This window comes from Pelomonas lactea (genome assembly GCF_043555885.1).
Classification (GTDB): Bacteria; Pseudomonadota; Gammaproteobacteria; order Burkholderiales; family Burkholderiaceae_C; genus Pelomonas; species Pelomonas lactea.
In genome coordinates this window covers 729,673-780,299 of record NZ_JBIGHX010000003.1, presented here as the reverse complement: position 1 = coordinate 780,299, position 50,627 = coordinate 729,673, and the positions used below count along the sequence as shown (strand labels likewise).

At 69.3% G+C, this 50,627-nt stretch carries 69 protein-coding genes (2 of these 69 only partly in view); 16 read left to right on the top strand and 53 right to left on the bottom strand.

Translation table 11 applies throughout. The features are described 5' to 3' along the window. Both ACG04Q_RS12185 and ACG04Q_RS12180 read right to left on the bottom strand, forming a co-directional pair. Positions 1-556: the 5' portion of a hypothetical protein gene (locus ACG04Q_RS12185; RefSeq protein ID WP_394511191.1), read on the bottom strand. Its footprint begins 1,268 nt before the window's first position; 556 of the gene's 1,824 nt are visible here — the first part of the coding sequence; its start codon is at positions 554-556; the stop codon falls past the left edge of the window. Positions 557-679: 123 nt separating this feature from the next. Continuing rightward, on the bottom strand, positions 680-1,906 hold the full coding sequence (locus ACG04Q_RS12180; protein WP_394511190.1) for a CaiB/BaiF CoA transferase family protein: 1,227 nt from the start codon (positions 1,904-1,906) through the stop codon (positions 680-682). 120 nt (positions 1,907-2,026) lie between these two features. Here ACG04Q_RS12180 and ACG04Q_RS12175 point away from each other — a divergent pair, with 120 nt between their 5' ends. The 3 genes from ACG04Q_RS12175 to ACG04Q_RS12165 all read left to right on the top strand — a co-directional run bounded on the left by ACG04Q_RS12175 (position 2,027) and on the right by ACG04Q_RS12165 (position 4,267). Further along, positions 2,027-2,581, top strand: a complete 555-nt coding sequence (locus ACG04Q_RS12175) for a histidine phosphatase family protein (protein WP_394511189.1) — start codon at positions 2,027-2,029, stop codon at positions 2,579-2,581. A 65-nt stretch (positions 2,582-2,646) separates the two neighbouring features. After that, complete coding sequence (locus ACG04Q_RS12170; protein WP_394511188.1) at positions 2,647-3,000, top strand: ArsR/SmtB family transcription factor; 354 nt, start codon at positions 2,647-2,649, stop codon at positions 2,998-3,000. Positions 3,001-3,010: 10 nt separating this feature from the next. Beyond that, positions 3,011-4,267 (top strand): acyl-CoA desaturase, encoded by a 1,257-nt coding sequence (locus tag ACG04Q_RS12165; protein ID WP_394511187.1) that lies wholly within the window; start codon positions 3,011-3,013, stop codon positions 4,265-4,267. 17 nt (positions 4,268-4,284) lie between these two features. On the opposite strand, the gene ACG04Q_RS12160 is transcribed toward ACG04Q_RS12165, so the two are convergent. The 13 genes from ACG04Q_RS12160 to apbC all read right to left on the bottom strand — a co-directional run bounded on the left by ACG04Q_RS12160 (position 4,285) and on the right by apbC (position 15,891). Next, entirely contained in the window at positions 4,285-4,953 is a 669-nt protein-coding gene (locus tag ACG04Q_RS12160) for an ion channel (RefSeq protein ID WP_394511186.1), read from the bottom strand. Positions 4,954-5,008: 55 nt separating this feature from the next. Continuing rightward, on the bottom strand, positions 5,009-6,865 hold the full coding sequence (locus ACG04Q_RS12155; protein WP_394511185.1) for a M3 family oligoendopeptidase: 1,857 nt from the start codon (positions 6,863-6,865) through the stop codon (positions 5,009-5,011). 113 nt (positions 6,866-6,978) lie between these two features. Beyond that, positions 6,979-8,187: a TolB family protein gene (locus tag ACG04Q_RS12150; RefSeq protein WP_394511184.1), complete on the bottom strand. Its 1,209-nt coding sequence runs from the start codon at positions 8,185-8,187 to the stop codon at positions 6,979-6,981. A gap of 94 nt (positions 8,188-8,281) precedes the next feature. Further along, a complete protein-coding gene (gene ureC / locus ACG04Q_RS12145) occupies positions 8,282-10,000 on the bottom strand; it encodes an urease subunit alpha (RefSeq protein WP_394511183.1) in 1,719 nt (572 codons plus the stop codon). Next, positions 9,997-10,302 (bottom strand): urease subunit beta, encoded by a 306-nt coding sequence (locus ACG04Q_RS12140; protein WP_310325508.1) that lies wholly within the window; start codon positions 10,300-10,302, stop codon positions 9,997-9,999. Before ACG04Q_RS12140 ends, ureC begins: the two co-directional genes overlap by 4 nt. Then, positions 10,302-10,463 carry a hypothetical protein gene (locus ACG04Q_RS12135; RefSeq protein ID WP_394511182.1) on the bottom strand — a complete coding sequence of 54 codons (162 nt, stop codon included), beginning with the start codon at positions 10,461-10,463 and terminating at the stop codon, positions 10,302-10,304. Before ACG04Q_RS12135 ends, ACG04Q_RS12140 begins: the two co-directional genes overlap by 1 nt. A gap of 9 nt (positions 10,464-10,472) precedes the next feature. Then, positions 10,473-10,775: an urease subunit gamma gene (gene ureA, locus ACG04Q_RS12130; protein ID WP_394511181.1), complete on the bottom strand. Its 303-nt coding sequence runs from the start codon at positions 10,773-10,775 to the stop codon at positions 10,473-10,475. A 158-nt stretch (positions 10,776-10,933) separates the two neighbouring features. Beyond that, entirely contained in the window at positions 10,934-11,512 is a 579-nt protein-coding gene (locus ACG04Q_RS12125) for a nitroreductase family protein (protein ID WP_394511180.1), read from the bottom strand. After that, a complete protein-coding gene (gene phnE / locus ACG04Q_RS12120) occupies positions 11,509-12,228 on the bottom strand; it encodes a phosphonate ABC transporter, permease protein PhnE (protein ID WP_394511351.1) in 720 nt (239 codons plus the stop codon). The genes ACG04Q_RS12125 and phnE (ACG04Q_RS12120) overlap by 4 nt, the downstream gene beginning before the upstream one ends. A 107-nt stretch (positions 12,229-12,335) precedes the next feature. Then, the gene (gene phnE, locus ACG04Q_RS12115) at positions 12,336-13,142 is read right to left on the bottom strand and encodes a phosphonate ABC transporter, permease protein PhnE (protein ID WP_394511179.1); all 807 of its coding nucleotides are present in this window, start codon (positions 13,140-13,142) and stop codon (positions 12,336-12,338) included. After that, positions 13,139-13,945 carry a phosphonate ABC transporter ATP-binding protein gene (locus ACG04Q_RS12110; RefSeq protein ID WP_394511178.1) on the bottom strand — a complete coding sequence of 269 codons (807 nt, stop codon included), beginning with the start codon at positions 13,943-13,945 and terminating at the stop codon, positions 13,139-13,141. The genes phnE (ACG04Q_RS12115) and ACG04Q_RS12110 overlap by 4 nt, the downstream gene beginning before the upstream one ends. After that, positions 13,942-14,793 carry a putative selenate ABC transporter substrate-binding protein gene (locus ACG04Q_RS12105; protein ID WP_394511177.1) on the bottom strand — a complete coding sequence of 284 codons (852 nt, stop codon included), beginning with the start codon at positions 14,791-14,793 and terminating at the stop codon, positions 13,942-13,944. The genes ACG04Q_RS12110 and ACG04Q_RS12105 overlap by 4 nt, the downstream gene beginning before the upstream one ends. Positions 14,794-14,796: 3 nt before the next feature. Beyond that, positions 14,797-15,891, bottom strand: a complete 1,095-nt coding sequence (gene apbC / locus ACG04Q_RS12100; protein WP_394511176.1) for an iron-sulfur cluster carrier protein ApbC — start codon at positions 15,889-15,891, stop codon at positions 14,797-14,799. A gap of 118 nt (positions 15,892-16,009) precedes the next feature. On the opposite strand from apbC, the gene ACG04Q_RS12095 reads away from it, so the two are divergent. The 3 genes from ACG04Q_RS12095 to ACG04Q_RS12085 all read left to right on the top strand — a co-directional run bounded on the left by ACG04Q_RS12095 (position 16,010) and on the right by ACG04Q_RS12085 (position 19,686). Continuing rightward, a complete protein-coding gene (locus ACG04Q_RS12095) occupies positions 16,010-16,900 on the top strand; it encodes a DUF3034 family protein (RefSeq protein WP_394511175.1) in 891 nt (296 codons plus the stop codon). 10 nt (positions 16,901-16,910) lie between these two features. Beyond that, positions 16,911-17,336 carry a group I truncated hemoglobin gene (locus ACG04Q_RS12090; RefSeq protein WP_394511174.1) on the top strand — a complete coding sequence of 142 codons (426 nt, stop codon included), beginning with the start codon at positions 16,911-16,913 and terminating at the stop codon, positions 17,334-17,336. 85 nt (positions 17,337-17,421) lie between these two features. Continuing rightward, a complete protein-coding gene (locus ACG04Q_RS12085; protein ID WP_394511173.1) occupies positions 17,422-19,686 on the top strand; it encodes a TonB-dependent receptor plug domain-containing protein in 2,265 nt (754 codons plus the stop codon). Positions 19,687-20,634: 948 nt separating this feature from the next. Here the strand turns inward: ACG04Q_RS12085 and ACG04Q_RS12080 are convergent. From ACG04Q_RS12080 to ACG04Q_RS11895, 38 genes are all read right to left on the bottom strand, one after another. After that, complete coding sequence (locus ACG04Q_RS12080) at positions 20,635-21,537, bottom strand: hypothetical protein (protein ID WP_394511172.1); 903 nt, start codon at positions 21,535-21,537, stop codon at positions 20,635-20,637. Next, positions 21,524-22,084, bottom strand: coding sequence for a hypothetical protein (locus ACG04Q_RS12075; RefSeq protein ID WP_394511171.1), 561 nt, complete (start codon positions 22,082-22,084; stop codon positions 21,524-21,526). The genes ACG04Q_RS12080 and ACG04Q_RS12075 overlap by 14 nt, the downstream gene beginning before the upstream one ends. A gap of 21 nt (positions 22,085-22,105) precedes the next feature. Then, positions 22,106-22,726: a glycoside hydrolase family 19 protein gene (locus tag ACG04Q_RS12070; RefSeq protein ID WP_394511170.1), complete on the bottom strand. Its 621-nt coding sequence runs from the start codon at positions 22,724-22,726 to the stop codon at positions 22,106-22,108. A gap of 8 nt (positions 22,727-22,734) precedes the next feature. Further along, complete coding sequence (locus ACG04Q_RS12065) at positions 22,735-23,331, bottom strand: phage virion morphogenesis protein (RefSeq protein WP_394511169.1); 597 nt, start codon at positions 23,329-23,331, stop codon at positions 22,735-22,737. After that, complete coding sequence (locus ACG04Q_RS12060) at positions 23,321-24,094, bottom strand: phage head morphogenesis protein (RefSeq protein ID WP_394511168.1); 774 nt, start codon at positions 24,092-24,094, stop codon at positions 23,321-23,323. Before ACG04Q_RS12060 ends, ACG04Q_RS12065 begins: the two co-directional genes overlap by 11 nt. Next, positions 24,084-24,338, bottom strand: a complete 255-nt coding sequence (locus ACG04Q_RS12055; RefSeq protein WP_394511167.1) for an HNH endonuclease — start codon at positions 24,336-24,338, stop codon at positions 24,084-24,086. The genes ACG04Q_RS12060 and ACG04Q_RS12055 overlap by 11 nt, the downstream gene beginning before the upstream one ends. Before the next feature lie 4 nt (positions 24,339-24,342). Then, on the bottom strand, positions 24,343-25,920 hold the full coding sequence (locus ACG04Q_RS12050) for a DUF935 domain-containing protein (protein WP_394511166.1): 1,578 nt from the start codon (positions 25,918-25,920) through the stop codon (positions 24,343-24,345). Between the two features lie 2 nt (positions 25,921-25,922). Next, positions 25,923-27,446, bottom strand: coding sequence for a hypothetical protein (locus ACG04Q_RS12045; protein WP_394511165.1), 1,524 nt, complete (start codon positions 27,444-27,446; stop codon positions 25,923-25,925). After that, the gene (locus ACG04Q_RS12040) at positions 27,443-27,682 is read right to left on the bottom strand and encodes a hypothetical protein (RefSeq protein ID WP_394511164.1); all 240 of its coding nucleotides are present in this window, start codon (positions 27,680-27,682) and stop codon (positions 27,443-27,445) included. The genes ACG04Q_RS12045 and ACG04Q_RS12040 overlap by 4 nt, the downstream gene beginning before the upstream one ends. Beyond that, positions 27,682-27,975: a hypothetical protein gene (locus ACG04Q_RS12035; RefSeq protein ID WP_394511163.1), complete on the bottom strand. Its 294-nt coding sequence runs from the start codon at positions 27,973-27,975 to the stop codon at positions 27,682-27,684. Before ACG04Q_RS12035 ends, ACG04Q_RS12040 begins: the two co-directional genes overlap by 1 nt. Continuing rightward, complete coding sequence (locus tag ACG04Q_RS12030) at positions 27,972-28,496, bottom strand: DUF3486 family protein (RefSeq protein ID WP_394511162.1); 525 nt, start codon at positions 28,494-28,496, stop codon at positions 27,972-27,974. Before ACG04Q_RS12030 ends, ACG04Q_RS12035 begins: the two co-directional genes overlap by 4 nt. Before the next feature lies 1 nt (position 28,497). After that, complete coding sequence (locus ACG04Q_RS12025; protein WP_394511161.1) at positions 28,498-28,809, bottom strand: hypothetical protein; 312 nt, start codon at positions 28,807-28,809, stop codon at positions 28,498-28,500. Further along, positions 28,810-29,142, bottom strand: coding sequence for a hypothetical protein (locus ACG04Q_RS12020; protein WP_394511160.1), 333 nt, complete (start codon positions 29,140-29,142; stop codon positions 28,810-28,812). It lies immediately after the preceding gene. After that, positions 29,142-29,405, bottom strand: coding sequence for a TraR/DksA C4-type zinc finger protein (locus tag ACG04Q_RS12015; protein WP_394511159.1), 264 nt, complete (start codon positions 29,403-29,405; stop codon positions 29,142-29,144). The genes ACG04Q_RS12020 and ACG04Q_RS12015 overlap by 1 nt, the downstream gene beginning before the upstream one ends. Position 29,406: 1 nt before the next feature. Then, complete coding sequence (locus tag ACG04Q_RS12010; RefSeq protein ID WP_394511158.1) at positions 29,407-29,934, bottom strand: hypothetical protein; 528 nt, start codon at positions 29,932-29,934, stop codon at positions 29,407-29,409. Between the two features lie 93 nt (positions 29,935-30,027). After that, positions 30,028-30,333, bottom strand: a complete 306-nt coding sequence (locus ACG04Q_RS12005) for a hypothetical protein (protein ID WP_394511157.1) — start codon at positions 30,331-30,333, stop codon at positions 30,028-30,030. A gap of 103 nt (positions 30,334-30,436) precedes the next feature. After that, a complete protein-coding gene (locus ACG04Q_RS12000; protein ID WP_394511156.1) occupies positions 30,437-30,715 on the bottom strand; it encodes a hypothetical protein in 279 nt (92 codons plus the stop codon). Continuing rightward, positions 30,715-31,284 (bottom strand): hypothetical protein, encoded by a 570-nt coding sequence (locus tag ACG04Q_RS11995; protein WP_394511155.1) that lies wholly within the window; start codon positions 31,282-31,284, stop codon positions 30,715-30,717. Before ACG04Q_RS11995 ends, ACG04Q_RS12000 begins: the two co-directional genes overlap by 1 nt. Before the next feature lie 22 nt (positions 31,285-31,306). Next, positions 31,307-31,711, bottom strand: coding sequence for a Mor transcription activator family protein (locus ACG04Q_RS11990; RefSeq protein ID WP_394511154.1), 405 nt, complete (start codon positions 31,709-31,711; stop codon positions 31,307-31,309). Next, positions 31,708-32,184 (bottom strand): hypothetical protein, encoded by a 477-nt coding sequence (locus ACG04Q_RS11985; RefSeq protein WP_394511153.1) that lies wholly within the window; start codon positions 32,182-32,184, stop codon positions 31,708-31,710. The genes ACG04Q_RS11990 and ACG04Q_RS11985 overlap by 4 nt, the downstream gene beginning before the upstream one ends. Continuing rightward, positions 32,181-32,618: a hypothetical protein gene (locus tag ACG04Q_RS11980; protein WP_394511152.1), complete on the bottom strand. Its 438-nt coding sequence runs from the start codon at positions 32,616-32,618 to the stop codon at positions 32,181-32,183. The genes ACG04Q_RS11985 and ACG04Q_RS11980 overlap by 4 nt, the downstream gene beginning before the upstream one ends. Next, positions 32,615-32,899 carry a hypothetical protein gene (locus ACG04Q_RS11975; protein ID WP_394511151.1) on the bottom strand — a complete coding sequence of 95 codons (285 nt, stop codon included), beginning with the start codon at positions 32,897-32,899 and terminating at the stop codon, positions 32,615-32,617. The genes ACG04Q_RS11980 and ACG04Q_RS11975 overlap by 4 nt, the downstream gene beginning before the upstream one ends. Continuing rightward, the gene (locus ACG04Q_RS11970) at positions 32,886-33,386 is read right to left on the bottom strand and encodes a phage protein GemA/Gp16 family protein (protein ID WP_394511150.1); all 501 of its coding nucleotides are present in this window, start codon (positions 33,384-33,386) and stop codon (positions 32,886-32,888) included. The genes ACG04Q_RS11975 and ACG04Q_RS11970 overlap by 14 nt, the downstream gene beginning before the upstream one ends. Next, a complete protein-coding gene (locus ACG04Q_RS11965) occupies positions 33,383-33,580 on the bottom strand; it encodes a hypothetical protein (RefSeq protein WP_394511149.1) in 198 nt (65 codons plus the stop codon). Before ACG04Q_RS11965 ends, ACG04Q_RS11970 begins: the two co-directional genes overlap by 4 nt. Further along, positions 33,577-34,116, bottom strand: coding sequence for a DUF551 domain-containing protein (locus ACG04Q_RS11960; protein WP_394511148.1), 540 nt, complete (start codon positions 34,114-34,116; stop codon positions 33,577-33,579). Before ACG04Q_RS11960 ends, ACG04Q_RS11965 begins: the two co-directional genes overlap by 4 nt. Further along, on the bottom strand, positions 34,109-34,354 hold the full coding sequence (locus ACG04Q_RS11955; protein ID WP_394511147.1) for a hypothetical protein: 246 nt from the start codon (positions 34,352-34,354) through the stop codon (positions 34,109-34,111). Before ACG04Q_RS11955 ends, ACG04Q_RS11960 begins: the two co-directional genes overlap by 8 nt. A gap of 4 nt (positions 34,355-34,358) precedes the next feature. Continuing rightward, on the bottom strand, positions 34,359-34,943 hold the full coding sequence (locus tag ACG04Q_RS11950) for a hypothetical protein (RefSeq protein ID WP_394511146.1): 585 nt from the start codon (positions 34,941-34,943) through the stop codon (positions 34,359-34,361). Positions 34,944-34,955: 12 nt separating this feature from the next. Then, positions 34,956-35,186, bottom strand: a complete 231-nt coding sequence (locus ACG04Q_RS11945) for a hypothetical protein (protein ID WP_394511145.1) — start codon at positions 35,184-35,186, stop codon at positions 34,956-34,958. Continuing rightward, positions 35,174-35,470 carry a hypothetical protein gene (locus tag ACG04Q_RS11940; RefSeq protein ID WP_394511144.1) on the bottom strand — a complete coding sequence of 99 codons (297 nt, stop codon included), beginning with the start codon at positions 35,468-35,470 and terminating at the stop codon, positions 35,174-35,176. Before ACG04Q_RS11940 ends, ACG04Q_RS11945 begins: the two co-directional genes overlap by 13 nt. Next, complete coding sequence (locus ACG04Q_RS11935; RefSeq protein ID WP_394511143.1) at positions 35,467-36,045, bottom strand: host-nuclease inhibitor Gam family protein; 579 nt, start codon at positions 36,043-36,045, stop codon at positions 35,467-35,469. Before ACG04Q_RS11935 ends, ACG04Q_RS11940 begins: the two co-directional genes overlap by 4 nt. Before the next feature lie 18 nt (positions 36,046-36,063). Then, on the bottom strand, positions 36,064-36,327 hold the full coding sequence (locus ACG04Q_RS11930) for a hypothetical protein (protein WP_394511142.1): 264 nt from the start codon (positions 36,325-36,327) through the stop codon (positions 36,064-36,066). 12 nt (positions 36,328-36,339) lie between these two features. Continuing rightward, positions 36,340-36,675: a hypothetical protein gene (locus ACG04Q_RS11925; protein ID WP_394511141.1), complete on the bottom strand. Its 336-nt coding sequence runs from the start codon at positions 36,673-36,675 to the stop codon at positions 36,340-36,342. Beyond that, the gene (locus ACG04Q_RS11920) at positions 36,672-36,815 is read right to left on the bottom strand and encodes a hypothetical protein (protein WP_394511140.1); all 144 of its coding nucleotides are present in this window, start codon (positions 36,813-36,815) and stop codon (positions 36,672-36,674) included. The genes ACG04Q_RS11925 and ACG04Q_RS11920 overlap by 4 nt, the downstream gene beginning before the upstream one ends. After that, positions 36,812-37,339, bottom strand: a complete 528-nt coding sequence (locus ACG04Q_RS11915) for a hypothetical protein (RefSeq protein ID WP_394511139.1) — start codon at positions 37,337-37,339, stop codon at positions 36,812-36,814. Before ACG04Q_RS11915 ends, ACG04Q_RS11920 begins: the two co-directional genes overlap by 4 nt. A gap of 5 nt (positions 37,340-37,344) precedes the next feature. Beyond that, entirely contained in the window at positions 37,345-37,731 is a 387-nt protein-coding gene (locus ACG04Q_RS11910) for a hypothetical protein (RefSeq protein ID WP_394511138.1), read from the bottom strand. Further along, complete coding sequence (locus tag ACG04Q_RS11905; protein WP_394511137.1) at positions 37,731-38,444, bottom strand: AAA family ATPase; 714 nt, start codon at positions 38,442-38,444, stop codon at positions 37,731-37,733. The genes ACG04Q_RS11910 and ACG04Q_RS11905 overlap by 1 nt, the downstream gene beginning before the upstream one ends. Positions 38,445-38,480: 36 nt before the next feature. After that, complete coding sequence (locus ACG04Q_RS11900; protein WP_394511136.1) at positions 38,481-40,838, bottom strand: Mu transposase C-terminal domain-containing protein; 2,358 nt, start codon at positions 40,836-40,838, stop codon at positions 38,481-38,483. Further along, positions 40,835-41,044 carry a helix-turn-helix domain-containing protein gene (locus ACG04Q_RS11895; RefSeq protein ID WP_394511135.1) on the bottom strand — a complete coding sequence of 70 codons (210 nt, stop codon included), beginning with the start codon at positions 41,042-41,044 and terminating at the stop codon, positions 40,835-40,837. The genes ACG04Q_RS11900 and ACG04Q_RS11895 overlap by 4 nt, the downstream gene beginning before the upstream one ends. Before the next feature lie 114 nt (positions 41,045-41,158). Between ACG04Q_RS11895 and ACG04Q_RS11890 the strand changes: the two genes are divergently transcribed. From ACG04Q_RS11890 to ACG04Q_RS11845, 10 genes are all read left to right on the top strand, one after another. Then, a complete protein-coding gene (locus ACG04Q_RS11890; protein ID WP_394511134.1) occupies positions 41,159-41,671 on the top strand; it encodes a hypothetical protein in 513 nt (170 codons plus the stop codon). Positions 41,672-42,464: 793 nt separating this feature from the next. After that, the gene (locus tag ACG04Q_RS11885; RefSeq protein ID WP_394511133.1) at positions 42,465-43,637 is read left to right on the top strand and encodes a hypothetical protein; all 1,173 of its coding nucleotides are present in this window, start codon (positions 42,465-42,467) and stop codon (positions 43,635-43,637) included. A gap of 13 nt (positions 43,638-43,650) precedes the next feature. After that, on the top strand, positions 43,651-44,007 hold the full coding sequence (locus ACG04Q_RS11880) for a hypothetical protein (protein ID WP_394511132.1): 357 nt from the start codon (positions 43,651-43,653) through the stop codon (positions 44,005-44,007). Positions 44,008-44,037: 30 nt separating this feature from the next. Further along, positions 44,038-44,991, top strand: a complete 954-nt coding sequence (locus ACG04Q_RS11875) for a major capsid protein (RefSeq protein WP_394511131.1) — start codon at positions 44,038-44,040, stop codon at positions 44,989-44,991. Then, positions 44,991-45,473, top strand: coding sequence for a hypothetical protein (locus ACG04Q_RS11870; protein WP_394511130.1), 483 nt, complete (start codon positions 44,991-44,993; stop codon positions 45,471-45,473). Before ACG04Q_RS11875 ends, ACG04Q_RS11870 begins: the two co-directional genes overlap by 1 nt. Positions 45,474-45,625: 152 nt before the next feature. Further along, on the top strand, positions 45,626-48,037 hold the full coding sequence (locus tag ACG04Q_RS11865; protein ID WP_394511129.1) for a phage head spike fiber domain-containing protein: 2,412 nt from the start codon (positions 45,626-45,628) through the stop codon (positions 48,035-48,037). Between the two features lie 5 nt (positions 48,038-48,042). Continuing rightward, entirely contained in the window at positions 48,043-48,474 is a 432-nt protein-coding gene (locus ACG04Q_RS11860) for a gp436 family protein (protein ID WP_394511128.1), read from the top strand. After that, on the top strand, positions 48,471-49,082 hold the full coding sequence (locus tag ACG04Q_RS11855) for a phage protein Gp37 (RefSeq protein ID WP_394511127.1): 612 nt from the start codon (positions 48,471-48,473) through the stop codon (positions 49,080-49,082). The genes ACG04Q_RS11860 and ACG04Q_RS11855 overlap by 4 nt, the downstream gene beginning before the upstream one ends. Positions 49,083-49,091: 9 nt before the next feature. Beyond that, a complete protein-coding gene (locus ACG04Q_RS11850) occupies positions 49,092-49,283 on the top strand; it encodes a DUF2635 domain-containing protein (RefSeq protein WP_394511126.1) in 192 nt (63 codons plus the stop codon). 14 nt (positions 49,284-49,297) lie between these two features. Then, on the top strand, positions 49,298-50,627 hold the 5' portion of the coding sequence (locus tag ACG04Q_RS11845; protein ID WP_394511125.1) for a phage tail sheath subtilisin-like domain-containing protein. Its footprint extends 131 nt past the window's final position; the window shows 1,330 of its 1,461 coding nt (coding positions 1-1,330); its start codon is at positions 49,298-49,300; the stop codon falls past the right edge of the window.

Below are 50,627 nucleotides of genomic sequence, written 5' to 3'. Positions count from 1 at the left end.
TGAACGACGCCGGCACGCGGATATCCGTGTGCCGGTGGAGGAAGTGCCGCGCGTACGCCTCGAAGGCGTACGACAGCGTGTCGTTCAGCGGTGCCTTGTCGAGCTGCTCGTCGCCGAGGCTGCGCATGCTTTCCAGGTGAGCCACGAAGCCCTGCGCGCCGGCGGCACAGCTGCTGTAAAGCCCCACGGCATCGGCCGGCGGGTGGGCGTCGATCGCGCGCAGGTCGGTGACGCTGTTGTGGAAGTAAAGCGTCAGCTTGGGTTCGCGCGGCTCGCCCGGGCGCCGGGCCGCGTTGTCGGGCAGCGTGTAGACCTGCAGCAGGTGGTCCAGCCGTTCCAGGTTGTCCAGCAGCTGGGCCACGTCGCCCTCGCCGGCGTCCGAGTACACGACGAAATGCGGGCTCTCGGCCCGCAACCACCGCGACACCTCGCTCTTGCGGCCCGCCACCGTCACGCGCTCCAGGTTCGCCGGCTCGGCCGGCTGGGCGCGGGCATGGCCGATGGTCTGCAGGCAGAGCGCAGTGGCCATCAACATGGCCGCGGGAACAAAGCGCATGGTCTTCCTCGTGAGGTGGTGGAGGGTACTGCGGGGTGGCATCTTGCACTGCCTGGCACGGCGGCACTGATCAAGGCGGTGACGCATGGCCTGGGGAGGCGGCCCAGCCCGGCATCGCGCCCGCTATCGCACGATGCCGCGCTCGCGCAGCTGCGCGATCTGCTCGCCGGTCAGCCCCAGCTCGGTGAGCACCGCGTCCGAGTCCTGCCCCAGCGCCGGCGCGTTGCGGCGGTGGCTGCCGGGCGTGGCCGACAGCTTGGGCACGACGCCCGGCACATCGAGGCTGCGCCCCCCCGGAAGACCCGGCAGCCGCACCTGCTGCAGCATGCCGCGCGCGCGGTAGTGCGGGTCGGCAGCGATGTCGGCCACCGTGTAGATGCGCCCGGCCGGCACATCGGCGCCGGCCAGCGCCTGCAGCACCTCGTCCACCGACCGCGTGGCCGACCAGCCGCCGATCGCCGCGTCGATCTCCGCGACGCGGGCCACGCGGCCGGCGTTGTCGGCCAGCGCCGGGTCCTGCCCCAGGTCGTCACGGCCGATCACCGTCATCAGGCGCCGGAAGATGCTGTCGCCGTTGCCGGCCACCAATGCATAGCCGCCGTCCGCGCAGCGGTAGGCATTGCTGGGCGCGATGCCCGGCATGGCGCTGCCCGCCGGCTCGCGCACCACGCCGAAGGCGCTGTACTCGGGCAGCAGGCTCTCCATGCAGTTGAAGACGGCCTCGTACAACGCCACGTCGATGACCTGGCCCTGCCCCGTGGCGTGCCGGTGCTGCAGCGCCAGCAGGATGCCGATGACGCCGTGCAGCGCGGCCAGCGTGTCGCCGATGCTGACGCCCGTGCGCACCGGCACGCGGCCGGGCTCGGCGGTCAGGTGGCGCAGCCCGGCCATGGCCTCGGCCACGGCGGCAAAGCCCGGCCGGTCGCGGTAGGGCCCGGTCTGACCGTAGCCGCTGACGCGCAGCACGATGAGCCGCGGGTTGGCGGCCAGCAGCGTGTCGGGCGCCAGGCCCCAGGCCTCCATCGCGCCGGGGCGGAAGTTCTCGATCAGCACGTCCGCCTCGGCCGCCAACCGCCGCACCACGTCCTGGCCCTCGGGCGTGCGCAGGTCCAGCGCCAGCGAACGCTTGTTGCGCGACTGCACCTGCCACCACACCGACGTGCCGTCCAGCAGCAGCCGCCATTTGCGCAGCGGGTCGCCGGCGCCGGGCGGCTCGATCTTGACGACATCGGCGCCGAAGTCGGCCAGCGTCTTGGCCGCGAACGGGCCGGCGATCAGCTGGCCCAGCTCGACGACCTTGAGGCCGGCCAGCGCGGCGGGGGTGGCGGTGGAAGCGACGGGGGCGTTCATGCCCGGCAGTGTCCGCCCGCCGCCCGCGGCCGCCCTGCGGATGTCGCGCGCGCAGGCTTGGCCCGCGGCGAAGCCCGAAGCCCGGACGAGGTCTTGCGGCGCCCCGCAGAATCGGCCGCCATGAAGCGCGCCCTCCCCTGCCTGCTGGCCCTGTGCCTGAGCCCCTGTGCGTGGTCGCTGGAACTGCGCGACGGCGACGTGGTGCTGTACCGCCACGCGCTGGCCCCGGGCGGCGGCGACCCGCCGGGCTTCCGCCTGGGCGATTGCAGCACCCAGCGCAACCTCAGCGACGCCGGCCGCGACCAGGCCCGCCGACTCGGGCAGGCGCTGCGCGAGCGGCTGGGCACGGTGGCGGTGGGTGCCGTCTGGGCCTCGCCCTGGTGCCGCACGCTGGAGACGGCGCGGCTCGCGTTCCCCGGCCACACCACCCAGCCTCAGGCCGCGTTCGCCTCCTTCTTCGAGCAGCCGGAGCGCGAAGCCGGCCAACTGGACGAAGCGCGCCGCCTGCTGAGCGCCTGGCGCGGCCCGGGGGTGCTGGTCGTGGTGACGCATCAGGTCAACGTGACCGGCCTGAGCGGCGTGTTCCCGGCGGCGGGCGAAGGCGTGGCGCTTCGACGCACGACAGGCCCGCATGCGCTGCTGGGCCGCCTGGCGCCGCCGGCCGTGCCCGACTGAACCGGCTTGCAGCTGCACCTCCCAACCTGTAAGCTATTAACAAATAAGTTAATAGCAAAATCAGAATGCAGCTCGACCGCGTTTTCGAAGCCCTGGCGTCCTCACCGCGCCGCCAGATCTTGGCTTATTTGTCGGGAGGCGAACTGAGCACATCGGCACTGGCCGAGCGTTTCGAGATGAGCACGCCCGCCGTGTCGCGCCATCTGTCGATCCTGGAGGGCGCCGGGCTCGTGACGAGCCGGCGCCAGGGGCAGTTCGTGCTGTACGCACTCAACGCAGACAACCTGGTCAACAGCTTGACGGGCTATGCGATGGAGGTGTGCCCGGTCGGCCGCCCCCTCAAGCAGGAAGCCAGGGCTCGCACCACCGGCGGCACGCCCGCCGGTGCGCCACGTGCCGCCAAGACCGCCAAGCCCTGAGGACATCACCATGCATCACCCCACCCCTGTAGACGTGGCGCACCATCGCGTGCAGGCGCCCAGCGTCACCGACCTGCTGGAGGGCAGCGTCCGCTACTCGCCGGTCAAGTCGCTCTGGCTGACGGCGCACGCGACGGGCGCCGCGATCGGCGCCTGGCTCTACCTCGATCCGGCGCCCGTGCTGGTCTTCCTGCTGTGTACCGGCATCGTGCTGCTGCTGGGTCACTCGTTGGGCAGCCACCGCAAGCTCATCCACGACAGCTACCAATGCCCGCGCTGGCTGGAACGACTCTTCGTCTACCTGGGCGTGCAAGTCGGCCTGGCCGGGCCGCTCGGTCTGTTGCGCCAGCACGAACTGCGCGACTACGCGCAACGCCTGCCCGACTGCCACCCATACCTGCGGCACGGTGCCTCCTTCTGGCGCGACGCCTGGTGGCAGCTGCACTGCGAGCTGGTGCTGGATCGGCCGCCGCAGATTTCGTTGGAGCCCCGGCTGGCACAGGACCGCTTCTACGCGGCGCTGGAACGCACCTGGATGCTGCAGCAGTTGCCGCCGGCGCTGCTGCTGTACGCCGCGGGCGGCTGGGCCTGGGTGTGCTGGGGGGTGTGCGCCCGGGTCTGTGCAGGCGTCGTCGGTCACTGGCTGATCGGGCACGTCGCGCACAACCAGGGCGGCATGCACCACGTCGTCGACGGCGCCGCCGTTCAGGGGCGCAACATCCGCTTCACTTCACTGTTGACGATGGGCGAGGGCTGGCACAACAACCATCACGCCTTCCCTGGCTCCGCGCGGCTCGGCCTGCATGCGGGCGAGTGGGACCCCGGCTGGTGGATGCTGATGCTGCTGCGCCGCGCCGGTCTCGCCTGGGGTTTCCGGTTGCCGCAGGCCCTGGCCCATCGCCCGGAACTGCGCGCGCTGGACGCGTCCCCGGCGAACTCGCCGACAGCCCTTGGCAGCTGGCGTGACCTGCCAAGCCTGCGCCGGCTGCTGCAGGAATCGCGCGGCCGGCCGATGGAGCTGGCTGGGCCGGCGGCCTGCCTGTCCGCCCGGTGCCTGTCGCGCCTCGTCAGTCAGCCCCTCGCCGTCGACAAGCGCCTCGCCCGGCTTGAGCTGCGAGACGGGCATCAGGTGGCCGTGGCGCGCGGGCTGCCTGCGCTGTGCCTGGCAATCAGCGCGCGCGGCGTCGCGGCACGCTGGGCAGCGGCCGCGCTGCTGCCCTTTGCGGCGGCACTGGAGTCCGGCCGTGTGGCCCTCACCGAGGCCTGAGCCGGCCTGGTGCCTGCTCAACGCTTGATCAGCGTCAGGCCGATCAGCCGCGACACCACCACCGCCAGGTACATCACGCCGACGAACATCTCCAGGCTGGCCACGCCACGCGCCAGCGGCCGCACCGGGATCACGTCGCCGATGCCGGTGCTGGACAGCAGCGCGAAGCTCAGGAACATCAGCTCCGTCCAGCTGCGCGGCTGCTCGGGGTTCACGGCCGCGGCGAAGCTGCCTGGCGCCAGCACCTGCAGCACGACGAACACATAGGTGAACGCCCAGGCCAGCAGCGTGAACGTGGCACCGGCGGCGAACAGCTCGTCGGTGGTGGCACGGGCGTCCGCCATCATGTAGGCCACGAGGCTGGCGGCGGCGTAGAAGTAGAACAGCGCCTCCAGCCCGGCCGACCACGGCAGCAGCTGCGGCAGGTCGAACGCGGCCTGCAGCGCCAGCAGCACGATGGCCGGCAGCGCCAGACAGGCGCTGACCCACACCAGCCCCGGCGTGCGCCGCACCATGCGGGTCGTCACGACCAGCACCGCCACGCCGAACGCGCTCAGCAGCAGGCGGCCGTCGTGGGTGTCTTCCAGCAGCGGATACAGCAGCAGGCCGGCGAGCTGCACCAGCAGCAGGATGGCCGACGGGTGCCGGCGCGTCAGCGCGAGGTAGCGGAGGTGGCGGGCGGGCATGCCGGCATTGTGCGCATAGCGGCGCCCGCCCCTAGGCGAGCACCGCACAGCCCCTTCAGGGCGCCGCCAGCAGCGCCTCCATGTCATCCATGAGGCGGTCCATGCGCTGCACCAGCGCGCGGTACGGCGCGGGGCTGGCCATGTCCAGGCCCGCGTTCTTCAGCGCCTGGTACGGCGCCACCGAGCCCCCGCCCGCCAGCAGCTTGAGGTAGTTGTCGCGCGCCCCGGGCTTGGCGGCCAGGATGTCGTCGGCGAAGTGCAGCGCCGCCGTCACCGACGTGGCGTACTGGTACACGTAGAACGGCCGGTAGAAGTGCGGGATGAACGCCCACTCCTGGCAGTACAGCGGGTCGATCTTCATCACGCCGGCCGCGTCGCCGTGGTAGTCCTTCAGCAGCTGGCAGTAGATCTCGGTCATGCGCTTGCCGTTCAGCGCCTCGCCCTTGGCGGCGGCGTCGTGGGTGTTCAGCTCGAACTCGCCGAACATGGCCTGGCGGAAGAACGTGCCGCGCAGCCGCTCCAGCGCGTAGCCGAGCTGGAACAGCTTGTCCTGCTTGCTGCTGGCCTGGCCCAGCATGTACTGGCTCAGCAGCACCTCGTTGGCGGTGGACGCGATCTCGGCAACGAACAGCGAGTAGCTCGCCGTCTCGTAGGGTTGCGCGCGGTTGGCCATGGCCGTGTGCATGCCGTGGCCCCACTCGTGCGCGAAGGTGCTGACCGACTCGAAGTCCCCCTGGTGGTTCAGGAACACGAACGGCGGCGCGCCATAGACGCCGTCCTGGTAGGCCCCGCCGCTCTTGCCCGGCGCGGGCAGTGCATGCATGGTGTTGGCCTGCAGCGTCTGCTTCAGCAGCGCCTGGTAGTCGGCACCCAGCGGCTGCGTCGCGGCCAGCGTCAGCGCGGCGGCGTCCTCCAGGCTGTAGGTCTTGGTTTGCGTGACCAGTGCCGGGTAGATGTCGTAGTAGTGCAGGTCCGGCAGGCCCAGCATCTTCTGGCGCAGCTTGAAGTAGCGGTGCAGCGTGGGCAGGCCGCGGCGCACCTCGGCCACCAGCGTGCGGTAGACGGCCTCGGGGATCTCCTCGGCGCCCAGGCTCATCGCCACCGCGCTGGGGTAGCGGCGCAGCTTGGCCATCGTCGTGTCGTCCTGCACCACGTTGCCCAGCGTCACGCCGTAGGTGTTCTCGTACTGGCCGATGGCGCCGAAGAACGCGTCGAACACCTGCTTGCGCACCGCGCGATCGGCGTGCTGGCGCAGCAGGCCGTACTTGGTGCCGTCCAGCCGCTCGGCCTTGCCGTCCACCGTCAGTTCGGGCCAGCGGGTGTCGGCGTTGAACAGCAGCGTGCGCACATCGCCCGTGGCGCTGCGCACCGGGCCCAGCGCGGCCAGCGCACCTTCGGTCTCGGCGCTCAGCGTGTGGCGGGCCTGGCGCAGGCTGTTGCGCAGGTGCTCGGCATGCCTCTTCAGGCCCGGCTCGGCCTTCAGGAAAGCGGCCACGCGGGCCTCGCCCAGCGCCTGGATCTCGGGCTCCACCCACGCGATGGCGCTGTGGTATTCGCCGTCCAGCTGGCCGGCGAGGTTGCTGCGCTGCTGGTTGGCGGCGTCGCGGTTGTCGGTGCTCTGCGTCATGCTGGCGTACACGCGCAGCCGCTCGAAGCGCAGGTTGGCGGCGCTCAGCGTGTCCAGCCCGGCGAGCAGGCTCTGGGCGCTCTTGCCCAGCGTGCCCTTCAGCGCCGTCAGCTTGGGCAGGTCGGCCAGCAGCGCCTTGCGGGCGGATTCCCAGTCGGCCGGCGAGGCGTACAGCGGGGCGAGGTTCCAGGTGGTGGGCAGCGGATCGGCATGCACCGCCGCGGCGCCGCCGAGGGCCAGGGTGAGGCCAACGATCAGGGCGCGGGGAGAGAGTGAACGGTTCATCACAACGCGGTGGAGGACAAGGGAGCGCCAGTGTCGCCAAGCTCCACGGGGCTGACCGAAGTGACGCCGGGAAACCCCTGAGCCGCCCCCCCCGAAGCGCGGATGCCCGCCGCTCAGCCGCGGCGCTGCCGCCGGCGCATCGCGCCTGCCACGCCCAGCGCCAGCAGCGCCAGCCAGGCCGACGCCGGCTCCGGCAGCGCGGCCGGTGCGCGCGGCTCCAGCGTGTCCAGGAAGATCTGGTAGCTGCTGCCGGGGCTGCCGCCACGCGGGTCGAGGTTGGAGAAATAGGCCACCGTGTTGCCGTCCTCGCTGAGCGTGCCGCCGCCGCTGTAGCTGTTCAGCGCGTCGGTCATCTGCAGGAAGCTGTTCGCCAGCAGGTCGTAGACAAAGATCTCGACGTTCCCATCCGCGTTGCGGCCCGCCAGGTCGCCGTTGCTGCTGAACACGATGCGGGTGCCGTCACCGCTGAGGCTGGCCTCGCGGGAATCGCCCTGGCTCTGCGTGACCTGCACCAGCGTCTTCGTCGGGACGTCGTAGCGGAACACCTCGCTGCTGTGGTCTGCATTGCGCCCCAACGGGTCAAAGGTCGACGTGAAGACGACGCTGTTGCCGTCGGCGCTGATCATGGGCCGCTGGTTGAAGCCGCCCCCGCCACCGGCCGCCGAGATGACGGTCGTGGCACCCGTGGTCACGTCGTAGAGGTACACGCCCTGCGAGAACGTGTCGTAGACCAGCCGCTTGCCGTCGCCGCTCATCGTGAACGTGGCCGGGTTCACCAGCGGCAGGCTGGTGAAGGCCTGCGTGGCCACGTCGTACAGGCGCACGCCCACGTTGCCGAGCGACACCGCGACTGTCTTGCCGTCACGGCTGATGGCGGACGTCTCGGCGAAGGCCGGCTGCGTCAGCGTCGTCAGCGCGTTGGCGTTGAGGTCGTAGACCCGGGTCTGGAAATAGCCGTACCCGCTGTCGATGATGAAGTGCTGGAAGGCGACCCGGCTGCCGTCTCCGCTGATGCCGGGTGTCTGGTTGCCGCCGGCGAATTGACCGCCGGGCTCGTCACTGATCTGCCGCGTCTGGCCCGACGCGCGGTCGTAGACGAAAACCTCCCAGCTGCCGTCAGCATTGCCGCCGGTGGGGTTGGTGGCCGAGTAGTAGGCCAGCCGGCTGCCATCAGCGTTCAGCTTGGGGCCGTACGACTGGCCGATGCCGCCGCCGACGGACACCTGCAGCGGCGCGGCAGGGGCGGCGGACGCGGCCAGGAGCAGCAGCGTCGACACCGGGCCGGCGAACCGCGCTGAAAGCAGGCAAGGCAGGGAAAGCATGAGCGTCTCCATGACAACAGGGGTTGTCTGGGAGGACGTCGGCCCGGGCCGTCAAGCGACAGCCGCCCCCGCGATCGCGGGACTCACGCCGGGCTCAGAACAGGAAATACCGCTGCGCCATCGGCAACTCCTTCGCCGGCTCGCAGGTCAGCAGCACGCCGTCCGCCCGCACTTCGTAGGTCTGCGCGTCGATCTCCATCGTCGGCAGGTAGTTGTTGAGCACCATGTCGGTCTTCCTGACCGAGCGGCAGCCCCTCACCGGCACCAGCGTCTTGGCCAGGCCCAGCGTCTGGGCATGCGCCTGGCCGGACTGGCTGACGAACGTCAGCGAGCCCTGCGACAGCGCACCGCCGAAGCTGCCGAACATGGGCCGGTAGTGCACCGGCTGCGGCGTGGGGATGCTGGCGTTCGGATCGCCCATCGCCGCGGCGGCGATGAAGCCGCCCTTCAGGATCAGCGCGGGCTTCACGCCGAAGAAGGCGGGCTTCCACAGCACCAGGTCGGCCCATTTGCCCACCTCGATGCTGCCCACCTCGTGGCTGATGCCGTGCGCCAGCGCGGGGTTGATGGCCAGCTTGGCGAGATACCGCTTCACGCGCGCGTTGTCGTTGCCGGCGCCGTCGCCGGGCAGCGAGCCGCGCTGCACCTTCATCTTGTGCGCGGTCTGCCAACAGCGCAGCGACACCTCGCCCACGCGGCCCATGGCCTGCGAGTCGGAGCTGAACATGCTGATGGCGCCGAGGTCGTGCAGGATGTCTTCGGCGGCGATGGTCTCGCGGCGGATGCGGCTTTCGGCGAAGGCCAGGTCCTCGGCAATGCCGGCATCGAGGTGGTGGCACACCATCAGCATGTCGAGGTGCTCGTCCAGCGTGTTGACGGTGAACGGGCGCGTCGGGTTGGTGGAGCTGGGCAGCACGTTGGTTTCGCCCACCACCTTCATGATGTCCGGCGCATGGCCGCCGCCCGCGCCTTCGGTGTGGAAGCTGTGGATGGTGCGGCCCTTGAAGGCGGCGATCGTGTCCTCCACGAAGCCGCTCTCGTTGAGCGTGTCGGTGTGGATGGCGACCTGCGTGTCCGTCAGCTCGGCCACGTCCAGGCAGTTGCTGATGGCCGCGGGCGTGGTGCCCCAGTCCTCGTGCAGCTTCAGACCGATGGCGCCGGCATCGATCTGCTGCATCAGCGCCGCGGGCCGGCTCGCGTTGCCCTTGCCGAGGAAGCCGAGGTTCATCGGGAAGGCCTCGGCCGACTTCAGCATCGTCGCGATGTGGTGGGGCCCGGGCGTGCAGGTGGTGGCCAGCGTGCCGGTGGCGGGGCCGGTGCCGCCGCCGATCATCGTCGTCACGCCGCTCATCAGCGCCTCTTCGATCTGCTGCGGGCAGATGAAGTGGATGTGGGTGTCGATGGCGCCGGGCGTCACGATGAAGCCCTCGCCCGCGATGATCTCGGTGCCGGGGCCGATGACGATGTCGACACCGGGCTGCACGTCGGGGTTGCCGGCCTTGCCGATGGCGGCGATGCGGCAGCCGCGCAGGCCGATGTCGGCCTTGACGATGCCCCAGTGGTCGACGATGACGGCGTTGGTGATGACGGTGTCCACCGCGTCGCCCAGGCCGGGGCCGTTGACGCGCTGGGACTGGCCCATGCCGTCGCGCACGGTCTTGCCGCCGCCGAACTTCACTTCCTCGCCGTAGCCGCCGGCAGCCAGCGTGAAGTCTTTTTCGATCTCGATGACGAGTGCGGTGTCAGCCAGGCGCAGCTTGTCGCCGACGGTGGGGCCGAGCATCTCGGCGTAGGCACGGCGGCTGATCTTCATAGCTTTCCCTGAACCAGGCCGCGGAAGCCCCAGACGGCACGGTCGCCACCAAGGTCGACGAGCTCGACGGTGCGGGTCTGCCCCGGCTCGAAGCGCACGGCGGTGCCGCTGCAGATGTTGAGACGCATGCCGCGCGCAGCCTCGCGGTCGAAGCCGAGCGCCGCGTTGGTCTCGGCAAAGTGGTAGTGCGAGCCGACCTGGATGGGCCGCGTGCCGGTGTTGGCGACCTTCAGCGTCAACGTGCGGCGGCCGGGGTTCAGTTCGTGCTCGCCCTCGGCGGTGATCAGCTCGCCGGGGATCATCACTTGCGACCCTTGACGAGCCACCACACGGCCACGCCGGCCGCGGCGGCGAGCGCCATCAGGCCAGTGCCGTCCCAACCGTGCAGGTGAGCGGTGGGCGCACCGTGGCCATCGTGGGCCAGCGCGGGGGCGGCGATCAGGAGCAGTGCGAGTGCGCGCATGGTGGGGCTTCAGGCAATGGGTTGGTGGACGGTGACGAGCTTGGTGCCGTCCGGGAAGGTCGCTTCGACCTGGATCTCGGGAATCATCTCGGCGATGCCGTCCATGACGTCCTCGCGCGTCAGCACGATACGCCCGTCGCTCATCAGCTCGGCGACGGTCTTGCCGTCGCGGGCGCCTTCGAGGATGGCGGCGCTGATCAGCGCCACGGCCTCGGGATAGTTGAGCTTGAGGCCACGGGCCTTGCGGCGCTCGGCAAGCAGTGCGGCCGTGAACAGCAGCAGCTTGTCTTTTTCTCGGGGAGTGAGTTCCATCTCGCTTCGCTCGATATTTGTCAGTCGGACCGAGCGGCCGGCGAGGCCGGCCGAACACGTGGAGTTAATTCCATCTCGCTTGGCTCGATTCTTTTCAGTCAGCACGTTCGGCCGCAAAGGCCGGCCGAACTCTTGGCGTGAGTTCCATCAATCCACTATCACTTGCAAGGCGGGTGCCAGTCGATCAGCAACTGTCCGGGGTCGGGCTTGCGGGCCGGGCCGGCGGCTCGGCGCGCCGGCGTGCCCAGCGCAATCCAGCCCACCAGCGTCTCGCCAGGCTCGCAGAACGCAGCTGCGATGGCCGGATTGCGCACCTTGGCGCCGCTGAGCATCTTGCCGCCGAAGCCCAGCGCATGGGCCGCAGACAGGAAGTTCGCGACCGCGCCGCCCACCGCCGCCCACTGCTCGTGCGCGGGCACCAGCGGGTGGCCCAGGTCGATGCGGGCGACCACCGCCACAGTGACCGGCGGGCGCAGCGCGCGCTCGGCGTCCAGCGCGGCGCCCTCCTCGCCCTTGGCCGAAGCGCGGGCCGCGTCGGCAAACAGGGCGGCCATGCCCCGTTTTGAGTCGCCGCGCACCACCTTGAAACGGTAAGGCACCAGTTCGGCGTGGTCGGGCGCACGCAGCGCGGCCTGCGCCATCAGCGTGAGCTCCGCGTCGCCCGGCCCGGGCTCGACGAGGTGCTTGGGGCCGACCGAGTAGCGGGTCAGCAGCGCGTCCAGTGGGGTCATCGTCATCGGGTCAGGTGTTGTCTCAGGCGCCAGGACAGCGCGTCCACCACCGCCACCAGCAGCACCATCGCCAGCAGCACGGTGCAGCTCTCGCGCATCTGGAACAGGCCCAGGTGGTAGCTCAGCATCTGCCCCAGCCCGCCGGCGCCGACGACGCCCAGCACGCTGGCGGCGCGGATGTTGTTCTCCCAGCGGTACAGCGTGTAGCTGGCCAGCTGCGGCAGCGTCTGCGGCAGCGTGGCAAACAGCCACACCCGCACCGCCCCCACGCCCCGCTGGCGCAGCGCGAGTGCCACGTCGGGCGGCGCGTTCTCGAAGCTCTCGGCAAACAGCCGCCCCAGCACGCCGCTGGTGTGCAGCGCCAGCGCCAGCGTGCCCGGCAGCGGCCCCAGGCCGGCGAGGATGAGCAGCAGCACGGCCCACACCAGCTCGGGCACGCTGCGCAGCACGTTCAGCACCAGCCGCGCCGCGCCGCGCGCGAGGCCCGCGCCCGCGGCCGGCAGCGCCAGCACCAGCCCGCCCACGACGGCCAGCGCCGTGCCAACGGCCGACATCGCCAGCGTCTCCAGCAGCGCCCAGCCTGTCTTGGCGAGGAAGGCCGGCGCCGCCTCGGGCGGGAAGAAGCCCAGCGCGAAGCGGCCCATGCTGGCCAGCGCGTCGGCACCGAGGAAGGCCGCCCACTGCAGGTCCAGCGACCAGAAGCTGGCGACCACCAGCACCATCAGGGCCAGCAGCACGGCGGCGGTGGACGGCCTCGGCGCCGCTCGGCCGCCCGGAGGCGCCGACGCCCCCTCGGGGGGCAGCGAACGACGTGAGCGTGGGGGCTGCCTCATGCCAGTCGCCCCCGCAGCCAGCGGCTGAACGCATCGCTGGCCATCACCAGCGCGATGAACACCAGCAGGATGGCACTGACCTCCGCGCCCGCGAACATCTTGGACGCGCTGTCCAGCAGCTGCCCCAGCCCGCCCGCGCCGACGAAGCCCAGCACGACGGACGAGCGCACCGCGCACTCCCAGCGGTAGACGGTGTAGCTCAGCAGCTCCGGCGCGCAGCTGGGAAGCGCGCCGAACAGCAGCGCCTGCAGTCGACCGGCGCCGCCGCGCAGCAGCGCCTGCGTGGGCGCGGGGTCGGCGCTTTCCAGAATCTCGGCGTAGACCTTGCCCAGCATGCCGCCGTAGGCGATGGCGATGGCCAGCACGCCCGCCGTGGGTCCCAGCCCGACGACGCGCACGAAGACCAGCGCCCACACCAGCTCCGGGATGGAGCGCAACGCCACCAGCAGCGCGCGCACCGCGCGGCGCCCCCAGCGCGCCGGGCCGGGGCGCCCCTCCAGCGTGCTGGCCGACAGCCGCGTGGTGGCCAGCAGCGACAGCGGCACCGCGATGCCGAGCGCCAGCGTCATGCCCGCGGTGGCGATGGCGACGGTGCGCCAGGTCTCGCGCGCCAGCAGCGCCAGGAACTCGGCGTCGCTGCGCGGCGGGAAGAACTGCGCGACGAAGCGGCCGGTCGCGCGCAGGCTGCGCTCGTCCAGCAGCGTCCAGGGCTTGAACTCGGCCAGCACCAGCAGCGGCCAGGCCAGCACCAGCATGCCGAGCAGCAACGCCCAGCGCCGGGCCAGCGCGGGGTCGCGCGTCATCGGCACATGGCCTGGGGCAGCGGCACCGGCTGCACCAGCGGCGCCAGCTCGGGCGGCGCCTCGTCCTGGCTGCGGTACAGCTCCTCCAGCAGGTCTTCGTCGATGGCGCCGGGCGGGCCGTCGAACACGACGCGCCCGGCACGCAGCGCCACGACGCGGGGGAAGTGCTTCAACGCCAGGTCCACCTGGTGCAGGCTGCACACCAGCGACGCGCCGCGCTCGGCGGCCTGCTGGCGCAGCACGGCCAGCACGGTGCCGGCGCGGGTGGGGTCCAGCGCGGCCAGCGGCTCGTCGGCCAGCCACAGGCGCGCATCGGCCACCAGCAGCCGCGCCAGGCCCACGCGCTGGCGCTCGCCGCCGGACAGGCGGTCCACCCGCAGCCACAGCTTGTCGGCCAAGCCCAGCGGCGTCAGCGCGGCCAGCGCCAGCGGCGCGTCGGGCGGGCTCCACAGCGTGCGCAGGCTGCGCACCAGCGACATCTGCGGCAGCCGCGCCGCCAGCACGGCGACGGCGACGCGCTGGCGCGGCGGCAGCGGGGGCTGCTGCGGCGCCAGCGCGATGCCGGCGCGCAGCCGCTGGCGTTCGCGGCGCGGCTGCGCCCAGGGCTCGGCGCCGTCCAGCACCAGGCGGCCAGCCAGCGGCGCCTGCATCAGCGCCAGCTGGTTGAGCAGCGTCGTCTTGCCGGCACCCGACGCACCAATGACGGCGACCGCCTCGCCAGCAGCGACGTCCAGGCTCACGCCGCGCAGCACCGCCGACGTGCCGCCCAGCGCGGCCGCGTCGATGCCGCTCAGCGAGATCACTTCAGCAGGCCGGCGTTCTCGGCAGCGGCCTTGATGCCGGTGTAGTTCTCGGGCTTGGTGGGGATGAACTTCGTCGCGCGCTGCAGGCCGAGGATTTCCTTGCCTTGGGGCGTGTTCGGGTCCAGCGCCAGGAAGGCCGCCTTGATCTTGTCCTGCAGCGCCTGCGGCATGTCGGCGTGGACGGACCAGTTGTAGTCGTAGTAAGCAGGCGTCGTGTAGAACACCTTCACCTGCGCCGGGTCCACCTTCTTCTCGGCGACGAACTTCTCCCACACCGAGATGTTCAGCGCGCCGGCGTCCACCTTGCCGCTGGCGACGGCGGCGATGGTGGCGTCGTGCGCGCCGCTGAAGGCCACGCGCTTGAGGTCCACGTCGGGGTTGACCTTGACGGCCAGCAGGAAGCTGCGCGGCATCAGGTGGCCCGACGTGCTGCTCTGCGAGCCGAAGGACAGCGTCTTGCCCTTCAGGTCTTCCAGCCTGGCGATGCCGCTGGCCTTGTCGGTGATGAAGACGGAGCGAAACTTCTCGTCCTCCTCACGCTGCACCAGCGGCACGACCTTGCCGCCGGAGCGCACGCTGGCCTGCACGAACGTGAAGCCGCCGAACCAGGCCAGGTCGATCTTCTTGTTGACGACGGTCTCGACGGCCGCGGCGTAGTCGGTCACCGGCGTCCACTCGACCTTCATGCCCAGCTTGCTCTCCAGGTAGGCACCCAGCGGCGCGAACTTGCGCGCCAGCTCGGTGGGCGACTCATCGGGAATGGCCGTCACGCGCAGCACCTGCTGGGCGTGGGCGGAAACGGCGGCCAGGGCCAGGCTGGCGGCGAGGAGGTGGCGGCGTGTGGTCATGGCTCAGCTGTTCTTGGAGATGGAGATGGTGGGGAACTTGGACGAGTAGTCCTTGCTCTGCGCGGCGATCTTGGACGACACCTTGCGGGCCAGCGCCTTGTAGAGCGCGGCGAACTCGCCGTCGGGCTGGGCGGCGACGGTGGGCGTGCCGCTGTCGGCCTGCGCGCGGATGCTCATGGCCAGCGGCAGCGAGCCCAGCAGCTCGGTGCCGTACTGCGCCGCCATCTTCTGGCCGCCCTCGGCGCCGAAGATGTGCTCGGCGTGGCCGCAGTTGCTGCAGATGTGGACCGCCATGTTCTCGACGATGCCGAGGATGGGCACGCCCACCTTCTCGAACATCTTCAGGCCCTTCTTGGCGTCGATGAGCGCGATGTCCTGCGGCGTCGTGACGATGACGGCCCCCGTGACAGGCACGCGCTGCGACAGGGTGAGCTGGATGTCGCCGGTGCCGGGCGGCATGTCGATGATGAGGTAGTCCAGCTCGTGCCAGTTCGTCTGGCGCAGCAGCTGCTCCAGTGCCTGCGTGGCCATGGGGCCGCGCCAGATCATGGCCTGGTCGTCGTCGACGAGGAAGCCGATGGAGTTGACCTGCAGGCCGTGGGCGACGTGGGGTTCCATCGTCTGGCCGTCATGGCTCTCAGGGCGGCCGCTGGCGCCCAGCATCAGCGGCTGGCTGGGGCCGTAGACGTCGGCATCCAGCACGCCCACGCGGGCGCCCTCGGCATGCAGCGCCAGCGCGAGGTTGGCGGCCGTGGTGCTCTTGCCCACGCCGCCCTTGCCGGAGGCCACGGCGATGATGTTCTTGACGCCCGGCAGCAGCTGCACGCCGCGCTGCACGGCATGGGCGACGACGTTCGTCGTGATGGTGACGCTGACGTTGCCCGCGCCCGGCTGGGCCTTGACGGCGTCCGTCAGCGCCTCGGCCAGCGCCGCGTGCTGGCTGGCGGCGGGGTAGCCGAGCTCGACGGCGATGGCGACATCGCTGCCGCTGACCTTGACCGACTTGATCGCCCGGGACTCGCCCAGCGTGCGGCCGCTGCCGGGGTCGGTCACGGCGTTCAGCAGGGGTTGAAGCTGGGCTTCGGAGATGGCGGTCATGGGTAAAAGTACTGCGTTTGGACGGGTCCGGCAGTCTAGCCCCCATGGTTCTGCATCCGCCGGGCCGGCGCATGCGTAGAGTGGGCCGGGCCCTCGTGCCCACCCGGAGAACAAGACCATGCACCGCCCCCTCCTGTTGCTGGCCGCCCTGCTGGCCGCCCCCGCCTTCGCGCAGCCCGGCAGCAAGCTGCTGCTGACGGGCGGCGTCTCCAGCATCGACGGCGCGGCCGGCGGCGGCCTGACGCCCTGGGCGCTGACCGGCAGCTACGCCACCGCCGGCGAGGTGGGCGGCACGGCGTTCGTGACCCGCGCCAGCACCGGCGACTACGGGCTGTGGACGTACGGCGCGGCGCTGTCGGTGCACGACCGCGTGGAGTTCAGCGTGGCCCGGCAGGACCTGGACACGCGCGACAACCTCGCGCCGCTGGGGTTACCCGGGCTGCACCTGAAGCAGGACATCGTCGCCGCCAAACTGCGCTTGGCGGGCGACGCGGTGCTGGACAGTGACACGCTGATGCCGCAGCTCGCCATCGGCATCGAGCACAAGCGCACCCACGCCGGCGCGCTGGGCCCCACGCTGTTCGGCCCGCTGGGCGCCAAGGCGTCGGGCACGGATTTCTACGTCAGCGCCACCAAGCTGCTGCTGGCCGAGGGCGTGCTGGTGAACCTGACGCTGCGCGCGACCAAGGCCAACCAGAACGGCCTGCTGGGCTTTGGCGGCGCGCAGGGCCGCGGCATGCGGCTGCAGCCCGAGCTGTCCATCGCCAAGCTGCTGTCAAGCCAGCTGGCCGTCGGCGTGGAGTTCCGCGCCAAGCCGGACAACCTGCACGACTCGGTGCTGGGCGCCGGCGCGCTGGCGGAGGACGACTGGAAGGACGTCTTCATCGCCTGGGCGCCCAGCAAGCGGGTATCCGTCACGGCCGCGTGGGTGGACCTCGGCCACATCGCACCGGCCGTGCAGCCGCGGCGCCAGACCGGCGCCTACCTGTCGGCCCAGTTCGCGTTCTAGGAGGAAAGCCATGCGTGCCACCGTTCTCGCCGGCCTGCTGCTGGCCACCACCGCCGTCGCGCAGCCACCCGCCGCCGACGCCCTCTACCAGGCCTGGGGTGGCAAGGCCGGCATACGCGCCGTGATGGACGACTTTGTGCCCCGCCTGGCCGCCGACCCGCGCACGGCGCCCTTCTTCGTCAAGACCGATCGCCAGCACCTGGCCGCCCAACTCACCGAGCAGCTGTGCCAGCAGGCCGGCGGCCCCTGCGCCTACCAGGGCCCGCCGATGAAGCTGGCGCACGAGGACCTGGAGATCACGCGCGGCGACTTCAACGCGCTGGTGGAGGTGCTGCAGCAGGCCATGCAGGCGCGCGGCATCCCGTTCGCCGCGCAGAACGCGATGCTGGCGAGGCTGGCCCCCATGCACCGCGACATCGTCAACAGCAGCCGCTGAGCCGAGCGGCACAGCGCCTGTAAAGAATTCTTGCGTTAACGCAGCGGCCACAAGCGTTGGCAGGCCCCCCGGCACACTGCCGGCCATGCAACTGCCCCGCCTTCGCCTGACCACCGCTGCGGCCCTGATGGCCTGCGGCTGCCTGCCCGCCCTCGCCCAGACGCAGCCCGCGCCGCCGGCCACGGCCGCCTCGGCACCCACGGCGCGCCAGGCCCGGCCGGCAGCCGCCCCGGAGCAGCTCAACCGCGTGGAAGTCAGCGGCACGGCCAGCGAGGAGTCCATCCGCCGGGCTTCCACGGCCAGCAAGATCGTCATCACGCGCGAGGAGATCGAGAAGTTCGGCGACTCGACCGTGGGCGAGGTGCTCAAGCGCCTGCCCGGCGTGACCACCGGCGGCCGCCCGGGCCGCGGCGGCGACGTGCGCATGCGCGGCATGGGCGGCGGCTTCACGCAGATCCTCGTCGACGGCGAACGCATGCCGCCCGGCTTCTCGCTGGACCAGCTGCCGCCCGAGCAGGTCGAGCGCATCGAGGTGCTGCGCGCGCCCACCGCCGAGTACGGCACGCGCGCCATCGCCGGCACCATCAACGTGGTGCTGCGCGAGCCGCTGAAGAGGCGGCTCAACGAGTTCCGCGCCGGCGTCGGCGTGGAGCGAGGCAAGCTCAGCCCCAACATCAGCTGGAGCCGCAACGACAGCTTCGGCGAAGGCCACACCTACAACTTCAGCGTCAATGCGATGCGCGGCGAGCGCATCGACGACGTCATCACCGACGTCACGCGACTGAGCCGCGCGACGGGCGCCGAGTCGCTGCAGATCACGCGCGGCCAGAGCGAGGACTCGCGCCAGGGCCTGAACCTGAACGGCCGCGTGCAGTTCAAGCTGGGCGGCCAGGACACGCTGACCGTGCAGCCCTTCGTCGTGGCCAGCAAGTCGGACAACCATTCGGACATCACGCGCACGACGACGCCCGCGCCCGCCCCGGCGACCCGCCCGCCCGGCGACTTCGACCGCGCGGTGACCGACGGCGACAACCGCTTCACGATGGCGCGGCTGAACACGCAGTGGCTGGCCCGGCCCGACGCCGACACCCGCATCGACCTGCGCGGCGGCCTGGGCGGCGCCAGCGGCAGCAGCCACAGCCTGCGCACCGAGACGACGGCCGGCGCCATCTCGCGCGTGCAGCAGGACACCACGCAGACCCGCGACCGCAGCTGGAACCTCGTCGGCAAATACTCGCGCAGCCTGCAGAACGACCACAGCCTGGTGCTGGGCGCCGAGGGCGAAGGCACGACGCGGCACGCCACGCGCACGACGCTGGTGGACAACCAGCCGCAGGCCGGCCTGGGTGACTTCGGCGACGACATGGACGCATCGACGACGCGCCTGGCGGCCTACGCGCAGGACGAGTGGAACGTCGGCAAGCAGTGGGACTTCTACGCCGGGCTGCGCTGGGAAGGCATCAGGACCGAGAGCAGCGCGGCCAACTACGCGGTCAGCAACACGTCCAGCGTGTTCACGCCGCTGGCGCATGCCCGCTACAAGCTGGACCCGGCCGGCAAGGAAGCCATCCGCATGAGCCTGACGCGCAGCTACCGCAGCCCGCAGCTGCAGGACCTGATCGCGCGGCCCAGCATCAACGCCAGCGTGCCGCACGACATCACGACGCCCGACCGCGCCGGCAACCCCGACCTGAAGCCCGAGCTGGCCACGGGTGTGGAGATCGGCTGGGAGAAGTACCTGAGCAAGGGCGGCATGCTGGGCGCCAACTTCTTTGCGCGCCGCATCAGCAACCTGATGCGCAACGTGGTGGACCTGGAGACCGTGTCGTGGAGCGCCACGCCGCGCTGGGTGGCCCGGCCGCGCAACCTGGGCAAGGCCAGCACGATGGGGCTGGAGCTGGAGGCCAAGTTCCGGCTGGACGAGTATTTCGACGATGCGCTGCCGATCAACATCCGCAGCAACCTGAGCTTCTTCACGTCCAAGGTGGACGGCCTGCCCGGCCCCAACAACCGCATCGAGGGCCAGCCCAAGGCGACGGCCAACCTGGGCTTCGACTACCGGCTGCGGTCGCTGCCGGTGTCGATAGGCGCATCGCTGAACTGGACGCCGTCGTCCACCATCCAGCAGACCGCGCTGACGGAGATCACGACCAACCGCAAGCTCGTCACCGACGCGTTCGCGACCTGGAACATCTCGCAGGAGCAGTCGCTGCGGCTGTCGGCCAGCAACCTGTCGCCGCTGGACTACTACACCGGCAGCGTCAGCACGACGGACACGCAGATCGTCACCAGCCGCAGCGGCGGGCCGAGCTACACGCAGTGGCAGCTGCGGTGGGAGATGAAGATCTGACGGCTGCGTGCTGTTTGGTTGAGGACGGGGTCGGCCGATGTGCGGTCTTTTTTGCCTGCTGTCTTGGGTGGTTTTGCGGAGCGTGCTGCTGATCGGTGCATTGCCGGGAGTCCCGCCCGGCGGCGGGGTAACTTTCTTCTGCGGCGCCAGAAGAAAGTCACCAAAGAAGAGGCCCTGAACCGCACTCGACCGCGACGCCGCAAAGAGCGGCGCGCGAAAACATCCGTCGGGGACGGCTCGACGAAGCGAACCGCTGCGCTCTCGCGGCTGACTTGTGACGAGAGCGCCCAATCGCACCAGCGGTCCGTCCGACGCGCGGCTGCACGCCGTGCTCATCAAAACAGCCCAATGCAGCGCCGCTCGGGCGGCGCGGCCGAGCACCACAGCCCGTGCCGTCGCCCCAGCGACGCGGCTGCTCCTGATGAGCCCGGCGTGCAGCCGGCGTTAAGCGGCGTGAAGGCGCGATGGATGGTGCTCGTTATCAGGACAGCGGCGAGAGCGAAGCGGGTCGCGTCTGCCTGAAAAGAAGCTGTGATTCCCCGCATGATCTGAGGGAGAACTGGGAAGGGGCGGGAAAAGGTGGAAAGGGGTGGGAAGGCCTTGAACCACAACGACTTAGCCAGGCTTGGGGTGGATTGGGTCGCAACACTTCGGCGGCGCATGGTTTGAGGTGACTGTGGCGGGCGCCGGGACCGGCTGGATTCAGACAGGGGCCCCCTTTGCCTATGGCAGACCATCTTTCGGACGGTACTGAAGACGGGCTGCCGAACTGTGGCGAAGTGTTGCGCGGACGGTCGATGCCTCTACAACGATGGGCCTGGCCCCTCCGCGAGTGGAAGTGTGGCAGATCGCCACACTTCCAGCCGCCAGAGCTGGCCCTCCAAAACTGCCCAAGAAGCCTTTTTTCGGGCCGCCAAGGCACTAGGCTCACCCGTCACACACGGCGGTTCAGCCCAAGCTCTGGGCACGGCTTACGTCAGCTCGGTACATATCCATGTTGACGTGATAGCTGTGGAAAAACCTGATCGCAGATTCGTCGGGCAACAGCGTTTTGGTGAACATATGGTGGATTAGGAAGTCGACCTGCTGATTTGCCTCGACGTAGAACCGTCCGCCTGGCTCACCCCGTTCGTTCCGGTGACTGATCGCCATATCGACGGGCGATTCGTGGAAGATCTTGAATTCCCCGGTGTTCATCAGCCGTGTCGCAACGCCGTAGCGTGCAAGGAAGCACATCAGCAGTTCGAACCCGGTACTAGCCCCCTCGTACTGAACGTACTCCGGATACAGGCGCCACGCCGCGCCGAAGTTCAGCGTCTTCCCTGATCGAGAGGCCTCCACCAAGAGCACGTACGGCAGCCCGCCTTTCCTTGACATCACTTTGGCTAGCCAACTCGTGTTGCTGCCAAGCTTGCCAGCGTCAATGGGAACTTGAAGATGCTGCACGAAGTCCGGACTGCGAACAGCCTCCCGGACGCTATCCATACTCTCCATCGGTGCAAATGCGGCCCAGGACTCATCGCTGATCGAAAGCTCGTAGTCGCCGATGGGCAGGTTCCCCGCAGAACCAAGACGTTCCATCGCACGGTCGCGCCTTCCGTCAGAAGCTGATGCTTCGCGGAGGTAGGTTGCCGCCTCCTCGAAGAGCGACTTCTGAAGGTCGAGGCTCGCGATGAGAGAAGGTAAACCGACCCCCCGTGCCGCGAGGTAATTGGCGACACTCTGAGGCATATCCGAGAGATCAACAGTTTCGCGGAGGGGGTCTGGTATCAACCGCTGCGCGAGCCAGCTCGATACCTCTGCGGCACGCGCTTGCTCCTCTGTGGAAGGGCGGGGATCAACCTGCATCATGCAACCTCAGCAGATCGAACTCTGTTGGGACCAAGTCTCTGATGATGTACTCCAGACCGATACCGGCGCGACTCTCTCGGCGAACGACCTCCATGCGTTCCTTGACTGCATCACGCCGGATGACATAGAGAACGGGCTGCCAAAGGTCTTCATTGTCTGAGGAGAGGATGGCCGCAATCTCGTCGCTTTGGTCCTGACTGAGTTTGCCTTCTTTGACCCAGCCCGCTGTGAGCGCTGCGTAGCGGTTCCGCACATTCATGGCATAGGGGTTATGCCCGTCGCCGACATGGCGCCTGAGGTTTGAGCAGATGTCTCTTGGATTGCTTGTTACAGCGACGTGCGAGCCCAAGGTTCCAGCGCGCATTGCACGAAAGTCCCACGCCTCTGAGCACCAAACGTAGTGCACATCGTTGAGATAGTTTGCCTGAATGAGGTACTTGGCGTACGGTGCAGCCGAGTACAAGAACAGTTTCGAATGCATCGCAAACTGGAAGAAGCGCCGCGTTGAAATGTACGTGCCTTCGTCCAGCCGGCGCAACTTTCTCACCGCCCGCCGGGCTCCCAGTTTTCACGTCGCGCGCCAAACCTCCCGCGCCCTAGCCGTGGCCGACAGGCGGTCAGCTATGCCAGCCAGCGCAGGCCCGTTGATCAAGCGTGTGACGCCCCCCACGTCACCAACGTCGGCCAGCTCGTTGCAGCCGCGTGCGTCCCAATACTGCAGCGCTACGCGCGCTGCCGACGCAGGGTCGCGAACCCACTCAGGGTGGCCGACCAAGTCCAAGCCGAGCAGCTTTCCGATCTCGACATAGTTAGCACGGCCGGTGAGCTGCAGGTAGCCCGAGCCGCGAAAGCGCCAGCCGTCGCCGCTGGCCTCGTCGCCATTGCCGAGCCGGCCCCCGTAGACGCGGTTCGCAATGGCTGCCTGGCCGCGCGCGATCAAGGCCTTCGCATCGTCGATGCCGCGCACTGCGCTGTAGAACTTGTCCAGGCGCTCCGGGTCGCGCCAGTTCATGCTCTCGACCATCAGCGTCAGGCCCGCTGTCTCGTGTGCGATCTGCCCCATCAGGCAGGCCAGGCGGGCCGGCGTGTTGACCTGGCTCTTCACGCGCGCGGCCTCCAGCGCGGCAGCGTGAATCTGCGGTGTCGAACACATCGGCGCGAAGCGCTTCAGCGTGGCGGCCGTGATCATTGGTGCGCTCATCGCCATTGCTCCTCGTAGTAGCGCTCGGACGTGTCGACGATCTCCTTCGAGTCGGCCTCGTTCACGCCCAGGAACTCGCGCGCCGGCTGGGTGACCTTGGCCCGCAGCAGGTACTGGGTGACGCCGTTCTTGTCGACCAGCATGAACTGGCCCTTGATGGACTGCGCCACGTGCAGCTCGCCGAAGTTGCGCGGGCTACCGGCGCGGCGCGCCTCGGGCGTGACCGGAATGGACAGGAACGGGCCGGCCTTCGCACGGATCACGCCGCCGAAGTTGCGCTGCGCAGCGTAGGCAACGTTTGTGCCCCAGGCCACGCCCGTCTCGCGGGCCTCGTAGGCAATCGAATTGCGCAGGCGGCGCGACAGACTCATCGTCTGGCCGCCCTCGTTCAGCGCCCGCCAGCTCTTGACCCAAGGCTTGCCGCTCGGATCGACCTGCGTTCGAAAGCGCAGCTGCGTGGACGTCTTGCCGATGCGGCCGATGCGTTCCCACAGCGGCCGCATCCGGCCGCCCAGCGGCAGGCCCAGTCGCACCCGGTCAACGGCCGCGCGCAGCGCGTCGTCCTTGACCGAGACCTTGATGTCACTTGCCATCGCGGAATGCCCTTTCCTTCTCGGTCAGGAGGTCGCGCTGCATCTCGATGCGGCTCGACCCTGGCGCGTAGGCCCAGCCCGGGCCTACACCCTTCGGCACCTGCGTCGTCTCGCCGGTGCGCGGGTTCGTGTAGTCGCGCATCTGCACGGCCGGTGCCGTGTCGGGCTCTGCCTTGCCCATCGCTTCAGCCTGCGCGCGGCTGAGCTGGATCACGCCGCAGCGGCAGCCCCAGTCGTTCGGCGGGAAGTGGGCCTGCCACCACGGGTCATCGGCACTGAGCACCAGGCCGTCCCAGGCTGCATGCTCGGGGCGGGTCTGCGCGTCGTTGACCGCGTCGTACATCAGGTACGGCGCGTCATCCTTCGTCTGCCTGATCTGCGCCCAGTGGCCGGCGGCGTAGCTGGTCTGGATGTTGGTTTCGAAGATGGTTTGAAGCCGCCTCGGCGAGCCCAGCTGCACCTGCTTGATCTCGCCCGTGTCCGGGTCCGTCATCTCGGCCTTGCCCCACCAGCCGGCCTCGACCAGGCGCGGCTCCAGCGCGTCGCGGAACTGCTGCTTCGTCCAGCCCTCGGCGATGGCCTTGTCGACCGCCATGCGCACATCGCGCAGCAGGTCGACGTTCATCATCTTGGCGACCGTGAAGGCCAGGTCGTGCTCGTACTGCCAGACCTCCTGCCAGCCGAAGCTGGTGGCATAGCCCTTGCCACGGAAGAACTCCAGCGCCTTGCGCGGCTCCAGGTTGAAGCGCAGATCAACGGCCATCAGCGTTCCCCCGCGCCTGGTTGCACCAGCTGTGCGAGATGTCGAGGTTCGCCATCGCGTCGGTACCGCCCTTGCTCAATGGCTGCACGTGCTCCAGCGTGGCGTGCATCTCGTCGACGTGCTGGCCGCACACGAAGCACGGCACCACGCCATAGCAGCGCTTGCGCTTCATCTTGTAGACCGTCTCGCGCCGCTGCTTGCGGACTTGCGCGACACGGCGACCGGAGCGGTGGCGCTTGCCCATCGGCCTAGCCCAGAAGCCGCTGCTTCCACTTGCCAAGCAGCCCGGGCTTCTTCCTTGCGAGACCGCGCCCCATCAGATGACCGGCGAAGGTGGCGCGCGCGATGGTCTCGACGGTGGTCGGGTCGGGCTTGTCGTCGAGCAGCCGCGCCAGGCCTTCGCGGAAGGCGACCAGGTCGCCGCTCTCTTCGAGCATGGCGGTCAGGCGTTCGACGGGCTTGCCCATCAGCTCCTTCCACTGGCCGGCCAACTCTTCGGACGCGGCCAGGATGGCCTCCTGCCGTGCCCTGTTGAATGCCCGCTGCGAGCCTGCAGCCTGCGGAGGAGCGCCCTCGGCGAAGTCGGCCTGGTCGGTCTCGTCGACAGCGCCACCAGGTGGCATGCTCGCCAACGCCGGCGGCATCGGCGCGGGCGCCTTCTTCTTCCAGCCGTTGCCGTAGGTCTGCTGGATGTAGGCCTCGTCGGGTTCGAAGCCCATCTCGGTCAGCAGCTTGTCGCGCGTCGCCAACTTGACCGTGTCTTCCGGCTCGTCGAACACGCGGCGCACGCGCGGCGGCTTCGCGCCCGCGATGTTGAGCTCGACGATCCAGCGCGCGAACTCGGTCAGCGTCTCGTCCAGCTCGTCGGCGTCGTCCTTCGCGACCTCCATGCGGACGTCGTCCTGCACGTTGGCCTGGCCGCTGCCGAGCCCGGCCGACGACGCGGTGGTGCTCATGGTCTCGCCCAGCACCGCCTTGCTGATCAGTTCGTCCATGTAGCGGACGAGCTTCTCGTAGGTGTCCACCGAGCCCGAGCGCTGCGCTTCCAGGAACTCGACGGCCATGCCGTCCGGGATGATCACGCCCGCATCGCGGCTGATCGCCTTCAGCGCCGCGAGCAGCTTCTTCTGGTCGGCCTGCTGCGCGTTGGGCGGGTACTTGCCGAGCGCGGTGGGTGCGCCGAACTTGTCGGCGAACGTGAGCCAGAACGTGATGCCGTTGCGCTTGAAGAAGACGGGCCAGAACAACATGGCGCCGACGCCCTCGCCATAAGGGCTGTCCTCGGTGTCAGCGCCACGGCGGTGGATGATGAACTTGCGCGGCGGCAGCGGCTCGCCCAGCAGCGGCGCCTCGCGCGTGAGCAGGCGCATCTCGTCGTTCACGTCGAACGTGAAGCGCCGCGCGTTGCGGGCCTTGAGCTTGGTGGGCAGCAGCTTGCCGTCCACCACTTCCCAGATGGCCTCGACAACCGCGAAGCCCTGCAGCGTCGCCTCCAGCAGCCGCTTGCACAGCTGGTTGAACTGGATGCTCTCGAAGTACTCGCGCACCAGGTCGGCGGCGGCCACGTCGGCAGGCGCCTCGCTCGCGGGCTCCACCACCCAGGGCCGGCCCGTCACGGCGCGCTTGCGCTTGGCGAGCACGGCGCCGGCATGCGCGTCGCGCTTCAGCTCCTGGTAAATCTTCAGGCCCTTGGAGCCGCCGCGGCTCTTGAGCGTGTCGTCTTCGTTGTACTGGATGCCACCGAAGAACACGCGGTGCGGGTCGCGCTCGATGGAGGCGATCTCCTGCCGCAGCGGCTGCCCGTTCTGGTCGACGATTTCGGCCATGCTCAGTTCTCCATGTAGTCGCTCAGCACATCGCTGATGCGGCCGTCATCGGTGCTCGCGAACTCGATGGGCACGTAGTCGCATCGGCTCGCGTAGTGGCCCAGCAGCAGCGACACGCCCGCGTCGCCGTGACGCTTCTTGCCGTCGCTGTCGGTCGTGCGCTTGTCGGGGATGCGCGGCACGCCGCGGATGACCTCGAAGGCACGCAGGTCGTTCATCACGTCGGCGTCGGCCGGCAGCTCGACGCCGTCGTCCTCGAAGGCGGCCTTGAAGGGTGCCGTGTTCTCTCGGTACCAGGTCTCGCTCAGCATCACCTGTTCCACCACGAGCGCGCCGTAGCGCTGCATCGCCACCTCGGCCAGGTACTGCCCGTTGCCGCGAGCGTCCATCGCCAGCTTGCGCAGGCGCGGCAGCCGGTCGCAGATGTAGAAGAGCACCTGCTCCTGCTGCTTGAAGGGCACGTTGCGCAGCTCGACGAGGAACGGGAAGCGCCGCCGCAGGTTCTGCAGGATTTGGCCTGGGCTCAGCACGGTGAGGTCGCCGGTGCGGCCGAAGTCCTCGCCGCAGTAGCTGCTCAGCGACGGGTCCAGCTTGAGCAGCTCGGGCAGCACGTGGGCCACCAGCCAGTCGTTGCACTCCGCAATGCGGATGTGCTCGGGCAGCATCTCGAAGCCCTGCTTGCACTCCCACCGCAGCACCTTCAGCTCGGTGCGCATGCGGCTCTCGATGAGCGCGCGGCTCAGCCAGGCGCCGCCGCTGTTGGCCGGGATGCAGTCCAGCTCCTCGGCCGCGCCCGCGCCATAGAAGCTGTAGACGCCCTCCATCCAGGCCGCCTCTTCCTCGGCTGTCCATGCCTTGCCCAGCCGCAGGCACACGCGGCGGTAGAGGCCCTGGCCCACCGCCTCGCGGAAGGGGATGTGGTGGATCGTGCCCTTGCGGGTGGCCGCGCGAATCTCGGTCAACAGCACGTTGAACGGGTTTTCAACGCCGTTGTGCGTGCTGATCACGCGCACCTTGCCGCCCCAGATCAGCATGGCCATCGCGGCCTTGAGCAGCTCGACGAGCTTGTCGTGGAAGGCAGCCTCGTCGATGACGATGATCCCCTGCCTGCCGCGCAGGTTGGAAGGGCGCGAACTGAGCGCCACCACGCGGAAGCCCGAGCCCGGGAACCTGATGGTGAAGGTCTTGATGTGCTTGTCTTCTTCGGCCTCGTCCCAGAAGCCTTCTTCAATCTCGCTGGCCGCTCGGTTGAACGCCTTCACCCACATCGAGCACGCCTGGATGTACTCGATGGTCATGTCCTGGTTGTAGGCGATGTAGTAGACGTTCTGCCCGCCCGCGTCGCGCGAGCTGCTGGCCGTGAGCACATCGTCGGCCGCCTCGGCCCAAGTCAGGCCCGTGCGGCGGCTCTTCTCGGCCAGCTTCAGCGGGCTCGGGTCGGCGATCCAGGCCTGCTGGTATGGCAGCAGCACGGCCGGCACATTGGCGCCGGCCGTGTCTGGCGTGCGGAACGGGACCGAGGTCATCGACGGTGGCGCCAGTGCGAGTAGCGGATTGCCCACTGGGGCCACCGCCAGACCTTGGCGCCCTGTGCTTCTGCCGTGCGCACGAACGCGATCAGTGCGGCGAAGTCGATCAGACGGAGAAGGACGCGGAATCCGCAGTACGCCGATACACAGAACAACGCGACATAGAAGCAGAAGAGGCCCACGAAGGAGCCCACCTTCAGCAGGTCAGCCATCGCGGCGGGCCACCACTCCATCAGCCGCGCTCCGGCCAGTAGGCCGCGAACAGCTCCGTGCCCGTGCCGCCGTCGACGGCATCGTGCGCCGCGCGCGGGGACGGGTACAGCCAGACGGAGCCCTGGTACTGCGGCTTCGCGTAGTCCGGGAAGATGGTGAGGTTCACCATCTGCTTGCCGTTCTCGGTGGGCTCGCCCCAAACCCGCGTGATCATGGCCGGCGCCACGGTGGCGCCGTTGCTCTCGGCGCCCTTGCCGATGACATGGACGACGCGGCCGATGGTGGCGCGCGTGATGGTCTCGATGTTGCTCACTGAGCGATCCCCAGAATGGCGCGGCGAATCTCCGCCGCCGAGTCGGCGGACAGGCCGCCGGTCTTCACGATGCGGTCGGCGGCGTCGGCCGCAGCAGCGGCGCGCTCCTTCACCTGGCGCATGTATTCCTGCTGCGCGATGGACGCGCGGGCCAGCGGCGCCACGGCCTTGGCGAGCTTGGCGAGGTCGACCTCGTCGGGGTCCACGTCGTCCATGTCGCGCAGTACCTGGAACAGGCGCTGCTGCAGCATCTGCATCGTGGCCCGCGACATCGCGTCGGTGTCGTCGGGCGCGGCTGCCACCAGCGCGCGGGCCTGCTCGGTCGACACGCGCAAATCAGCCAGGCGGCGCTCCATCTGGCTGCCGTAGCGGTGGATGCTGCTCTTGCCCACCTCGTAGCCCTGCTCGCGCAGCCAGGCTTCCAGCTCCACGTAGCCGCTGAACCCGCCGGCGATGAGGCGCTTGTCCAGCTCGACGCGCGTGGCCTCGGGCAGGTGGACGATCTTGCTTCGCTCGCCCATTTCAGCCGATGGCCGGCCGTGCGATGCCGGGCTCTACTTCAACCGTGTACTCGACGATGTCCACGCCGTGCCGCGTCAGCTCGGCGTGCCAGCGGTTGAGCGTGTCCTTCTTGATGCTCACCAGCTCGCGGTCCTCCAGGTAGTCCAGCTCGCGCCGGATCTCCATCTCGGTGGCGTCCGTGTGGTTGGCCTGGATCACCGTCAGCAGGATCGGTGTGCCGGCACCCGCGGGCCGTGCCACGTTGAGCGCGACGAGGAGATACCAGCGGATGCTCTCGCTGCGCGCCTTGCGCATCTGTTGGGCCATGTCCATTTAGCTCTGCTCCCTCTTGGAATACGCGTCACGGATGGCCTGCTCCAGGCGCAGCGCCATGTTCTCGATGCGAACGGTCACCGTCGCGATGGTCTGGACGAAGTCCTCGCGCCGCACGTAGTCGCGCGGCAAGGTGGCCTTGAAGTCCATGAAGTCCCGCTCCAGCTGGCGGTTGCTGTCGGCCTGCTCTTTGAGCCCGGTCGACACGGCGGTGAACTTCTCTTCGATCGTTCGCTGGAACTGCCCCACCAGCACGCGACCGATGGCCCAGAAGGCCCCGATCACCACGCCGCCGAAGGACAGCACCTGCCACAGGTCGATTTGCAGCTGCATCAGCCAGCACTCCTCTTGAGCCTGGCCTCTTTGCGACCCTGGCAGTCCACACAAAGACGGCAACGCGGCATGAGCTGCCGGCGCCGGTCGGGAATCGGGGCACCGCAGCCGGTGCCCTCGCAGAACTCGGCGCTCAGCTCGCGCCAGCGCTCGGCATCGCCTTCCTGGCCCAGCACGGCCGCGGCGCGGCGCTGGTGCTCGGCCAGTGCGTCCTGGCGCAACTCGGCTTCTCGGGCCTGGGCTCGGTCGAACACGTCCAGCACGTCAGGCTCCGCTGCGGTGCTGCAGCAGCTGGTCCTTCTCGCGGCTGCCGCGAGATGAGCCGAACTCGAATTGGTACGCGTCGCGCATGCACACGCCGAACAGGCTGGCGATGGTGCTGATCAGGCCGATGACCTCGCCCGGGATGGAGCCGCGGAATACCGTCAGCACCACCAGGCACGCGATCAGGCCCAGCGCCGCCAGGCCCACCATCACGTCGGCCCGCGTGTTGTGCTGGCCGGCCTTGATGAACTCGATGTCGCGCGCCCGCGCGCTCTGGCGGTCTGCCAGGTAGGCCAGGTCCAGCTGGGCATCCAGCTCCATTGCGCGCAGGTTGAACTGCTGCTGCAGCTCGGCGTTCGCCTTGATGGCTTCCAGCGCCTCGGCCGGCGTCTTGGCGCCGCTGACCTGCTGCGCCAGGCTGGCGACCTGGTCGGCCACCGCGGTGCTCGCGTCGCCGGCCTTGAAGAAGCGAAGTAGCGACGGCGCGAACTGCGCCAGCTGCACGGCGATGGGGATGAGCGGCAGCATCAGCGGCACTCCTGTTCAACACCGATGGACGGTAGAGGCGCCACGGCACCGATGCGGCCGGGGTTCGGGCGTGAAAACGGGGCCGAACCCATGTCAGCCCCGGTTGGCGCGGCGCGCCTTGATCACGTTGCGGCGCTTGCGCGCCATGCGACGGTCGTGCGCCACGGTCCAGCCGCGGCCAGGGAAGCGCCGGCTGGCGGCCGCGTGGCCGCGCACACGCAGCCAGGCGGCGCGCTGCTCGGGGCTGGTGGGCGCCTTGTTGGCATGCTTCGGCGCGGCCGCCTGGACGGCCTCCGCCCGCGCCGTCGTGCCCTCCTGTGTCGCGACCGTGACGCCGGAGCCGAGGGCGGCCGCCGCCATTGCGGCGAAGGCGAGGAGTGTGGAGCGGGTGCTGCGCATGGCCGGCATCGTGGCCGGCAGTGCCCCGGGGGTCTTTTCGCGTGTGCGAAAAAGAGAAGGCCCGCCGAAGCGGGCCTCGCATGCGCGCGGAACGCGCCTAGGACTACGTCAACGTCTGCAAGTGGGCAGCCTTGACGCGATCAAGGGTGCGTGCGCACCACGCGCCTGCGTCGAACTCACCGCTCAACATGGAGTCAACGTTGACCGGCTCAACGTGCTGGTGCCCATGCCCCGGCCCCCATGTGAAGCGAAACACCACGCGCCGCGATGGGGAATCAGCACGGCCGATGATCTTCTCAACGCGCATGTTCCGGTCCAGGGCAACGAGCTTCGCCATCAGGTCGAGAAACGCGGCCTCTTCGCGCGCCTCGCGGCTATCCATCACCGCAGCCCCTGCCATGCAACCACCTTGCCGTCCATCACGACCAGCTGCAGGCTGTCCGTGGCATACACCGACGCCACGCCGTCCGCACGATTGACCTGACCGACAAGCCGCGAGTCGCCGAGGCAGCTGCGGGCGCGTGCGAGTGACATGCCGACCTTGGGCATGCCGTAGTCGGCACCGCACACCTTGCGGGCCACCCGCTCCTGGGCCTCCGCCTGGCGTTCGCGCTCGGCGACGGACTGCTTGAGTGCCTGGGACTTCTCGCTCCAGTAGGCAGCAGCCGCCGCCTCCGCCGTGCGCTGCTCGGCACGCTGTGCTGCCTCAACGTCGCGCTTGCGGGCCTGCTCGGCCTCGAAGGCTGCGGAGCGGTCCTTTGCGCGCTGCAGCGCTGTCTTCTCTGCATCGGTGCGGGCCTGCGCGGACTTGCTCGACGCATCCGCCTGGCGCAATGAGCGGCACAGCTCCTGCGCAATCGGCTGGCCGTCGCGAGTGCAGGCATCCAGGTCGACAGCGGCCGCCGCCGGCAGCGCAGCCAGGGCCAGGATCAGGCAGGTGATGGTCTTCATGGCGCTCCCCTTTACCGAAAGTCTAGCCCTGGGCGTTGAAAAGGTCGCCCTGCGCCTTGCCCAGGAACTCAATGCGGGCGGCTGCGAGCGCCTTGTAGACCTGCTGCACACACATGCCGTACTTCTGCGCGAGCTCGATGTGGTTGTTGCCGGTGAAGTCTGCCCACATGGCTGCACGGCGCCGCTTGGCGCGCATGGTGTGGCCCTTGGGCCAGTACACCGGCTGCCCGCCGAAGCGCTCGCGCACGTGCTCGGCTGCGGTCTCGGCAATGGCTGCCGCTCGCTCGGCGGGCACGTCGACCTTGATCAGCTCGCCTTGCACCAGCTCCGCCAGCTCGCGCAGTACGAGCGGGTAATCCGGGTCTTCGGCGAGCGAATCGGGGTGCGGCGGCAACAGCCCGCCGAAGTCCAGCGAATGCGTACTCATGACAACTCCAAACTCCCTGTCGACCCACGGGCCGGCTCTATGGCGTCCTCGTGGGCGGCCGGGAACGTACCACGAGTTAGGGGGGTGCTTTTCCCCCCGATTGAATGCCCGACCCTCTTGCGCAGGCGTTCAGTCACCTCCGCCAGCCTTGCGCGCTGTTCCTCCGTTGGACCGGATGGCGCGGCAGGCGGCAACGCCGGCTGGGTCTGCCGGCGCGCGGGCAGATGCGCGCGCAGTTGCTTCGGCGCCGGCCAGCGCTCCGCTGACGCTGCCAGGTGACGGAACGCGACCGGCAGCCGCCAGGCGTCGAGCTGCTCCGTCCAGGGCAGCCAGCTCCACAGCACCTCCACCCAGGTCACGGCGACGAGCGGCACCGTCTCCGCTGACGGGCGATCCATCAGGTTCAACGCATAAAGCCTCTGCACGCCGTCGACAACGGCGTTGTGGAACCAGGTGTCGGGCGTGGCGTTCATCGCTTCAGAGCCTCCAGGGCCACCAGGCCGGCACCGGCGCGCGAGCGCGGAGCAGCGGCGGTGGGTGCGACGGGGGCGACCGCCGCGGCCTCCACGGTCTCCAGGCACCGGCGCAGGTAGTTGTGATTCCCGAGCGGCTTCCAGCCCGGCGCCTGGCGACGCTCACCCAGCGTGCGCGCCGTCTCCACGAGTCCGGCCTGCAGACGGCCAGCGTCGCTCGTGAGGGCCTGCACCTCGCGGCACAGCCGCAGCGCGCGGCCCCAGCCCAGCTGCTGCTTCAGCGGCCGGAAGAACGACAGGTAGTGAACGAGTGCGCGCGCCAGGTCAGGGTGCAACGCCAGCAGCACCGACACCAGCTCGCGGCCGGCGTCGTCCTGCATGGCCGACTCCAGAGGGATGTGCGCGTGGCAGCAGGGGCAGGTCAGCTGCATCATGGTGCCCCCGTCTCGTCGTCGCCCTCGATGGCACGGCGGCCCCGGGGCGGCTTGGCCTCGACGATCTGCTTGTGTGTGACCGACCGCCAGCTCACGCCGCGCAGCTCGTCGTGTTCAGGCATGGCGTGATAGCGAAAGCCCTGGCCGGTGTAATCGGAGCGCACCTGGCGGGCGCCCTGCATCAGCTCGGCGACCTTGATGCCCGTCGCAGCCGGCATCAGGTACTCGTCCAGGCCGATGGTGACGACGCACATGCGCGCGCCGGCCTTAGTCGTTGCCATTGGTGGCTCCTTCCAACTCGTTCTGCAGCACCCTTGCGGCGGCTTCTCGCTTCGCCCGGCGCTGCTGGTCATAGGTCAGGGCCGCAATGAGCTTGCCCAGGTGGTCGGTTGTGCAGAACTCCAGCGCGTCGACGCCGCAGATGCGCTTCACCATCGCCTTGGTGAGATAGGCCCAGGAACGGCCCGCATCGGCCAGCAGCGCCTCGATCTTGTCGAGCTGGGCCTGCCGGTCCAGTGGCCGCTTCTTGCCCGCGAAGGGCTTGCCCGCGTGGCCGAGCTTGGCGCCCAGGCGCGTCATGTGCGCCAGCACGCGGGCGCGGCCGGCGTGGTCCAGCTCGGCCGCGCTGCGCACCCGGGCCTGGGCGAACAGCATGTCGCGGTAGCTGTCGTCGTCCAGCAGCCCGGCCTTCATCAGCTGGGCCTTGGCGATGTGAATCTGCGCCAGCGCGGCATTGCGTGGCTGGGCGGGGCGGGCAGCGGGCTTCATCCCAAGTCCTCCGGCCGCGCGATTCGGATGACGGCCATGCTGCCGTAGGTGGGGAAGCTGCTGGGCTGCACGTCCAGCGCGAAGTGGAAGTCGACATCGCCGCCGCCACCGCTGCCGTCCTTCTCGACCTCGACATGCACGGGCCAGTGACCCGGCAGCTCGGCGAGCTGCTCGCGGAGTTGCTGCACGTTCATGGAGCCGCCCTCGGTCCGATCAGCTCGGCCGTCCACCACGTCACCGCCTTGCCGAGCGGCCAGCCGTCGCCAGCGCCGCGCCACTGCTCGCCATCGAAGAAGGCGCTGATCACCATGCCTTGCGCGTCCAGCTCGTCAGGCGGCAGGTAGGCGTAGACGGTCAGGTCAGCGTCGGGCATGCGGTCGCTGCACTTGACCCAGGTGACGCACTCCACCACGGGAGCCAGTGCCGCGTCGGCCTGGCTCACGCTGATGAGGCGTTCCAGCAAGCCGGCGGCGTCGCCCAGGCGGGCATCCACGCCCCGGGCCTTCCAGGCGTCCTGGGGCGGGTCGGACAGCAACGCGACGCCGTGGCTCTCGCGCGCCAGGCGCAGCGTCGTCAGCACGGACTGCAGGGCGTCGGTCTCGGGGTGAACACCCTGCTGCACCGACTGGATGCCGCCGAGCGTCCACACCAGCCGCCCGGTGTTGCGGAAGTACTCGTCCACCCGCTTGGCGGCGTCACGCACGGACTGGGGCACGCAGACGTCAGCCATGAGCCACCTCCTGCGTCTCGCTGGGGGCCTTGGGCGTGATCTCCCAGTAGATGCCGGCGAAGCCGATCTGCGCCACCTCGAAGTTGCCAGCGCCCAGCAGCTTCTCGGCGAGGCGCTCGGTGGCCGCCTTGGCGCCACTGGTGGAGCTGGCGCGCTTGCCGTTGACCGAGCAGGTGTCGTAGGCGCCGCTGCGGTAGGTCACGCTGATCGTGAAGGGGCGTTTGAAGTCGGTTTTCATCGCGTCACTCCTTCCGCCAGATTCGGGCTTCGGTGGCCGTGGTGCGGCGCATCACGAAACGGCGGTTGAGGCTCTTGCCCCAGCGGCTGGCGCTGGTGATCAGCGCCTTGGCGGCGCCGTGCGAGCAGCCGAACGAGTCGCCCACCTTCATCTCGGCAAACTTGGCGGCGTAGCGCAGCACCTTCTCGGACTGCGCCTCGGGGATGGGGATGCCGGCCTCGATCACCAGCGACGCCGGATCCGGCAGCAGGGCGGCGCCTGCGCCGCCGCCCTTGGACTCCTCCTGACCCTTGGTAGCCAGCCAGGTCTGGAAGCCGGGCTTCGGCGGCGCGTCGGCGCTTGCGGGCGCCGGTGCGGCGGCCGGCGCGGCCTTCTCTGCGCCGAGCTTGGGGCCGGCGGCGTAGCAGCCCTTGGACAGGCGCTGGATGTGGCCCGCGTTGATCGCGTTGTTCAGCAGCGCGGCGATGGACGACTGGTTCACGTCGAACCGCTTGGCGATGTCGACGTTGTCCAGCTCGTCGAACGGATTGGCTCTGAAGTGGGCGCACAGGCGTTCGGCCAGGCTGCCATCACGGGGTTGGTAGCTCATCGCAATCTCCTTTCAGTCGCTCGTGCCCATCGGACCGCGAAGGTCGATGAACGTCTCGTTGAAGTCGTGCTGCAGCGCGTCGCGCATCAGCTCGGTCGTGTCGGTGCTGAACACCATCGGCTGGCCCATCCCGTCGATCAGCACCAGCTCGCCGGTGTTGAGCAGGCCCACGCGCGCCTGGCGCGGCGTCGGCGTCTTGATGGCGAGCCAGGCGGCGCGGACGCGCTCCATCAGCCAGCGCATGCGTCCTCCGCCTTGCGAACCGTGCAGACCAGGATGTAGCCGTTGCCCAGGTCCAGCTCGACGCCGCCGCCGAGCGCGCACAGGCCGAGGTGCAGCGCCGTCACGCCCACCGCCTCGTCCAGCCGCCGCGTGGGCACGTCGTTGGGCATGTCGTCGCGCCAGCGCACGGCCACCTTGAGGTCGGCCAGCGTGGCCTTGATGGGCTTGCCGAACTGCACCTTGGCGGGGCTCTTGGTGTGCCTGGCGCAGCGCTCCTCCGCCAGGTTGGAGACGGCGGCGCTCATCCCGCCACCTCTTGCTCGAACGGCTCGATGGCGAAGTCCTCGACACCGGTCTTGATGCTGATGCCGCTCACCAAATCCAGCGGCGCGGCCTCGGCGACCAGGCGTGCGCGGTTGGGGTCATCGGTGGGGGCGCTCTTCGCGGCGTTGTACGCGGCCAGGATGGCGTCCTTGTCCACCTCGTCCTTGGTGCGCAGGAAGCGGTGCAGGCTGAGCGCCTTCAGAGTCTTGATGACCGCCTCGACGTTGGAGACCGTCACGCTGGGCGGCCGCACGCGCCAGGTGACCATGCCGGTCAGCAGGTTGGCGAACTTGACCTTGCGGTCGTTGGTGATCTCGTCGCGGTTGGCCTCGCACCAGGCCTGCACGCCGCCGGCCAGCTGCTTGACCTTGGCGGCCAGGCCGTCAAGCACCGGCTGGTGCTTCGCCGTGATGGCGGCCAGCTCGTCGTTCATGTCGGCCGTGATGCGCTGGACCTGGCGCTGCGCGACGCCGATCTCGTGGATCATCTGCGCCGCTTCGTCGCGGCTCTGTGGGATGCGGACGCCAGCGGGCGCCTTCAGCTTCTTGGTGGCCATGTGGGCTCCTCGGTAGGGTCAGTGGGGTTTGGAGACGACGGCGGCGTTGATCTGCCACTCGGGGAAATGGACCGCGACGATCTGCGTGGCGGACTCGTGCAAGCCGTTCAAGCACGCGGCGGCGTCGTCGCGCTTCAGCGCCTTGACCACGGTGGTGAACAAGCTGAGCAGTGCGCAGACGGCAACGCCATCGGACACGCGCTCGCTCTCAATGAGCTTGTCCAGCTTCACGGCGAGCTTGCACACGGGGTGCTCGGCCGGCAGGTTGGTGTGAACCATCATTCGGAGGCCCTTTCAGGTAGGAAGGCGAAGCTGGCCCAGCAGGTCAGCGAGGGGAATGCGGCGCAGCTGCGCCTCGATGTGCAGGCTGTGCAGCGCACGAGCCCGCAGGAAGTGGCAGCAGGCCTCCAGCTCGGCGGCCGTCTCTGCGATGAAGTAGCCCGACTCGGGCGTGCCGGCGATGGCGACGCCGTCTTCGCGGGCGTCGCTCACCAGCTGGCGCAGCACGCGCTCGCGCAAGCCCAACACGCGCGCCAGGTCGCGGGCGCGAATGCCGCGTGCCTGGCCGCAGTGGCTGGCAGCCAGGCGCTGGATGAGCAGCGCGCGGCGGCGTGCGTTGCCGGCGCTCATGGCTGCCCCCAGGCGATGGCGATGGCGGCCGACACCAGGCCCACCAGCAGCAGCGTGGCCGGGCGCATGGCGACGGACGCAGCGAAGTGGCGCAGGCGGCCGCGCAGCGTGCGCGTGGGGGTGACGTGGCGGCGCTTCATGCAGCCTCCGAAGCGCCCTTGCGGCCGCCGTTGAAGTGCGGGCAGGCGCCGCGGCTGGCGAAGCGGCCGCTGCCGCGGCAGGCGTGCCACGCCAGCGCGTGCTGCGGGTTGCCGATGCCGGGCGAGCCCTTGCCCAGCGAGCGCTCCTGCACGTCCTGGCACACGCGCAGGCTCACGTCGCCCATCACCGGGCACTCGCACTGCTCGCCGAGCAGCTCGCCGCGCACGCGGCGCTCGATGCGCACGGTGCTGGCCTTGTAGTTGCCGCTCAGCACCTGGCTGACGGTGGTGTCGCTGATGCCGAGGCGGCTTGCCGCTGCCGTCTGGCTGGTGCGGTCGCACTCGGCGCGGAGTGCGCCCAGCCAGGTGTCGCTGAGGCGCTCTCGCACGCGCTGCTCGATGTGCTTGGTGTCAGCCATGTAGGTGCCTTTCAGAACCTTGTTGACGGTGGCCGCGCTCATGCCGAGGCGGGCTGCAGCGGCGCGCTGGCCGTGCTGGGTGGAGTAGTCGCGCAGGGTGGTCATCCAGGTCATTCCTCCGCGTCCTCCGCCAGGGCGGTGTCGGCAACGGGGCGGCCGTCAGCGCCCCAGCGCGTGCCGGTGTTGCGGTCGAACACGCCGCCGCGCTTGTGCTGGATGGGGCTCAGCGGCCCGGTGTTGCGCACCAGCGCGAAGCGGTCGGCGGTGCCGGCCTGGCCGGGCGTGTGTTCGGAGGTCTGCCGAACGAAGCCGGCCTTGCGCAGGGCGCGCAGGTACTTGGCGGCGTTGGTCGCGCCGACCTCGCTGACGGTGGCGAGTTCGGCCGCGCTGAAGCCGGTGCGCATGATGCGCATCGACTGCCACAGCTTGTCCTTCGCCGGGCTGGTGTTGTTGACGCGCTGCCAGCGCGTCAGGGTCTTGGCGGGCGTGCGCGGCATCAGCGGGCTCCGCGCGGTGCGGCCAGGTGCAGCTTGCGGTCGCCCCAGGCGTCGGCGGTGACCGTCTTCATGCCGTTGCTCTTGCCCAGCGCCTCGATGCGCGCCAGGCCCACGGCCATCAGGCGCATGCTGCCGGCGCAGTCGCGGTGTAACTTCTCCAGCAGCTCGTCGTCCAGCTGCACCTCGCAGACCGTCTCGGCCAGCGTGCGGGCGTCTTCCAGGTCGGCGGGGTTGAACTCCACCCAGTGGCTGATGCGGCCGGCCAGCTGCGGGCGGTGGATCAGGCGCTTCTCGATGTTCGCCATGCCCACCAACATCACCGGCATGCCGGAGAGGTCGTGGATGTCGCGCAGCGTCTCGATCATCCGGGCGTCGCCCAGCAGGTAGTCGGCCTCGTCGACGAACAGCGGGCGCTGGTGCTCGATGAGCTGCTGCACGATGTAGTCCACCATCGCGGCGTTGCGGCCCATCGGGTTGGCGCCCAGCTCGGCCATCACGCGGCCCAACATGGCGTTGAGCGTCCAGCTGGCCGTGGCGCGCACGTACACGCCCCGTGTGCGGTTCACCAGCCAGGTGATGCCGGTGGTCTTGCCGGCGCCGGTCTCGCCGTACACCAGCGCCATGCCGGGGATGCCAAGGTCGCGGCCTTCGAGGGCCTCATAGGCCATCTGCAGGGCCGCCACGTTCTTGACCAACGCGAGCTTGTTCTTCATGATTCACACCTCTCGTGATGGGCCTGCAAGGCCCGGTTAAACGGCCCCCGAACCGCCTGCAACGCGGTCGGGGGCTTTCTCTTGCTGGGAGCCCAGCTGCTCGTCGACCAGGTCGGCGATGCGGCGGTAGCTGGCGGGCTGGGCGCGCTTGAACTGGGCGAGGCAGTCGGCCTCCTCGGTGCCCAGCTGGCGCACACGGGCCTGGCGCAACAGCCAGTCCACGCGCTGGGCCAGGTTGTCGAAGATGGGCGTCGTCACGCCGCCCGCGCGCGCGGTGCGCTGCGCGGCCAGGTCGTTGGCCGTGCCGGTGGGCACCGCCTCGGCGGCGATGCGGTCGCGCGTCTGCTGCACGGCGGCCAGGTCGGCGAGGTCTGCGGTGGTGCGGCGCGGCGCGGTGGCGGCTTGCGCGGCCGCGGCGGCGGCGCTGACGCCAGCGCTCTCGTGCGCTGCGGCGCGGCGCGGCACCAGGGATGCCAGCTTGCCGGCATCGGCGGCGCGCTGCCGCAGGATTTCGTCGACGATCTGGTCGGTGCCCACCTTCTTGGCGGCGGCCTTGAGGGCCTTGCGCTCGGCCTGCACGCGGGCCGTCTGCATGGCCTTGGCCTTGATCGCCACCTCGCGGCGGTCCATGCCGGTGCGTTCGGGCGCCACGGCCTTGCAGATGAACTGCATGTCGTCGCCGCCGAACACGTAGATGGTGCCCAGGTCGTGGTGGATGGGGTCGAACCGCACGAACACCTCGCGGCCCACCCAGGCCTCCAGCTCCGGCGCGATGAAGTGAGCGTCGTCCAGGCGGATGCCCTTCTTGCCCACCGTGCGGCGGCCGTTGCTGCCGGGCGCCTCGGCCAGCAGGATGTCGAGCGTGTGCTCGTCGTCGATCACGCGGCGGTCGGCGCAGCCGCGGGCGGCTGCCTCGAACGGCGTCTTTCCGCCCAGGCCGCTGTGCGGGTTGTGCATGTAGACGTCGTCCGTCCAGCGGTCGCAGAAGGCCTGCAGCTCGGCGGGCGTCATGCGCAGCTCGACCGTTTCGCCGCGTGTCATCAGGCGGTCGGCAAAGCTCTTGCGCGCCTCGATGGCGCTGCGCTCGGCCACGTCGTGGCCGATGTAGCCGCTGCACAGTTCGACCAGGTCGTGGCTGAACGTACCCAGGCCGCGCTCGATGTGCGGCTTGTGCCACGGCTGGAACGGCGGGCAGAAGTCCTGCATCTTCTCGCCGGGCTCGCTGAGCGCGGCGAACACGCGGGCGATGTGATGGCTCGCGTAGTCGCTGCCGTTGTCGGTCTTCACGCGGCGCGGCACGCCCATGTCCAGCAACATGCGGCGGATGAGTGCCGCCACCGCCGTGGCCCGGCTGGTGGGCGCCACGACCAGGCGCATCCAGCGCGTGCCCACGTCGATGCCGCCGATGACGACGTAGCGCTTGCCATCGGCCAGCAGCAGGTCGCCGGGCGTGCTGTCCAGCTCCCACAGCTGGTTCAGCTCGGTGATGCCCTCGCTGGCCGAGCCGAAGGCGACCATGTACTCGTTCTTCCAGGCGTCCGGGTTGGACAGCGCCTTCAGCACCTCGGCATTGGCCTCGCGCCAGGCGCCGATCCATCGCTCCAGCGTGCGCAGGCTAGGCAGCTCCAGCCCCTGCACCATCACCGCGTGGGGGCCGGTGAAGCGGGCGCGCAGGCCCTGCATGACGTGGGCGGCCCGCGCGTGCGGGTACTGCACCAGCATGGCCTTCACGAACTCGGCCAGGGCGGGCTGGCTGTCGATGCAGCCGCTGCCGGCGCGGTTGCCGTAGGCGCCTGCCAGCGCCATGATCCCGCTCTTCTTCAGCTGGGCCTGCCAGCGCTCGATGGAGCTGTCGCTGGTGCTGGGCACCTCGGTGCGCACGGTGGCGGGCACGTCGATGGTGCCGTCGTTGTACTGGAGCGCGAACGCCGTGCGGGCCTGGTGCAGCGGCAGCCCGCAGGCTTTCGCAAAGGCTTCAAAGGCGCGCACCACCGCCAGGCGGGCGTCCATGCGGGCCTGCGCGGCCGGCGCGAGCGCGTTGGCCTGGCGCAGCGCGGTTTGCTGCCGAGCGCTGGCGGCCGCCTTCTCCAGGCCGCCGCGCAGCGCCAGGCGCGCGCCTTCCACCTGGCCGGCCTGTGAGGCCTGTAGCTGCTCCTGCTTGGCGGCCGCGTCGGGCACCGCGCCCACCACCAGCACCTTGGGCTGGTTCCAGGCCAGTGCGGCGCGCGTGGCGCTGGGCAGCTGGTCGACGTGATACAGGCGCCGCATGCCGCCGCGGCCAGGTTCCTCGTCGTAGGTCCAGCCGGCGGCCGCAGCGCGGCGGATGACACCGGACTTGTCGGCAGGCATGCCGGGCAGGCCGGCCAGCTCCGAGGCGGTGGCCCGGGCGCTCATCGTGCGGCCCTCTCGACGACCCCGACCTTCAGCCCGAGCAGAACGGCGGCGCGGTGCGCCTTGCCGCGAAGACCCTTCGCCTTGCCCGCCAGCAGGTCGCGCGCCGTCTGCTCGTCGATCTTGAGGCGACGGCAATGGGCTGCTAACGACACCCCCCTTCTTTGGAGGTCATTCTTCACATCGGCGGCTGTGCGCGGAGCCTTCATCGAATATCCTTGCGGTCCCAAGTGAATCGAAGCGAAACAACGAAAATGCAAGCGAAGTCTAGCGAAGTAAATTCGCCTCAGCAAGCGAATTCGCTGGCCGAGCGCATAAGGTTTTTGCTGACGACGTTCCGCCTCCAGCAAAAGGAGCTGGCCCAGCTGATGGGCGTTGATGTGGACCGGGTGAAGTCCCTGGTGCTCAGCCGCGCGAAGTCGCTGCGACGCGAAGAGGTAAACAACTTGCTGCACACGTTGCCGATCCAGCGCGCCTGGCTGGAGGACGGTGTTGGCGAGGCGATGACCGGTGAGGCCTACGAGCTGCGCTTGGGTGACGGCAAGGTCATTGCCTCCGAGCCAGACGCGGCGACCTACGCCAGCCCACAGCGGGAGCGAGTGGCGTCTCAGGATGTGCCGTTGCCGCCGATGTCACCGGGCATGAAGCGAGCAAGCGATGCGACCTTGCTGCTGCGGTGCGTGCAGGCCACCGAGAACGAGCTTCGCCAGCGCCGCCTCGAGCTGGAGCACAGCCGCGTGATGAGGCTCTACTGGGCGGTGTTTGAGATGTCGCGCCAGGCGGGCCAGGTCAATGTGGCTGCAATCGGTCCGCTGATCGAGCTGGCTGCGGCCTGACTTCGCCAAAGTTCGCCTGAAGGCGCACAGGCTTGGGGCGTTTTCGCCCCTGGGGTGGCTGTCGCCATGCCGGCGCGGGTCGTTTCAACGCTTGGCGGCCCGTTTCAACGCCTTCCTGGGCCAAATGACCCGACGCCGAGCCCTCGGTTTCGTGGCGTTTTGACTGGCCTCGGTGTTGGGGCTGTATAAAACTACAGTCCATGAGCAGCCCTACACCGACCCGCCTGGACGCTGGCCGCCCGCCTGGCGCCGTCGACCCCTTCGGCAGCAGCGCGTCCGCGCACCCGCCAGACCGGCCATGCTGGCGATGCCACTGGTTTCACCATCACCGACTGAGCTTTTACGACATGGCGGCGTGCCTCAATCCGCGCTGTGCGCCGGGGCGGTCGCAGCCCGAGAGCGGCTGCAGCTGCTGGCAGCTGGACCCGGACCGCGCTTATGACGCGAAGCCGCTCGCCGATCCACCGCCGGCCGTCATGCGGGCCTTCCGGCGTTGGCGGGACGGGCTTGAAGCCGTGTTCGAGCGAGCCAACGGCACGCGGCAGCCGTGGGATGCGTGCCGCTACGTGGTCGACCGCGACGGCACGCTCGGGCCTCCCGTGAGTGGTGCAGAGCCGCCCTGCACATGTCACCTGCCGGCTGGCTACCGCGGCGGGGACTGATCTAGGGTTGAGCGAAACCACGTACCATCCGCCTCGCAGATTGAAGGGCCCTGTCCACCTCGGACCGGGCCCTTCTCGTTTTTCGCGCGTGCGAAAAGACCTGCGCAGCCTGGCTGGACACGATGCGAAGCGTGAGCACCGCATCCAACCCCAAGCCCGCCGCAGCGCCCGAGTCGCTCGACCTGGTCGAGGTCTTCCGGCCCGGCCGCCGTCGCGCCATGAACGGCCGCGAGTACCTGATCACCGAGGCCGACGTGGTGGCCTGCGCCGAGGGCTATGACCCCGCGCTGAGCAAGGCCCCGCACGTCGTCGGCCACCCCAAGCACGATGACCCGGCCTACGGCTGGATCGAATCGTTCAAGGCGGTGGACGGTGGCAAGAGCCTGTACGTCACCAAGAGCGGCCAGGTCGAGCCCGAGTTCGCCGAGATGGTGGTGGGTGGCCGCTACCCGAACCGCTCGATGGCGTTCTACCCGCCCGACCACGAGGCCAACCCGAAGCCCGGCATCTGGTACCCCAAGCACCTGGGCTGGCTCGGCGGCGCCGCGCCGGCCGTGAAGGGCCTGAAGCCGGTGGTGGCCTACGCCGCCGATGACGCCGGCCTGGTCGTGTTCGGCGAGTGGGAAGACCAACTGCAGGTCGGCATCTTCCGCCGGCTGCGCGAGTGGTTCATCGGCCGCTTCGGCGTCGAGGAGGCGGACAAGGTGCTGCCCTCCTACGAGCTGGACGCGCTGCAGCGCGAGGCGCTCACCCCCGAACCCGACAACACCCGTTCCACCACCAGCCCCGGCTTCGCCGAAGGAGACCCCGCCGTGCCCAACCCCAATGACCAGGCCGCGCTCGACGCGCGCGCCGCCCAGCTGGACGCCCGCGAGGCGGAGATCGCCCAGCGCGAGGCCGCCCAGGCCGCGCTCGTGAAGAGCGCCCGCAGCGCCGGCATCAGCGCCTTCGCCGACACGATGGTGGCCGAGGGCCGCTGGCTGCCGGCGGAGAAGGCCCGCTGGGTCGCCTTCATGGAAGGCATGCCCGATGAGGCCAAGGTGGTCGAGTTCGGCGAGGGCGATGCCCGCACCGAGACCCCGGCGCTGGAGGTCTTCCAGGCGCAGATGCGCAAGGCCCCCAAGGTCGTGGCCTTCGGCGAGAACGCCGGCAACGAACGCACCGTCGAGCCCACCGACCTGCAGGACGCCGCGGCCATCGGCAAGGCGGCCGCCGAGTTCCAGGAGGCCGAACGCAAGAGCGGCCGCGAGGTGTCGTTCGAGCTGGCCGTCCAGCACGTCGTCACGCAATCGAAGTCCAACTGAAGGAGACGCCGCAATGGCAATGACCGAGTTCCGCAGCTACAAGGCCGAGGCCGCCGTCGAGGGCTATCGCATCGTCAAGCCCGGCTCCGCCGACTACACCGCCGTCAAGAGCACCGGCCCCACCGACTTCAACATCGGCACCAGCGACAGCCTGGACAAGTCGACGGGCGAGATGGTCGATTGCGCGGTGGGTGACATCCACGAAGTGCGCCTCGGCGGCACGGTCGTGCGCGGCGCCTCGCTGACTTCCGACGCCAACGGCAAGGCCGTGTCCACCACCACGGTGGGCCACCGCTGCATCGGCTACGCCGAGCAGAGCGGCGTCGTCGACGACGTCATCACCTACATCCGCGCGCCGCACGTCCTGTAAGCGCCGCAACACACAGAGGCCGTTCGAACCATGTCCAAAGCCCCGTTCATCATCGTTCCCGAGCTGACCGCCATCGCGGTCGCCTACCGTCAGGCCGGCTTCATTGCCGACCTGGTGCTGCCGCGCGTGCCGGTCAACACGAAGGAGTTCAAGTACCAGAAGTACGCGCTGGGTGACGCCTTCACCGTGCCCGAGACCGCCGTGGGCCGCAAGGGCACGCCCAACCAAGTCGAGTTCGGCAGCACCGAGGTGACCGACTCCGTCGTCGACCAGGCCCTGGATGCACCGGTGCCGAACGACGACATCGAGCAGTGGGAGAGCGCCCGGGCGAATGGGTTGGCCGGCTCCGCGAACCCGCTGTACCGCGCCACCACCGGCGTGCAGCAGCTGGTGCAGACGCGCCGCGAGAAGCGCGCGGCGGATCTCGTGTTCAACGCGGCCAGCTACGGCGCGGCCAACAAGCGCGCCCTGGCCGGCACCGACCAGTGGAGCGACTTCGTCAACTCCAAGCCGCAGGACGACATCGCCAACGCGCTGGACAGCATGGTCATGCGCCCGAACATTGCCGTGTTCGGCCGCGCGGCCTGGTCGGTGATCAGCCGCCACCCGAAGCTCTGCGCGGCCATCTACAAGAACGGCACCAACGCCGGCACGATCAACCGCCAACAGTTCGCGGAGCTGTTCGAGCTGGAAGAGGTGCTGGTGGGCGACGCCTGGTTCAACACCGCGAAGAAGGGGCAGCCCGCCACGGTGACGCGCCTGTGGGGCAAGAAGGCCGCCTTCCTGCATCGCAACATGCAGGCCGACACCGACTTCGGCATCACCTTCGGCATGACCGCGCAATTCGGCGGCCGCGTCGCCGGCACCATCGAAGACCCCGATGTCGGCATGCGCGGCGGCAAGCGTGTTCGCTCGGGCGAGTCGGTGAAGGAGCTGATCACCGCCGATGACCTGGGCTTCCTGTTCGACACGGTGGTGCCGTGATGACGGGCGCACAACCCAAGATGGCCTTCGTCGTCGCGTTCGCGCTGAGCTGCAACGGCCGCGACTACGCCGCTGGCGCCGACATCGAGCTGGACGAGGCGCTCGCCCGGCCGCTGCTTGAAGCCGGCGCGATCCGCCTGCCCGCCGCCGGCCAGGCCACGGTGCCGCCGGCCACCGACAAGGCCGAGGCCGAGCGGCTGCAGGGCGAGCTTTCAGGCGCCGAGCTGCGGATCGCCGCGCTGCAGTCCGACCTGGCCGAGGCCGGTGAGGCGCTGGAGAGCGCGCGCAAGCGCAACGCCGAGCTGACCGTGGCCCACGGCGAGGCGCTCGCCAAGCTGGAGGCCAGCGTCGAGGCAGAGGAAGCCGCCAAGAAGGCCCACGCGGCCGAGGTGGAGGCCCTCAGCGCCCAACTCACCAAGGCGCAGGCCGACCTGGCCGCAGCGGCCGCGGCCGCGAGCAAGAGGGCCAGCAGGGCCACCTGACCGAACTCACCAGCGGCAAGAGCCATTGACCGCGGTCGGCGCTTGGACCGGCCGCGCGAGGCGCTCCAAGCACAACCCGCGTTGCGCCAGCCGGGGCGCTCCTGCGGTGGACGGACTTAGCAGAGAAATACCGGCTTCCTAGAAGGCATCGCATGACCATCCGCATCCTCAAGTCTCAGCGAATCAACGGCAGGCTGGTCGCTGCTGGCACCGTCCTCACCGGGCTGGACAAGGACGTTGAGGCAAAGGCGATGGAGGGTGGGGGGGCGGTGCGCTTCACCGACCTGACGGTCGGCCTGAAGCTATTTGCCACGCTCATGTCGACGGTGGTGCCCGAGATCGGGCCGTTGCCAACTTGGGCAACGAACGCTGGCGCTACCGGCGTTCCCAGCATCGTTGACTACCAGGGTGCCATCCGCTATTGCAAGACGAACGAGGCGCGCTTCTGGGGGGCTCGCCGCGTTGAGAACCTCTTGCGTGCGAGCAATGGCTTTGACAACGCCACCTACTGGACTCAGGTCAATGGCCCGGTTGTGACGCCGATCACCACGGATGCGTCTGACACTGTCGACACGGACGGCAGCAGCTACCGCAAGGCCTACCTTCTGACTGGCGACGGTACGACCTCCAAGGGTGTGTATCAGACCCTCGGCGTGTTGCCGGCCGGCAAGTTCACGTTCTCGATGGAAGTCAAGGCCGGCGACCCGGGCGTGGGCCTCGGCGCGCAGATGTACGTGTCTGGAGGGGCCACCGCCAAGGCCATCACCTACACGCCGGTCGTGGGCGCTGACTTTGTGCGCATCGGCTTCACGGGCGTTGCAGACGGTGTCTCCTCGTATCGCATCCTGCTGCGCACTACTGCGGTGGGCTCGGTGAAGGTTCGCAAGGCTCAGTTCGAGGACAAGACCACCGAGGCCGACGATGCGAACGGCAACCGGCCGCCCTTTGAATACGTCGGGCAAGACGAGATCCTCTACGCCACCGGCCAGATCGCGCCGTACCACGGCAGCTTTGTCGACGGCGTGAAGTACTTCCAAAGCACCTGCGCGAACACGCTGAACAACGCCACCAACGTTGTCGCGGAGCAGCCCGGCGTTGCGCTGCCGCTCTCGCAGTTGCTCGGGCTGTGGGGGGAGGAGCAGGACACCAACCTTTGCACCAATGGCGACACGCTGACCGGATGGACGATTAGCGGTGGCGGCACGCCGACGCTGACGGTCACCACCGGGCAGCCCAGCCCCGATGGCCGCAACAACGCGGTGCTGCTGACTGAGGACACCAACTTCACCAGCAAGTTCGTCAGCCTGGCCTGCGCGTTTGCCGACAACAGCCAGTCTTGCGCCTTCACGGTCTTCGAGCAGCCGCCCACCAATGCGGCGCGCTACGGCCGGATCGACATCAAGAAGAAGGACGGCACCACCGTCATCGGCAGCTTCGATTTGCAGAACGGTGGTCTCGCCAACGAGTCCGCGGTGCTCGCTGCGGGCGCGCGGTCATACATGGTCAGGCTTGGCAACACGAATCGCTGGCTGTGCGCGTTGACGCTGCCTGTCGGCGCCGGCGCTGGCGTGCCTGAGTGCCACTTCGGGATCATGTCGACACCCACCGGCTCCACCTACACCGGTGAAGGCAAATCTCTGCGCATGTGGAACCCGCAGTTCATCGCGAAGGAGCATCCCTGCACGCCGATCAAGGCCGCCGCGACGGCGCAGACGCGAACTGGCTACGCCATTGACTACGGCATGGGCCAGGTGATCGGTCGCAACAACTTCGCAATCCACCTGGAGATGCACCCGCTGTTCGACACCGGGGCGGTCGGCAAAACGCAAGACGGAGTGACGACGTCCTGGTACTACCCGTGGTGCATGCGCGCGGCCGTGCCTGACATGGCCTATTTCCGCTGCGCGCAGTCCATCCGCCCGTTCGTCGATCCGGTGCTCGGTCATGCCATCTTTGCCGGCGACCGCTACAACGGCAACGCGGTGCAGGCGTACAAGTGGCAACCCAACCGGCTTTACCCGAAGGGAGCATGGGTCGTGCCCACGGCTACCAAGGCCGACAACGCCGCTCCGTCGCAGAAGCAGTACTACAACTGGGCGGCGGGCGTGAGCGGGCCTCTCGAGCCGAACTGGAACACGAACTGGGTGAGCCCGCCTGACGGTGGCGTCGCCAACATCACCGTGGACGGAGATTGTCGCTGGCAGGCCTTCCATCAGAACCGCATCGGCGGCGAGCACGAGAACTACGACGGCTTCCTCACGTTGACCCGCAGCGGCTTCATGCAGACGTGCCGGATGGTCAACTGGTTCAGCAGTGCTCCTGTCGGCATGGGTGCCGCGATCAACGGTGTGCTGGGCTATCGGCAGACGGAACCCTTCCCGATCAACCCGGCTGCGCCCGACGGGTCATTCCTGAAGGCGATGGATCACCTGCGGCTTGGCCGGGCGAGTACGACCTACATGGTTTCCTCGCAAGGCTTCCGGATGCTTGCCATCTGGCAAGACGCCGCTGACAACAACGCCGAGACCTGGGTTCCGCTGTCCGCCAGTGGCGGCTTGGTTTAAGCCTCATGCCCTACGTCACCACCCAGCACCTGATCGATCGCTTCGGCCAGGCCGAGCTGATCCAGGTCACGAACGCCGAAGACCCGGCCGCCACGACGGTGAACGCCACCCGCGTGACGAACGCTGTGGCGGACATCGGCGCGTTGATCGACGCCAAGCTGGCCGCACGCTACGCGCTGCCGCTGGCGACGGTGCCGCTCGTGCTGCTGAATGTGGCCGCGGACCTGGTGCGTGCGCGTCTCTACGATGACCGCATCCCCGACCGCCTGGCGGACCGTGAGAAGGCCGCGCTGAAGTTGCTCGACCAGATCGCCGAAGGCACGCTCAGCCTCGGCCTGGACGCCGCCGCGCAGCCGACACCGCCGAGCGACGGGCCGCAGTACTTCAGCGGTCGGTCGGTGTTCACCGCGGACTCGCTCAGCGACTACGCGCCATGAGCGACATCATTTCCACGGTCGAGGCGCACCTGGTGGACGTGCTGACGCAGGCGGTCGCGGGCGCGGGCCTGCGCGTGCAGGACCTGCCGGGCGACTGGGACGACGAGATGCTGCGCACGCTGCTGACGCTGGCGCCCTGCGTGCTGATCAGCTTCAGCGGCGGCCAGGCGCGTCGCGGCGCGACCACGGCCGCGATTGACGGCCAGTGGACCCTCTATGTCGTCACGAAGCACCCGAGCGGCCAGCAGGCGCGGCGCCGGGGCAACGCGATGGCCATCGGCGCCTACGAGGTGGTGTCGCGCCTGGTGGTGCCCGTGCTGCACAACCATCTGGTGCCGGGCGTGGGCACGCTGTCGCTCACGGGCATCCAAGACCTCTACACCGGCTCGGTGGAGCGGCAGGGGCTGGCGGTGTACGGCTGCACCTTCGTGCTGCCGATGTCCTTCGAGCCCCAGGCCTCGGCAGGGCTGGGCGACTTCGCCACCTTCGTGTCGAGCCTCGACATCCCGCCTCACGCCAGCAGCTCGACGCAGAGCGAGTGGCTGCAGGGCAACTTCACCCACGGCAAGCCCGATGCGTCGGACACCGTGAACCTCCCCACCTCCTAGAGAGCTGCGATGACCGACGAGACCGTGCATCTCATTCCCGCCCGGCCCGACGTGACCGTGCGAGACCCCATCACGCGCGAGCCGCTGCCGGCGGCCGGCGAGCTGAAGCCGCTGAACACGTACTGGAGCCGCCGCCTGGTCGACCAGGACGTGATGGTGGCGCCGGGCCTGCCCGCTTCCGCCGGCACCGCTGACGACTGACCTGGAGACACCTGATGTCGATCACCTTCAACACCATTCCCCTCAACATCCGCACGCCGGGCCAGTACATCGAGTTCGACAACTCGCGTGCGCTGCAGGGGCTGCCACTGGCGCGCCACAAGATTCTCGTCGTCGGCCAGCGCCTGGCGGCCGGTACCGTGGCCGCAGGAGTGCCCACGCGCATCCTCAGCGCCGCGCAAGCCGAGGCATCCTTCGGCCGGGGCTCCATGCTGTCGGCCATGCTGGCCGCGCTGAAGGCGGCGAACAGCTACACCGAATGCTGGGCCGTTGCGCTGGACGACAACGGCGCCGGCGTGGCCGCCACCGGGACGCTCACCTTCTCGGGCAGCCCGACCGAAGCAGGCACGCTGAACCTTTACATCGGCGGCCAGCTGGTTCAGATCGCGGTTGCCAGCGCGGCCACCACGGCGAGCCTGGCCACCGCGCTGGCGGCTGCTGTGACGGCAGACACTACGCTGCCCGTGACCGCAGCCGCGGCGGGCTCGGTGGTGACGTTCACCGCGCGCCACAAGGGCGAGGTGGGCAACGCGCTGGACCTGCGCCTGAACTACTACAGCGGCGAGCGCACGCCCAAGGGCCTGGGCACGGCCATCGTGGCGATGACGGGCGGCACCGCCAACCCGGATGTGCAGGCCGCCATCACGGCCATCGGCGATGAGCAGTTCCACACCATCGCACACGCCTACACCGACGCGTCGAACCTCGGCAAGGTGGAGGCGCTGCTGACGTCTCGCTGGGGGCCGATGATCCAGAAGGAGGGGCATGCGTTCACGGCTGTGGCCGGCACGCTGTCCGCCTCCACGACGCTAGGCGCCACACGCAACAGCCCGCACCAGTCCATCCTGGGCGCCGGCAAGAGCCCCACGCCGACCTATGTGTGGGCCGCGGTGGCTGCAGCCGTGGATGCCTACGAGGCTGACCCGGCGCGGCCGCGCCAGACGCTGGTGCTGCCCGGCATCCTGCCGCCCGCCATCGGCGACCGCTGGACGCTGTCCGAGCGCAACCTGGCGCTCTACGACGGCATCAGCACGACGGTGGTGGACACGGGCGGCCTGGTGTTGATCGAGCGGCTGATCACGACCTACCAGACGAACAGCTACGGGGTCGAAGACCCGAGCTACCTGGACATCGAGACGATGCGCACGCTGGCGTACCTGCGATTCACGGTGCGCGCGCGCATCAGCAGCAAGTTCCCGCGCCACAAGCTGGCGAACGACGGCACGCAGTTCGGTGCCGGGCAGGCCGTGGTGACGCCCAACGTCATCCGCGCCGAGCTGGTGGCGCTGTTCATGGACTGGATGGACGCCGGCCTGGCCGAAGGCC

Excerpts from the sequence above, each read along its gene's own strand:
- ACG04Q_RS11930 (WP_394511142.1), bottom strand. The coding sequence starts at position 36,327 with ATGATGGTTCACACCAACCTGCCGGCCGAGCACCCCGTGTGCAAGCTC.
- phnE (WP_394511351.1), bottom strand. The coding sequence starts at position 12,228 with ATGGTGCTGGTGGTCGCCAGCTTCTGGTCGCTGGACCTGCAGTGGGCG.
- ACG04Q_RS12045 (WP_394511165.1), bottom strand. The coding sequence starts at position 27,446 with ATGACCTCGGTCCCGTTCCGCACGCCAGACACGGCCGGCGCCAATGTG.
- ACG04Q_RS11945 (WP_394511145.1), bottom strand. The coding sequence starts at position 35,186 with ATGCGCTGGCTGATGGAGCGCGTCCGCGCCGCCTGGCTCGCCATCAAG.
- ACG04Q_RS12040 (WP_394511164.1), bottom strand. The coding sequence starts at position 27,682 with ATGGAGTGGTGGCCCGCCGCGATGGCTGACCTGCTGAAGGTGGGCTCC.
- ACG04Q_RS11895 (WP_394511135.1), bottom strand. The coding sequence starts at position 41,044 with ATGAAGGCTCCGCGCACAGCCGCCGATGTGAAGAATGACCTCCAAAGA.
- ACG04Q_RS12030 (WP_394511162.1), bottom strand. The coding sequence starts at position 28,496 with ATGGGCGAGCGAAGCAAGATCGTCCACCTGCCCGAGGCCACGCGCGTC.
- ACG04Q_RS11850 (WP_394511126.1), top strand. The coding sequence starts at position 49,092 with ATGACCGACGAGACCGTGCATCTCATTCCCGCCCGGCCCGACGTGACC.
- ACG04Q_RS11990 (WP_394511154.1), bottom strand. The coding sequence starts at position 31,711 with ATGAGTACGCATTCGCTGGACTTCGGCGGGCTGTTGCCGCCGCACCCC.
- ACG04Q_RS11905 (WP_394511137.1), bottom strand. The coding sequence starts at position 38,444 with ATGAAGAACAAGCTCGCGTTGGTCAAGAACGTGGCGGCCCTGCAGATG.
- ACG04Q_RS12095 (WP_394511175.1), top strand. The coding sequence starts at position 16,010 with ATGCACCGCCCCCTCCTGTTGCTGGCCGCCCTGCTGGCCGCCCCCGCC.
- ACG04Q_RS11920 (WP_394511140.1), bottom strand. The coding sequence starts at position 36,815 with ATGAAGCGCCGCCACGTCACCCCCACGCGCACGCTGCGCGGCCGCCTG.
- ACG04Q_RS12020 (WP_394511160.1), bottom strand. The coding sequence starts at position 29,142 with ATGCAGCTGCAAATCGACCTGTGGCAGGTGCTGTCCTTCGGCGGCGTG.
- ACG04Q_RS12175 (WP_394511189.1), top strand. The coding sequence starts at position 2,027 with ATGAAGCGCGCCCTCCCCTGCCTGCTGGCCCTGTGCCTGAGCCCCTGT.
- ACG04Q_RS11980 (WP_394511152.1), bottom strand. The coding sequence starts at position 32,618 with ATGATGCAGCTGACCTGCCCCTGCTGCCACGCGCACATCCCTCTGGAG.
- ACG04Q_RS11865 (WP_394511129.1), top strand. The coding sequence starts at position 45,626 with ATGACCATCCGCATCCTCAAGTCTCAGCGAATCAACGGCAGGCTGGTC.
- ACG04Q_RS11975 (WP_394511151.1), bottom strand. The coding sequence starts at position 32,899 with ATGGCAACGACTAAGGCCGGCGCGCGCATGTGCGTCGTCACCATCGGC.
- ACG04Q_RS11880 (WP_394511132.1), top strand. The coding sequence starts at position 43,651 with ATGGCAATGACCGAGTTCCGCAGCTACAAGGCCGAGGCCGCCGTCGAG.
- ACG04Q_RS11995 (WP_394511155.1), bottom strand. The coding sequence starts at position 31,284 with ATGAAGACCATCACCTGCCTGATCCTGGCCCTGGCTGCGCTGCCGGCG.
- ACG04Q_RS12025 (WP_394511161.1), bottom strand. The coding sequence starts at position 28,809 with ATGGACATGGCCCAACAGATGCGCAAGGCGCGCAGCGAGAGCATCCGC.
- ACG04Q_RS12060 (WP_394511168.1), bottom strand. The coding sequence starts at position 24,094 with ATGGCCGTTGATCTGCGCTTCAACCTGGAGCCGCGCAAGGCGCTGGAG.
- ACG04Q_RS11950 (WP_394511146.1), bottom strand. The coding sequence starts at position 34,943 with ATGAGCTACCAACCCCGTGATGGCAGCCTGGCCGAACGCCTGTGCGCC.
- ACG04Q_RS12135 (WP_394511182.1), bottom strand. The coding sequence starts at position 10,463 with ATGCGCGCACTCGCACTGCTCCTGATCGCCGCCCCCGCGCTGGCCCAC.
- ACG04Q_RS12160 (WP_394511186.1), bottom strand. The coding sequence starts at position 4,953 with ATGCCCGCCCGCCACCTCCGCTACCTCGCGCTGACGCGCCGGCACCCG.
- ACG04Q_RS11855 (WP_394511127.1), top strand. The coding sequence starts at position 48,471 with ATGAGCGACATCATTTCCACGGTCGAGGCGCACCTGGTGGACGTGCTG.
- ACG04Q_RS12000 (WP_394511156.1), bottom strand. The coding sequence starts at position 30,715 with ATGGATAGCCGCGAGGCGCGCGAAGAGGCCGCGTTTCTCGACCTGATG.
- ureA (WP_394511181.1), bottom strand. The coding sequence starts at position 10,775 with ATGGAACTCACTCCCCGAGAAAAAGACAAGCTGCTGCTGTTCACGGCC.
- ACG04Q_RS11970 (WP_394511150.1), bottom strand. The coding sequence starts at position 33,386 with ATGAAGCCCGCTGCCCGCCCCGCCCAGCCACGCAATGCCGCGCTGGCG.
- ACG04Q_RS12010 (WP_394511158.1), bottom strand. The coding sequence starts at position 29,934 with ATGCTGCCGCTCATCCCCATCGCCGTGCAGCTGGCGCAGTTCGCGCCG.
- ACG04Q_RS11955 (WP_394511147.1), bottom strand. The coding sequence starts at position 34,354 with ATGAAAACCGACTTCAAACGCCCCTTCACGATCAGCGTGACCTACCGC.
- ACG04Q_RS12050 (WP_394511166.1), bottom strand. The coding sequence starts at position 25,920 with ATGGCCGAAATCGTCGACCAGAACGGGCAGCCGCTGCGGCAGGAGATC.
- ACG04Q_RS12170 (WP_394511188.1), top strand. The coding sequence starts at position 2,647 with ATGCAGCTCGACCGCGTTTTCGAAGCCCTGGCGTCCTCACCGCGCCGC.
- ACG04Q_RS12080 (WP_394511172.1), bottom strand. The coding sequence starts at position 21,537 with ATGATGCAGGTTGATCCCCGCCCTTCCACAGAGGAGCAAGCGCGTGCC.
- ACG04Q_RS12150 (WP_394511184.1), bottom strand. The coding sequence starts at position 8,187 with ATGCTTTCCCTGCCTTGCCTGCTTTCAGCGCGGTTCGCCGGCCCGGTG.
- ACG04Q_RS11925 (WP_394511141.1), bottom strand. The coding sequence starts at position 36,675 with ATGAGCGCCGGCAACGCACGCCGCCGCGCGCTGCTCATCCAGCGCCTG.
- ACG04Q_RS12180 (WP_394511190.1), bottom strand. The coding sequence starts at position 1,906 with ATGAACGCCCCCGTCGCTTCCACCGCCACCCCCGCCGCGCTGGCCGGC.
- ACG04Q_RS11935 (WP_394511143.1), bottom strand. The coding sequence starts at position 36,045 with ATGGCCACCAAGAAGCTGAAGGCGCCCGCTGGCGTCCGCATCCCACAG.
- ACG04Q_RS12155 (WP_394511185.1), bottom strand. The coding sequence starts at position 6,865 with ATGAACCGTTCACTCTCTCCCCGCGCCCTGATCGTTGGCCTCACCCTG.
- ACG04Q_RS12090 (WP_394511174.1), top strand. The coding sequence starts at position 16,911 with ATGCGTGCCACCGTTCTCGCCGGCCTGCTGCTGGCCACCACCGCCGTC.
- ACG04Q_RS11940 (WP_394511144.1), bottom strand. The coding sequence starts at position 35,470 with ATGAGCGCCGCCGTCTCCAACCTGGCGGAGGAGCGCTGCGCCAGGCAC.
- ACG04Q_RS11870 (WP_394511130.1), top strand. The coding sequence starts at position 44,991 with ATGACGGGCGCACAACCCAAGATGGCCTTCGTCGTCGCGTTCGCGCTG.
- ACG04Q_RS11860 (WP_394511128.1), top strand. The coding sequence starts at position 48,043 with ATGCCCTACGTCACCACCCAGCACCTGATCGATCGCTTCGGCCAGGCC.
- ACG04Q_RS11985 (WP_394511153.1), bottom strand. The coding sequence starts at position 32,184 with ATGAACGCCACGCCCGACACCTGGTTCCACAACGCCGTTGTCGACGGC.
- ACG04Q_RS12070 (WP_394511170.1), bottom strand. The coding sequence starts at position 22,726 with ATGATCACGGCCGCCACGCTGAAGCGCTTCGCGCCGATGTGTTCGACA.
- ACG04Q_RS12165 (WP_394511187.1), top strand. The coding sequence starts at position 3,011 with ATGCATCACCCCACCCCTGTAGACGTGGCGCACCATCGCGTGCAGGCG.
- ACG04Q_RS11960 (WP_394511148.1), bottom strand. The coding sequence starts at position 34,116 with ATGGCTGACGTCTGCGTGCCCCAGTCCGTGCGTGACGCCGCCAAGCGG.
- ACG04Q_RS12085 (WP_394511173.1), top strand. The coding sequence starts at position 17,422 with ATGCAACTGCCCCGCCTTCGCCTGACCACCGCTGCGGCCCTGATGGCC.
- ACG04Q_RS11915 (WP_394511139.1), bottom strand. The coding sequence starts at position 37,339 with ATGACCACCCTGCGCGACTACTCCACCCAGCACGGCCAGCGCGCCGCT.
- ACG04Q_RS11875 (WP_394511131.1), top strand. The coding sequence starts at position 44,038 with ATGTCCAAAGCCCCGTTCATCATCGTTCCCGAGCTGACCGCCATCGCG.
- ACG04Q_RS12125 (WP_394511180.1), bottom strand. The coding sequence starts at position 11,512 with ATGACGATGACCCCACTGGACGCGCTGCTGACCCGCTACTCGGTCGGC.
- ACG04Q_RS12065 (WP_394511169.1), bottom strand. The coding sequence starts at position 23,331 with ATGGCAAGTGACATCAAGGTCTCGGTCAAGGACGACGCGCTGCGCGCG.
- ACG04Q_RS12105 (WP_394511177.1), bottom strand. The coding sequence starts at position 14,793 with ATGACCACACGCCGCCACCTCCTCGCCGCCAGCCTGGCCCTGGCCGCC.
- ACG04Q_RS11965 (WP_394511149.1), bottom strand. The coding sequence starts at position 33,580 with ATGAACGTGCAGCAACTCCGCGAGCAGCTCGCCGAGCTGCCGGGTCAC.
- ureC (WP_394511183.1), bottom strand. The coding sequence starts at position 10,000 with ATGAAGATCAGCCGCCGTGCCTACGCCGAGATGCTCGGCCCCACCGTC.
- ACG04Q_RS12005 (WP_394511157.1), bottom strand. The coding sequence starts at position 30,333 with ATGCGCAGCACCCGCTCCACACTCCTCGCCTTCGCCGCAATGGCGGCG.
- phnE (WP_394511179.1), bottom strand. The coding sequence starts at position 13,142 with ATGACGCGCGACCCCGCGCTGGCCCGGCGCTGGGCGTTGCTGCTCGGC.
- apbC (WP_394511176.1), bottom strand. The coding sequence starts at position 15,891 with ATGACCGCCATCTCCGAAGCCCAGCTTCAACCCCTGCTGAACGCCGTG.
- ACG04Q_RS11900 (WP_394511136.1), bottom strand. The coding sequence starts at position 40,838 with ATGAGCGCCCGGGCCACCGCCTCGGAGCTGGCCGGCCTGCCCGGCATG.
- ACG04Q_RS11910 (WP_394511138.1), bottom strand. The coding sequence starts at position 37,731 with ATGCCGCGCACGCCCGCCAAGACCCTGACGCGCTGGCAGCGCGTCAAC.
- ACG04Q_RS12055 (WP_394511167.1), bottom strand. The coding sequence starts at position 24,338 with ATGGGCAAGCGCCACCGCTCCGGTCGCCGTGTCGCGCAAGTCCGCAAG.
- ACG04Q_RS12140 (WP_310325508.1), bottom strand. The coding sequence starts at position 10,302 with ATGATCCCCGGCGAGCTGATCACCGCCGAGGGCGAGCACGAACTGAAC.